Here is a 54,809-nt window from a genome sequence, read left to right on the forward strand (position 1 = left end):
ACTTTAATTTCTCATGGCTATATAAATGTAATTGAGGGAACTTATCCAGTGTTAAGTTTAAATGAAAAATCTCGGATGGTGTTGACTTCACAAGAAAAAGTTGAATTAAAAGAATTTAAGGTTGAACAAAAAGTTAAGGAAGATAACGAATTGTTTGAAATTCTTAGAAGAATAAGACATGATTTAGCTAGTGAAAATAATGTTCCACCATATGTTATATTTGGTGATATAACCTTAAAAGAAATGGCATCTAAATTGCCTATTAATAGAAGTGCAATGCTTAATATTTCTGGAGTTGGGGAAGTTAAATATAGTAAATATGGAAAAGCTTTCGAAGATGTTATAATAGCATTTGTAAAAGAACATAATATTGAAATACCTGAGAATATTGTTGAAGAAGAAAAGTCAAATACTGACGAAGAAAATGATGAGGAGTTAAAGTTGGTGGTGACTACAGATTTAACTCTATACAATAAATTAGATATCTTTAGAAAACAATTAGCAAAAAAAGAAGGAGTATTACCTCAAGCAATAATTGCTATGAATACGTTGAAAGAAATTAGTGGTAGATATCCTGATAGCCTTGAAAAATTAAAAGATATAAGTGGAATGGGCCCTAAAAAAATAAGTGAATATGGAGATAATATTATAAAAATTGTTAAAGATTATATCGATGAAAATCATATTCAGGTAGATTGGATGGAAAGAAAACGAAAAAAAGTCATAATTGATGGAGAAAAAAGAGAAAATAATCAAATTGCTATTGATATGCTTAGAGAAAAAATTAATATTCATAAAGTATCAGAAAAACTAGAATTATCTATTTCTACTGTTTTAGGATATGTTACAGATTATATTAGACAATTTGGAGAAAATATTTTTGAAATTGATCTTGATGAATTTTATAGTGAAGAAGATGCAAAATTAATTTCTGCTGCATGTGAAAAGCATGGGTATGAAAAGATAAATGTATTAAAGAAAGAACTTCCGTCTTATATAAAATATGAAAGTATACGATCTGTAATTCTTAAGAAATACTTTTTATAAAATTTGCTTTAAATCATTATGTGCTTTTATATATTTTGATATGTGGATTAATAAATTATCTAAATGTATTAGAATATTAAGAACTTTTATAAATATATTTAATAATGGAAAAATATATTTTGAGGTGTGGTGGTATTGGATCCATATAAAGTTTTAGATATCGATGAAACTGCGTCACAGGACGAAATAAGAGATAAATTTAAATCTATGATTGAAGAATATTCAGAGGATCAAGATGAAACAACAAGGCAAAAAATATTAAGTATAAGTGCTGCATATGAAAAGATTTTAAATGGTGACTTGTATAAAGAAATTAGAGAATTAATTGACAAAAAAAATTTCGTAGAAGCTGAAGCTAAATTGAATTTAATTAATAATGCAAATTCATCAGAGTGGAATTATTTACAAGGATTTATTTCTGTTCAGAAAGGATGGTTTGAAAGTGGATTAAATTACTTAAAAAAATCTGTTGATTTGGAACCAGATAATTATGAATATTTAAATAGCCTAAATAAGCTACAATCGAGAATGATTGATTACATGAAAAAATATTCTCAGAAGAATGTAAAAGCAAATTCAAATAATATGAATGCTTGTGGTGGAGATAACAGTAATAATGGAGGTATGTGTTAATATATATATAATTTATTTAACTTTTATGTTGATATTGGAAAGCTTTTATGTTATTCTATAAAAGCAGTTGGTACGTAAGTGCTAATTTGGAGCTTAGAGTGTCCTTCGCCGGTCTCTAAGCTCCTTTTATTTTTTTATTTAAAAAAATTTTTATTACGTGTTATAATAAATTTGAGTTTCCATTTTATTTGGAAGTGTTAAATAAAGGATTATGAATAAACTTTTTCATTAATTCAATAAAAAGTACCAAAAAGATTAATTTATATTGTATATTATTATGACCGGAGAAGGGAGCGTATGAAATGCTTGAATGTGTTTTAATAGATTTAAATGTTGATAAGAACACAAGTATCAATGAACTTATAGAGAATCATATGCCTTTTATTATTAAAAGTATTTCAGAAGTAACTGGAAGATATGTATCTTGTGAGAATGATGAAGAACTTAGTGTTGGATTGCTAGGATTTCACGAGGCTATTGAAAGATATGATAATGAGAAAGGCCATTTTCTATCATATGCAAAACTTGTTATAGGAAGTAGAATTAAAAATTATTTGAAAAGCGAAAATAAGCATCAACATTCATCTCTTGATGATTTATTAGATAAGGGAGTTGACATAAAAGATGAGTATTTTGAGCCTAAAGAAGATAATAGTTTACTACTAGAACAAATAAACAAGTTTAAAACTGAGATCGGTTCGTTCGGTTTTACATTTGAAGATTTGGTAAATGAGGCTCCCAAACAACAAGCTACAAGAAAAAATGCGATTATGTTAGCAGAACAAATTAGTGTAGAAGAAGAATTTACTTCGTTTATGTATTTGAAGAAGAGATTGCCTATTACAAGAATAGTAGCAAAGTTTTCTGTTACAGAAAAGGTAATTAAAAGAAGTAAAAAATTTATTATTTCTGTGGTTATTATAATTGATAAAAACCTTAATGCTTTAAAAAATTGGATCAGAAAGTAGGTGAAAAAATTGAATAAAGGGATAATAATGGAGATAAAGAAGAATTATGCTATAGCTTTAAATGATGAAGGCTTAATGGAAAAGATAGCTTATAAAAATGATATGAAAATAGGTCAAAAAATATTTTATTTTAATGAAGATATTATAAATAAAACAACAAAGAATGGTTATAAATTTAATGGATTTAAGAAATCATTCGGATCAATTGCTGCATTATTTTTAATTATATTCACCTTCTTTCAGATAATGAGACCACAGGAAGCATTTGCAGTTGTTAGCTTGGATATTAACCCAAGTATACAAATAGAAGCAGATAGTAAACTTAACATCATCAAGGTTGAAGGAGTAAATGATGATGGTAAGAGTATGGATTTTAGCGATATTAAGGATATTCCTCTTGAAAGCGGAATACAAAAAATAAAAGATAAACTTATTGCAAATAATTACCTAGAAAAAAATCATGAAGTTTTAGTTGGATATATGTTTGAAAATGGAAATGATGAGACATATGTGAAAAATTTAGAGGGAGCTATATATTCTTCATTTGATCCAAAACAAGTAACCTTTGTTTCAGGAGATAAAGAGGATGTAAGCAAAGCTAAAGAACAAAATATAAGTTTAGGTAGATATGAAGCAGCAGCTCGTGTAACAGATGAGAAAATAAAGGATAAGATTAAAACAGCTCCAGTTAAGGATATTACTGAAAGTATAAAAGACAGTGAAAATCCAAATCAATGGCAATTTGAAGATAATAAAAATGATAAAGCTCCAGCAGTTACTGAGAATCCAGAGGTAAAATCTGATAAACCAGCATCAGATAAACCTAAAATAAATGCTCCATCTGATACAACTGAATCTAATATTGGTTCAAATAAGAGCAATGATAATACTGGTAAAACAGAAACAAAAAATAATATTATAGACTTACAACCAGATGTACCTGCAACAAGTGGTAATAGTAATAGCGGCGCTGGTGGAAATTCTACAACTCCATCTAAAGATAACGGTATTAGTTTAACACCAAATAGTGGAAGTAGTGATAATACTACAAATTCAGGTAAGTCTAAAGAAGAAACTAAAAAAATAGTAATACAAGAACCTACAAAACAAGCAGATAATTCAATTGATATAAAATAATAAATATTGTTAAGTATTTTAAAATAGATTTATCTTGAAAATAGATAAATCTATTTTTGTTTTAAATAAAAATAAGGACGGCATGAGAAATTTATAGTATACTTACTTTAAATATTATTTATAGAAATTGGGGAGATTAAACAATGATAAGAGAATATTTGAAGAAGAATATATTAATATTTGATGGGGCAATGGGCACTTATTATGCTGAATCAACTGGTAATGATATTTCATATTGTGAATTTGCTAATTTAGAGGATAAAGATTCAATTAAAAAAATTCACGAACAATATATTAATGCTGGGGCTAAATTAATTAGAACTAATACTTTCTCAGCCAATACATATGACCTTAATGTATCTTTAGATAAATTACGTGAAGTAATAAAATCAGGAATTGATATAGCAAAGGAAGTTGCTAAAGATAGAGAAATTTATATTGGAGCAAGTATAGGGCCAATAAAGGCAAGTAGTATATTAGATGAAGCACCGGAAAATATATTAAATGAATATAAGTTTATAGTTGATTGTTTTCTTGACAATAATATTAATGTTTTCGTATTTGAAACTTTTAGTAATTATTCGTATATTGAAGAAATAAGTAAATATATTAAAGATAAAGACAGGAATAGTTTTATATTAACACAGTTTGCTGTTAAACCAGATGGATTTACTAGAGATGGCGTAAGTATTAAGAAATTAATTAATGTGGTCAAGTCTATTAAAGAAATTGATGCTTATGGATTTAATTGTGGTTCAGGTCCAACACATATGTCTGAAATAATTAAAAGCATTAATATAGATAATGATATAGTTTCAGCACTTCCTAATGCTGGGTTTCCTGAATTGATTCATGAAAGAACTGTTTATCCAAATAATCCTAAGTATTTTGCTAAAAAGGTAAATGAGATACGATTACAAGGAGTATCAATAATTGGAGGATGCTGCGGAACAAATCCTAATTATATAAAAGAAATTGTAGCATTAGTTGAAGGAAAATTTGAAAAAATTAAAGTTATAGGTTCAAATAATAAAGAAGAAGTAGTAGAAAAAGAATTTTGCATAGAGAATTCTTTTAGGAGTAAATTAGATAGAAATGAATTTGTGATTGCAATTGAGTTATCTGCACCAGCAGATACTGATGTTACAAAACTAATGAATGGGGCTAGAATATGTAAAGAGAATAATATAGATTTAGTAACGATTCCTGATTCACCGATGTCAAAGGTAAAAGCAGATTCTACAATTATAGCTACTAAGATAAAAAGAGAAATTGGAATTGAAGCTATGCCACATATCTGCTGTAGAGATAAGAATACAAATGCAATAAGATCTGCATTAATTGCTTCACATATTGAGGATATAAGGAATGTATTAGCAGTTACAGGAGATCCGATATCAGATGCAACAAAAATAGAAACAAAAAGTGTATTTAATTTAAATTCATTTAAATTGATGGAATTAATAAACGATATGAATGAAGAATTTTTTAAAGGCGATACTATTCATATTGGTGGTGCCTTGAATTTAAATGTTTTAAATAAAGAAGTTGAATTTAACCGAATGCTTAAAAAAATAGAAAAAGGTGCAAGATTCTTTTTAACTCAGCCAATATATGATGATGAGGCTATTGAGTTTTTAAAGAAGATTAAAGAAAAGACTGATGTGAAAATTTTAGCGGGACTTCTTCCAATAGTTAGTTATAGAAATGCTATATTTTTAAATAATGAACTCCCTGGTGTTACAATTCCAGAAAAATATATTAGGATGTTTTCTGAGAACATGGATAAGGAGGAAGCACAAAGAGTTGGAGTAAAGATAAGCGTGGAAATTGGAAAGAAACTCAAAGATATTGCAGATGGTTTATATTTCATTACTCCATTTAATAGAGTTAATATGTTAATTGATATAATTGAAGAAATTAAGAATTAGTTAAAATAGATAAGTTGGATTTTGATGAGAATAGACTAAATAAATGTTTTGACGTTAATTATCTCTTAGTCATATAAATGGAACGTTGTATTTGTATAATAAAGAGTAAATATTTAAATATGCTATCCTATTTGATTAAAAAGGGTAGCATATTTTTTAATAAATAGTTGAAATAAATATAAATATGAGTTACTATGCTTAATGTATAATAAAACAAAGGAGGAATGTTAGATAAATGTCAAATATAGATTTTTTATTAAATGAAGCGTCAAGATGTTTACTATGTAAGGTGCCAAGATGTAAGGATAATTGCCCTATCGATACACCTATACCTGAAATTATAAAACTATATAAGGAAGGAAAACTTAAGGAAGCTGGAGAAATCTTATTCAATAATAATCCACTTTCTGTAATATGCTCATTAGTTTGTATTCATGAAGATCAGTGTAAGGGTAATTGCGTTAGAGGAATAAAAGGAGAACCTATTAATTTTCATGATATAGAACATGAAATATCAAAAAAGTACTTAGAAGAAATTAGTTTGAGTAATGTACCTAAAGACAAAGATAGAATTGCTATAGTTGGTGGAGGGCCAGCAGGAATAACAATTGCTTTTATTCTTGCTATGAAAGGCTATAAAGTTACTATTTTTGATGCACACGTGAAAATAGGAGGAGTATTGAGGTATGGAATACCAGAATATAGGCTACCTAAGAAATTAATTGATACACTTGAACAAAAACTTGTAGAAATTGGTGTTAAAATTAGGCCAAACACTCTTATAGGCCCTGTTATTTCTCTTGATAGATTATTTGAAGATGGATATAAGGCTGTTTTTATTGGAACTGGAGTATGGAATCCAAAGACTTTGAATATTAAGGGTGAAACTCTTGGCAATGTGCATTTTGCTATAGATTATCTAAAATCACCAGAATATTATTGCTTGGGAGATAAGGTTGCAGTAATTGGAGCTGGAAATGTTGCTATGGATGCTGCTAGAAGTGCTAAGCGAAATGGTGCTAACGAAGTGACTATAATATATAGAAAAGGCTTCGAGGAAATGTCGGCAACAAAACAAGAAATAAGAGAAGCAAAAGAAGATAATATTAAATTTGAATTATTTAAGTCTCCTATAGAAATAACAGAAGAAGGTGTGAGACTTGCAGTTACTGAAAATGTAATAGATTCTGATGGAAAAATGTTTACTAAAACCATCGAAGGAAAAGAGGAGTTTTTTAATTGCAATTCAACAATTATTGCTGTAAGTCAAACTCCAAGAACTAACATTGTTTCAAATACAACAGAGTTGAATACAAATAGATGGGGATTATTAATAACTGATGAAAATGGAAATACAACTAAAAGAGGAACTTTTGCATCAGGAGATGTAGTGACAGGTGCAAAAACTGTTGTTGAAGCTGTAGTTCAAGCAAAAAGAGTTGCAGAAACTATAGAAAAATATTGCCAAAACAATTAAAATTAATATATTATATATAAATTTAAGTCTATAATAATAGAGGAATTATATTGTTAAATATGCTTATGATTAATATAAGAATTGAATTATAATATATTTTTGCATATTTTATACAATATGGTAGAATAAATTCATAATATTAATAAGGGGTGCAGAGGAGTAATGAGTGTTACTATAAAAGATATTGCAAAATTGGCTAACGTTTCTCATACAACAGTGTCAAGAGCACTTAACAATAGCCCATACATAAATGAAGAAACAAAGGTTAAAATTAAAGCTTTAGCAAAGGAATTAAATTATGTTCCAAATTATAGTGCTAAAAGTTTGGTTTTATTAAAATCATATGTTATAGGAATTTTCTTTTCTTCCATTAGTGAAGGAACTTCAGATACATTTTTCCATGAAATTATTAAAGGTGTAAATAAGGTTATGGATAAAGAATATAATTTAGTCATTAGAGGAATTGATGATTATGAATATTCACATCCAATTGATAATAAAAATTTTGATGGAATAATAGTTGTAAGCCAAAGTAAGAACGATGATAAATTTATAAAAACTATACTAGAAAAAAATATACCAACTGTAGTCATAAATAGGAATATTGATGATGATAAAATAATAAATATTATGTCAGATGATACTAAAGGGTCGTATGATGCTGTTACATATTTTATAGAAAATAATCATAAAAGAATAGCATTAATAGAAGGAAATAAAGAATTTGAATCTAGTTCATATAGAAGAAAAGGATATATAAAAGCATTAGAAGATAATAATATTCCTATCAATGAAGAATTGATCATAAGTGGTAAGTACGATTTACAGAGTGGGTACATAAGCATGAATAAATTATTAGAATTAGACGAAAAACCTACTGCAGTATTTTGTTCTAACGATGATATTGCTGTTGGAGCTATGAAAGCTATATCAGAAAGTGGTTTAAGCGTTCCAGATGATATTTCAATTATAGGCTTTGATGATAGTAATTTTTGTAATTATGTAACACCAACCTTATCAAGTGTAAAAAAAGATTCGTTGACAATGAGTAAATATGGAGGCACTTATATTTTAAATCTAATAAATAATAAAGAGATTGATAGAAACAGAGTGTTTATAGAATCAAAGCTTGTAATGAGAAAATCAGTTAAAAAATTATAAGTTGTTTTCTAAGATGATTAATGACAAAAATCACTAATTATCTTAGAAAAAAATTTTGTTAACGTTAACTAAAACTATTGCATTCTTAATTTAGAAATAATATAATGATAAAAGTGAGTTATATCTTTTATTTGAAATTGTTCACGTTAACAAACCATGTAAACTTATGTTATTTACGTAAACCGTTACTAAGTAAATTATATTGTACAAACATGGAAATGATTGACAAGGATTTAACATAGTATTAGAAAGTAAAGCTTTATATAATTTTAATTGTAAATGTTATATATTTAGTATTTATAATTAAGTTAATATAAATATTAAAATTTGGAGGTAATAAAAATGAACTTTGATGAAAAATGTTTTTATTGTTCAAAGAACGAAGAACTTGATAAGCTAATGATTAAAATATGTGATTTAGAAGTATCAACAGTATATTTGTTTAAAGAACAAACTTATAAAGGGAGATGTAATGTGGTTTTTAAAGAACATAAGAGCGAAGTTGCTGAATTGACTGAACAAGAAGCTAGTTCATTTATTAAAGATGTTCGTAGGGTTGCGCAAGCTATGCATAAAGCTTTTACTCCTAATAAAATAAATTATGGAGCATTCGCTGATACAATGAAACATCTTCATTTTCACTTAGTACCCAAATATGAAGGAGGTCCTTCATGGGGAGGAACATTTGAAATGAACCCACAACAAGTGTATTTAAGTGATGAAGAATATAATGAATTGATAGACAAAGTCAAGAAAAATTTATAATAAGTTGTATAAGTCTAAGCATTATAATGCTTAGATAAGGAGGATAAAAATGGAACAATCGAAGAATAGTCAGACTAAAGGTTCTGACAATGGAAATACTAAGTTAAGTTTAAGAGAAAAAATTTCATATGGTTTTGGAGATTTTGGAAATGGATTTATGTTTGACTTAGGACAATCATATCTTACAAAATTTTTTGTAGATACTTGTGGAATTGGTGCTGCAGCTGTTGGTGGAATATTTGCATTTACAAAGATATTTGATGCTTTTATGGATCCATTAGCAGGTTCAATAATTGATGGGAGAAAAGCTGGGAAATCAGGTAAATTTAGACCTGTAATGATGATATCTAGTATAATTTTAGCAATACTAACTGTGATTACATTTACTATGCCAAATATTTCACTTACATCAAAAATTGTATATGGTTATGTGACATATATGATATGGGGACTTATGTATTCATTTACTAATGTTCCTTATGGATCTCTAGCATCAGTAATGACAAGAGATGTAGAAGAAAGAAGCCAATTGGCAACATTTAGACAAGCTGGATCTCTTGGAGCTCAATTAATAACTGGAGTAGCTTTTGTACCTATTCTTATGATGTTCAATGATAAAAAAATTGGGTATCCTATTGCAGCTGCAGTTATGGCTTGTATAGGAGTTATTTCATTCTTTATTTGTTTCACTAATACTAAAGAACATGTCGTAGTTAATAGAAATGGTAAATCAGAAAAGGCATCTGCGAAAGACTACATTAAAGTAATATTTACAAATAGACCACTATTATGTTTAATTCTTATGCAATTATTCACTATTTCTGCTATGAATACTAATAACCAAATGATGATATTCTTTTGTCAATATAACCTAGGAGATATAGCACTTCAGCCAAAAGTTAACGGTATAATGATTGGATGTTCTGTAATTGGTATATTTGCAATACCATTTTTAGTAAAGAAATTTGGTAAGAAGAAAACTGCAATTTCAGGACTATTGATAGGTATTGTCGCTAATGGATTGAATTTTATTATGCCAACTAATCAAGCAGATCCAACAATTTTCATAACACTTGTAACTATTGGTTATGTAGGATTAGCTATTCCGAATGGGGTAACTTGGGCATTCGTTACAGATGCAATAGATTATGGTCACTGGCATACTGGAATAAGAAAAGAAGGTGTGACATATGCAGCGTTTAATTTCTCAAGAAAGATAGCTCAATCTTTAGCTGCTATTGTAAGTGCAAGTGTATTAGGAATGACTGGATACGTTGCAAATGCACAGCAAAGTGCAGAAACATTACTTGGAATTAAAGGTGCTATGACATTATATCCAGCAGTAGCATTAGCATTGGCTGCTATTGTTGTAGGGGTATTACACAACTTACCAGATGATAAATATAGAAAAGTTGCACAAGATCTTCAAGAAGGTAAATGGGAAAATGGTATGCTTGAATAATAGCTTTTAATTAAATTTATTAACATTAAATTAATGTTAATAAAAAAAGTTGCATTTTAATTAAAATACTAATATAATAAAAAAAGATAAATGTTCACGTGAACAATGGCGCTATTCCATAATGTTTGCGGAAAATAAAGAGAGAAGGATTTTACTATGAAAAAATTTATGGATGAAAATTTTTTATTATCTAGTGAGGTGGCTCAAAAATTATATCATGATTATTCTGAGAAAATGCCGATCATAGATTATCATTGTCACATTAATCCAAAAGAAATATTAGACAATAAACAATTTGAAAATATAACTCAAGTTTGGCTTTATGGGGACCACTATAAATGGAGACAAATGAGAACTTTCGGTATAGATGAAAAGTTTATAACTGGAGATGGAAGCGATTATGAAAAGTTTTTAGCATGGGCAAAAACAATTTCAATGGCTATTGGAAATCCATTATATCATTGGACACATCTAGAATTGAAGAGATATTTTGGAGTTGAAGAAACATTAAATGAAAAAACAGCACCAGCTATTTGGGAAAAAGTAAATAAAATGCTAAATACTGAAGAATTCAGAGTAAGAGGTCTTATTAAAAAGTCAAATGTTAAAGTGATATGCACTACAGATGATCCAATAGATTCATTAGAATATCATTTAGCTATAAAAGAAGATAAGAGTTTTGATGTTAAAGTTTTACCAGCATTTAGGCCTGATAAAGCATTAGGAATTAATAAAGAAACATTTAAAGAATGGTTCAATAAATTGGAAGAAGTTGTTGGAAATAAAATCACAAACTTTGATGAATATTTAGAAGCTTTAAAGAAGAGAGTTGAATTCTTCCATGAAGTTGGATGTAGAGTTTCTGATAATGCCTTAGATTTTGTTCCTGTTGGAAATGCTTCTAAGGAAGAAGTAGCTGAAATATTTGCTAATGTATTAAAGAATGGTAGTGTTTTATTTGAAGCTGAAAACAAATTTAGAGTATTTGTTTTAAAATTCTTTGGAAAACTATATCATGATTTAAATTGGACAAATCAATTTCACATGAATTGTGTTAGAGATAATAATACTAAGATGTTCAAAGTATTAGGCCCTGATACAGGATTTGATTCATTAAATGATACTGAAGTTGCAATTCCACTTTCAAGATTATTAAATGCTTTAAACATGGAAAATGCACTTCCTAAAACTATAATATATAGCTTAAATGCAAATGATAATTCTACTATCGGAACATTAATAGGATGTTTCCAAGGTGATGGAATAAAAGGTAAATTACAATTTGGTTCAGCTTGGTGGTTTAACGATCACAAAACTGGTATGCAAGAACAAATAAAATCACTTGCTAGTTTAGGAATGCTAAGTACATTTGTTGGAATGCTTACTGATTCAAGAAGTTTCTTATCTTATACAAGACATGAATACTTCAGAAGAATACTTTGTAATGTGATAGGTGAATGGGTTGATAATGGCGAATTCCCTGATGATTATGAAGTTTTAGGTAAAATAGTTTCAGATATTAGCTATAATAATGCTAATAATTATTTCAATATGTAAATGAGTTATTTTATAACTTATTAATATATAATTTTGCGCAATTCTCAAGAAAATAAAAATTTTAAATAATATTAAAATCCATCATAATCCCATAATATTTATACCATAATTAATGATTATAATTAACCAGCTTGGGAATTGCGCATGTTTAAAAATAAAATGATAAGTTCACATAAGTATTATAGCTGTGAAAATATCGTGATAGTTGAGGCGAAAAAAATGAGAAGAGAAGTAGTATTACAAAAAATTAAAGAAGCTGGAGTTGTAGCTGTAGTTAGAGGCGATTCAAAGGAAGAAGCTATAAAAATAGTTGATGCAGTTTCTAAGGGTGGAATAAAAATCATGGAAATGACTATGACTGTTCCAAATCCTATAGATGTAATTAAAGAAGCTGTAGAGAAATATGAAGGTACAGATATAATAGTTGGAGCTGGTACGGTTTTAGATTCTGAAACTGCAAGAGCTTGTATTTTAGCGGGAGCACAATTTATTGTTAGTCCATATTTGGACGTTGAAACTTTAAAACTTTGCAATAGATATAAAGTTTTAGTTATGCCTGGAGTAATGACTGTAAAAGATGCAGTTACTGCTTTTGAATACGGGGTTGATGTTGTTAAAATATTCCCAGCTAATCTTTATGGACCATCTGTAATTAAATCATTTAAAGGACCACTTCCTCAAGGTGATTTTATGCCAACTGGTGGAGTAACAGTAGCTAATTTACATGAGTGGATTGAAGCTGGAGCTGTTGTTGTTGGTACTGGTGGTGATTTAACTAAAGGAGCAAAGACTGGTGACTTTGAATTAGTTGAAAAGACTGCTAAACAATTTGTAGAAGCGTTTGAAAAAGCAAAGAAGTAGAATTATCTTACAAGTGTAAAATAGTTAGATATTTATTTGATATGATTTTAAAAGCTTAATTATATTAAGTGTATCCTATCTCTAAATACACTAATTAAGTAAAAGATAAATATGAAATTTATATTAACTATTTTGCAAATTTAGTTTTTTAAAAGTCAATGAACAATTGACAATGTATGATATTAAAGTTTGTTCATAAATATTTTGCATTGTGAATTGTGTATTGAAATAAAAATACCTAAATAGAATATTTGGAGGAAAGATCTATGAAGTTAAATAAGGAAACATATAAAGAGTTTAAAAGTTATCCTGAAAAAGTATTACAATTTGGAGAAGGAAATTTTCTAAGAGCCTTTGTTGATTGGCAAATAGATAAGATGAATGATGAAGCTGGTTTTAATGGAAGTGTAGTAGTAGTACAACCATTAGAAAATGGTTTAGTTGATATGTTAAATGATCAAGATGGATTATATACACTATATCTTCAAGGTATGCAAAATGGAAAAGCTGTAAGAACTCATAAGGTTATGAATAGTATAAGCAGAGGAATCAATCCATACAGAGATTATGAAGAATATTTAAAAGTTGGAGAAAATCCTGAATTAAGATTTATAGTTTCTAATACTACAGAAGCTGGAATAGCTTTTGAAGCTGATGATAAATTAGAAGGTGGATGCCAAAAAGGATATCCTGCAAAATTAACAGCACTTTTATATCGTAGATTTAAGACATTTAATGGTGCAAGCGATAAAGGTTTAATGATTATACCATGTGAACTTATCGATAGAAATGGTGAAAAATTAAAAGAAATAGTATTAAAATATGCTGAAGTATGGAATCTAGGAGAAGAATTTGTTAATTGGATTAATGAAGCTAATACTTTCTGCTGTAGTTTAGTAGATAGAATTGTACCAGGATATCCAAGAGATACAATAGAAGAAGTTAGAAAAGAAATCGGATATGATGATAATTTAGTAGATGTAGGAGAAATCTTTCACCTATGGGTAATTGAAGGACCACAATCTTTAAAAGATGAATTACCAATAGATAAAGCAGGGTTAAATATTAAAGTTGTAGATGATATGACACCATATAGAACTAGAAAAGTTAGAATACTTAACGGACCACATACAGCAATGGTGCCAGTTGCATATCTTTATGGATTAGAAACAGTTGGAGAATCAGTAGATCATGAAGTAATAGGTAAATATGTTCATGAAGTAATTTATGATGAAATTATACCAACATTAGATCTTCCACACGATGAATTAGTTGAATTTGCAGATGCAATAATTGAAAGATTTAGAAACCCATATGTAAAACACTACTTAATGAGTATAGCATTAAACTCTATGTCAAAATATAAGACAAGAGATTTACCAAGTTTAACTGAATACTTAAAGAGAAAAGGTGAATTACCTAAGAAATTAGTATTTTCTCTTGCAGCTTTAATCGAATTCTATAAAGGAAAAAGAGGAAACGAAGATATTAAGCTTGCGGATGATGAAGATATCTTAGATTTATTCAAGAATTTATGGACAAACTGTGATGCAACAAGCGAAGGTTTAAAGAAGGTTGTTACTGGAGTTCTTGGATATGAAAAGAACTGGGGAAGTAACTTGAACGATGTTCCAGGATTAACTGATAAAGTATCTGGTTACTTAGAAATAATCGAAAAAGTTGGAATGAAAGAAGCTGTTAAAGAAGTTCTTTAATTTCTAATTTTTCAATGAGTTTTATTAAATTTCTATGCGATTTTATTATTTCATAAAATCGTATAGAAAATACTATAATTTGTTTAGCTGATGAAATATAGATAATTAAAATATTAATTCACAGTGCACAAATCACAATGCATAATACAGGAAAAAATCTAAAAGTTTTTCTAAGAAGAATTTTATCCTAAATTGTGAACTGTGAATTGTGCATTTTAGCGTGGAGTAGCCACGCTTTCTAAATAATAAATTGAAAGTAGGTAATGGTGCATGAAGGATTTTATTAAGATTAATGATAAAGATAATGTGGTTGTAGCACTTAGAGATATAAATAAAGGTGAAATTTTAGAATTAGATAATATAAAAATAGAAACTAAAGAAGAAGTTAAAAGAGGTCATAAAATAGCAATAGCTAACATTTCGAATGACGAAAATGTTATTAAGTATGGATATGCTATTGGACATGCTATAAAAGAAATTGAAGCTGGAGAATGGGTACATACTCATAATATTAAAACAAATTTAAATGGAATAAAAGATTATTCATTTAGTCAACAATTAAATGATGTATCTAGAGCTGATAGAAAACTTACATTTGATGGTTATGAAAGAGAAAATGGAACTGTGGGTATAAGAAATGAATTATGGATTGTTCCAACTGTTGGATGTGTAAATGGAATTGGAGAAAGAATTCTTGAAAAGTTTAAGTCTGAAGTTAATCCAGTAGGAATTGATGGCCTTGAAGTATTCAAACATAATTATGGTTGTTCACAATTAGGTGATGACCATGCAAATACAAGAACAATGCTTGGAAATTTAGTTAAGCATCCTAATGCTGGAGGAGTATTGGTTTTAGGACTTGGTTGCGAAAACAATACTATGAAAGAATTTATTGAATCATTAGGTGAATATGATAGTAAGAGAATTAAATTTTTAGTGGCTCAAGAAGTTTCAGATGAAATTGGAGAAGGGGCTAAAATATTAAAAGATCTTTATGAAAATATGAAAGATGATAAGAGAGTTCCTGTATCTATATCAAAATTAAAAGTTGGATTAAAATGTGGGGGCTCTGATGGGTTCTCAGGAATAACAGCTAATCCGCTTGTTGGAAGTTTTTCAGATTTCTTAGTATCTCAAGGTGGAACTACAATTCTTACTGAAGTTCCTGAAATGTTTGGTGCAGAAACTATATTGATGAATAGATGCTCAAATGATTCTGTATTTGATAAAACAGTACATTTAATTAATGACTTTAAGGAATACTTTATGTCATATAATCAACCAATATATGAAAACCCTTCACCAGGTAATAAAGCAGGAGGGATAACAACGCTTGAAGATAAATCATTAGGGTGTACACAAAAATCAGGAAATGCTACGGTTGTAGATGTGCTTAAATATGGAGAAACTTTAAGGACAAATGGATTAAATTTATTAAGTGGACCTGGTAATGATTTAGTTGCAGCCTCAGCACTAGCGGCAGCAGGATGCCATCTTGTATTATTTACTACAGGAAGAGGAACTCCGTTTGGAACTTTTGTTCCAACAATTAAAATATCTACAAATTCAGCTCTTTACAAATTAAAACCTCATTGGATGGATTTTAATGCAGGTTGCTTAGTTGAAGATAAAAATATGGATGAAGTGACAGAAGATTTATTACAATATATAATTGAAGTTTCGGGTGGAAAATTAGTTAATAATGAAATTAACAAGTTTAAAGAAATTTCAATTTTAAAGCAAGGTGTTACATTATAGAGCATTCTTCTATAGTTAAGTAAATTTAATATTCTATATTGCATTTATTCTAGGAAAATAATCTTAGGGAGATGGATGCAATATAGAAATTAAAGTTGTTAAAAAAATAGCAAATGAGGATGTTTTTTTATTAAAATACTTGTAATTGATTGCAAATCATTGTATAATAAATATGTAATCAGCACACGTGTGCAAAATTCTTGTGAACGTGTGCAAAACAGTTCGGTTTTATGTATGAATAAATCATTAATTTTTTTTGCTGGTGTTGAACACGTGTGCATGTTATAATTTAAAGGGATTTATTACAATATGGTCGAGTTGTTAAAAGGATGAATTTAATTATTAGTATTAGTTAATGTTTAGGAGGAAAATACATGAAAGATTATGCAAAATGGATGGCTGAATCTGTCATAATGAGAAAAACAGATCTAACTAGCTACTGGGCTTATGAATTCGGTTTAACGTTAGATGGAATTGCAGAAGTTTGGAAACAAACTAAGGATAGAAAGTATTTTGATTATTTGAAGGAATGTATGGATACTTTTGTTCAAGAAGATGGATCCATTAGAGGATACAGAGTTGATGAATATAACATTGACCATTTGAATAATGGTAAAATATTATTAACTATATATAAAGAAACTAAAGAGGAAAAATACAAGAAGGCATTACAATTATTAAGGTCACAAATTGATAAACATCCTAGAACTAGAGAAGGTGTTTTCTGGCATAAAGAAATCTATCCAGAACAAATTTGGCTAGACGGATTATATATGGGTGCAACTTTTTATGCAAAGTATGTAAACGAGTTCGGGAATGTTTCTGAATTTGATGATATTGCTAAACAATTCATTATTGCTAGAAATCATTTAATCGATGAAAAAACAGGTTTGTTATATCACGCTTATGATGATGCAAGAACTCAACTTTGGGCTAATAAAGAAACAGGTTTATCTGCACATTTTTGGAGTAGATCAATGGGTTGGTATGTTATGGCACTAGTTGATACTTTAGAAGAATTACCAGAGGATAATAAGTACAAACCAGAAATCCTTAGAATATTTAATGATTGTGTACAAGCACTAGTTAAAGTTGCAGATAAAGATAGTCATGTTTGGTATCAAGTATTAGATCAAGGTGATAGAAAAGGAAATTATTTAGAGGCTTCAGGTTCTTCAATGATAGCATATGCTATTTTTAAAGGCATAAGAAAGGGATATTTACCAGAAGAATTAAGAGAATTTGGTAAGTTATCTTATAAAGGATTAATTGACGAGTTTATACTTGAAACTAAAGAAGGTCTTATTAATTTGAATAAAATATGTTTTGTAGCAGGACTTGGTGGCAAGGACAATAGAGATGGTTCGTTTACTTATTATATAAGTGAACCAATAGTTTGTAATGAACCAAAAGGTTTAGGACCATTTATAATGGCAGCGGCAGAAGCTAACTTACTTTAAACTTAGTGATATATTACATCTTTTTGATGTAATATATCATAAAGCTCAATGTAAACGCTATTTTTCTGTTAATTATTAAAAAATGACAAATGAGAACTCTTGGGTGCTAATGATATAGTATTTGCTTTTATATAATTAAATTATGCCTGGTTTTTGTAATGAAATAATTAAAAACGGGCATTATACAATAATAATTTTTTAAGAGTCTTAAAAAAACGCATTATTATGTGAGACTATTTTTGCTTTTATTAGAAATCATAGAAATATTAAAATGAAAATCGAGTTAAAGTTTGTGTTATAGGTTTTCAAGAGTGCTCAAATTATATGAGGAGGAAAAAAACAATGAACGAAAAAATTAAATTAAGAAATATACTTGGTTATTCAAGTATAAACTTTTTAGGAAGTGGAGCCCAAGGGTTAATGTCAGCATGGTTGCTGTTATTTTACACTACTGTTTGCGGACTTGATCCAATAAAAGCATCATCTATCTTCACAATTGCAAGGCTTATCGATGCTGTTGGAAATCCAGTATTAGGATTTATAAGTGATGGTTTTGGTCAAACAAAGTTAGGTAGAAGATTTGGTAGAAGAAAACCTTTCATAGCATTAGGAATAGTTGGAATAGCTATTATATTCCCATGCTTATGGATAGCAGGTCAATCTTTTTCTTACTATTTCGCAGTTAATATGATATATGAAATAGCGTATACTTTAATATTTGTACCTGGAACTACTCTTCCAGCTGAAATGACTCAAAATGCTGCAGAAAAAGCAAAACTTATTGGTGGAAAACAATATTGTGGTACTTTATCAGGATTTATTTCAGGATTAATAACTGCATATATTTTTAGTACTTTTGGAAAGGCTACAGCTCAATCTTATTGGTATATAGGACTTTCTTGGGGAATTATAACCACAATAGCTTTACTATTCTTCTTGTTTAATGTATATGAAAGAGATCCTAAAACAGTAGTTTATGAAGATGCTGCAGGTTCACTTAGTGAAGTATTTAAGAAGCTTGGAGTTGATTTAGTTTCATGTATGAGACTTAAAGCATTTAGACTTCATAGCACTATGTGGTTTTTGGGTAGTGTTTACAAACAACTTCAAGGAGGAGTTCTTACTTTCTTTGCACTTTATGTTTTAACTTTAGACACTGTTAATGTATCAGCAGTAAATAGTGTTTCATCAGGAGTTTCACTTGTAGCTGTATTTATATATATAATACTTGCATACAAATTTGGTGGTCCAAAAACTTTCAAATTAGGTATTGGAATAATATTTGTATCACTTTTAGGTTATGTATATCTTGTATTTACAGGACATAACTCATTTACTTTCACTTTATTCTTTGTTTTCACAGTAGTTAATATCGTAGGTAAGGCTGCAGTTGACTATGTACCAACTTACCAAATGGGATTCGTTGCAGACATAGATGAAGCACTTACTTTAAAGAGAAGAGAAGGTATTTATAACGGTATAAATGGTTTGTTCGGAAAACTTGCAGCAGCAATAGAAACTAGTATACTTGGAATTGGTTTAGCGGCTTTTGGTTTTGTAAGCTCAAGTGCAAAAGATAAATTAGTACAACAACCACCTAGCGCAATAACAGGTATAGCAATAGTTACTATAGTTTTCCCAATAATATTACTTACAATAACATGGTTTGCAGCTTCAAGATATAAACTTACAAAAGAAACTCATAAGTTATTAGTTGATGAAGTAAATAGAATTAAAGCTGGTGGATCAATGGAAGATGTAACTCCAGAAGCTAAAGCAGCTGTTGAAGTTTTAACAGGCTGGCAGTATGAAAAATGTTTTGGAAACAATAATGTAGCATATACAAATAAAAGTGGTGGGTTTAATAATACTGCTTTAAATTAGTATAATATAACTAAGTTTGTAAAAACCATGACAGTAATGCCATGGTTTTGCTTTGTAGAGATTAAAACATTGAAACAAATTATTATTTTTAAGACGATTTAAATAGAAGTAGATAAGATTATATTATAATAAATATTATGATAAATTTGGGAGGAAAAATAATGTCTATATTAAAGTGGAATGAAGATTTATATAAAAAAATAGAAGATAAAGTAAATAAGAATATGCCTGTGCTTGAATTTAAGGCTAAATATGATATTTTAGATGAAAAATATTCACCTTTAGTTAAGGAAATCGAAGAAGAATATTTTGTGCATCCAGATGGACCTTATAATGGAACTAAGAGCGAAATGAAAAAAGATATAACTTATATCAGTAAATCTTTAATAAAGAAAAGTAGAAAAATAAAGTTTTATGGAGATGCAATACAAAAAGCAATAAATGAAGCATCCTTTAATGGTGGAGGAAAAGTTGTAATTAATGGAAGTGACGATTCTCAAAATCCTAATGTGTATTATACAGGAGCAATATATATAAAAAGTAACATAGAATTACATATAGAAGAAAATGCTATACTAAAATTTGTTAGAAATAAAACTAATGAATTCTATCCTTTAGTCTATACAAGATGGGAAGGGATAGAAATGATGAATTTTTCTCCTTTCATTTATAGTTACGAAGAAAACAATATTGCTATAACTGGTAAGGGGATTTTGGATGGATGTGCAGATGAATTTAACTGGATGCCTTGGAAGTTTGGTTATTTTAACGAAGAGGATCAACAAATTCAAAGAGAAAGATTATTCAATATGGGACAAGAAGCTGTAGATGTCAGAACTGAAAGAATATTTAGTGATGATATTTCCACTATCAGGCCGCCATTTATTCAGCCTTATAAAACAAATAATATTTTAATTAGAGATATAACAATATTGAATTCACCTTTCTGGGAAGTGAATCCTGTATTGTGTGAAAATGTAAAGGTAAGTGGTATTAGAATAGATACAAATTTATATAATAATGATGGGGTAGATCCAGAGTCATGTATAGATATGATAATAGAAAATTGCTATTTCTTAACTGGAGATGATTGTATTGCTATTAAATCAGGAAGAAACAATGAAGGAAGAAAAATAGGAATTCCAGCATCTAATATTATTATAAGAAATAATGAATTCAAAGATGGACATGGTGGAATAACAATAGGTAGTGAAATTTCTGGTGGAGTCAATAATATATTTGGACATGATAATTATTTTGATAGTGAAGAATTAGATTATCCAATTAGATTTAAGACAAATGCAGAAAGAGGCGGTTTGCTAGAAAATATTTATATTAAAAATAGCACAGTAAATAAATCAAAAGTTGCAGTTATTCATGCTGATTTCTTTTACGAAGAAGGTACAAATGGTAATCATAAGCCTATCTTAAGAAATATTGCTTTATCAAATATTAAAACTGTTGATGGTGGAAGTATAGATGCTAAAAATGCATTATATTTAAAGGGGTTTGAAGATGCCCCAATTGAAAATATATTAATAGAAGATGCTTTATTAAATGGTGTAAAAGGTGAAGCAGTTCTTCAAAATATTAAAAATCTTACATTTAGAAATGTATCTATTAATGGCAAAAAATTAGAAGATAAATCTATAAATATTGACAATAATTCGAAGATTGTTTAGTTAAAATAAAGCTACAAAAACATGAATATGATTTTTGTAGCTTTATTATTATGAGATTTATTATAGTGTTTGTTTTTGTGTAATGATATTATAATAGAAGTATTTTTATATGGAAAGTATCGCATTTGACTGTTTGAATAAAATCAATCATAAACAATCAAAAGTGATACTTTTTGTTTAATATTTTAATCTAATTTGAGCACTTAACTTAATAATAGTATAATGATTAATTGAAAAATAATTATTTTAAATAACTGTTAGTGAAAAATTATAGTATAATGAGAGATGGTATTTATAGACAACAGAAACACAATGTTAAAGAAAAAGAAAATAAGAGCTCATATGTTTTTAAAATAAGAGTTAAGGAAGTGATTTTTTTGAGTGTATCAAAAGAAAAAACCTCCAAAAACAGCCATGTGTGACTGATTGAATAGTTAAAAGGTCATTAATAATTAAAAAAAGTTAAAAATATGATTGTTTTTGAAAGAAAATGATTGATTTTTGTTTTAATATGAGGTATTATAATTATAAGGAGTGGTGATAATGTTTACAGAAGAAAGATATAATGTCATTCTTCAAGAGTTAAAAGTTAAAGGAATAGTATCTGTTACTGATTTAGTAAAATTATTGGATGCATCAGAATCAACAGTAAGAAGAGATCTAAACTCACTCGATAGTGAAGGTCGTCTCAAAAAAATTCATGGTGGTGCAATTTCAATTGATGAAAGTGCTTCTAAATATGACTATAAAGTTAATATAAGACAATCTTTAAATGTCGATGAAAAATCAGAAATAGCAAAATATGCAGCTTCTTTAATTGAAGAAGGAGATGTTATTTATTTAGACGCAGGTACTACTACAGAGCTTGTAATTGATTTTATAAGTACAAATAATATTACTGCTGTAACAAATGGAATAGTTCATGCAAAGAAACTTTTGGAAAGGGGGATTAAAACTTTTATAGTCGGGGGAGAGTTAAAAGCTATTACTGAAGCTATAGTAGGTACAACCGCTGTTGAAGAATTAAAAAAATACAATTTTACAAAAGGCTTCTTTGGTGTTAACGGAATAAGTAATCAAGGAGGGTTTACAACCCCAGATGTAAATGAAGCAATGGTCAAAGAACAAGCTATGAAGATGTGTAAAGAATCTTTTGTTTTAGCAGATCATTCAAAATTAGAAAAAGTTAGTTTTATAACTTTTGGTGCAATATCTGATTCGAAAATTATAACTTTTAGAATAGATGGTAAAAATATTAGTTATGATACTAATGTAATAGAGGTGATAAAAATTGATTAATACTATAACACTCAATCCTTCATTAGATTATATTGTTAAGGTCGATTCCTTTAAAGTTGATACATTAAACAGAACTGAAGAAGAGCAAATTTATGCAGGTGGAAAAGGAATAAATGTATCGATAGTTTTAACTAATCTAGGAGTGGAAAATAAAGCTTTAGGCTATATAGCAGGTTTTACTGGAGATGAAATATTAAGACAAGTGAAAAATCATGGCGTAGATTGTGATTTTATCAAACTTGAAAATGGAATTTCTAGAATTAATGTAAAACTTAAAAGTGATGGAGAAACAGAGATAAATGGATCTGGTCCTGAAATTACTGAAGATAATTTAAAAGCATTATTTGAAAAATTATCTTATTTAGAAAAAGGTGACTATTTAGTTTTATCAGGAAGTATCCCAGGTAGTGTACCTGATGATATTTATGAAAAGATAATGAGCAGACTTTTAGAAAAAGGCGTTGAATTTGTAGTTGATGCTACAAAAGATTTGTTATTAAAGGTTTTAAAGTACAAACCATTTTTTATTAAGCCAAATCATCATGAACTTGCAGAAATGTTCAATGTTACGCTTGAAAGTGATGACGACATAATAAAATATGGTAAGAAGCTTCAAGAAATGGGAGCTAAAAATGTACTTATTTCAATGGCTGGTGATGGAGCAATCTTATTACCTGAGAATGGGAATCCTATAAAAAGAGAAGTTCCTAAAGGAACATTAAAGAATTCAGTTGGAGCAGGAGATTCTATGGTTGCAGGTTTTATATGCGGATATCTTAAAAATAACGATATAAATGAAGCCTTTAAGATGGGAATTGCTACAGGTAGTGCAAGTGCATTTTCTGATGAACTAGCAACTAAAGAACAAGTAAATGATTTGTTAAAGCAAATGAAATAATAAATTATTTAGCAAATTTATATTTAATATATGTTGTAGTTACAAAATTTAATTAAATTAAGCTACATTTTAATCATTATATTGATTAATGTAATATTAGATGCAACATATATTAAATTGTTTAATAAATACTTATTAAATGAAAACTATGAAACAATATAACTGTAATCGTTAATACTAAAAGGTATTATAACTTTTTATTTATTATATTGAAATTATATTTTATTTTGAGGAGGATCAAAGTATGAGAATCGTAGATTTATTACACAAAGAAGGAATAAATTTAGATTTTAATCCTAGTACTAAAGAACAATGTATTAATGAATTAGTTGACCTAATGGATAAGACAGGAAATTTAAATGATAAACAAGAATATAAAAAAGCAATATTAGCTAGAGAAGAATTAAGTACAACAGGAATAGGGGATGGAATTGCAATTCCTCACGGCAAAACAAAAGCTGTTAAAAATGCTTCACTAGCAGCAGCTATATGTAAAAATGGTGTTGATTATGATTCTTTAGATGGACAGCCTGCAAACCTTTTCTTCATGATTGCAGTTCCAGATAATAATGATAATTTACACTTAGAAGTATTAGCAAGACTATCAACTATATTGATGGATGAAACATTTAGAAGCAATTTAATTAATTGTTCAGACAAAGATGAATTTCTAAAATTAATTGATAAAAAAGAAAATGAAAAGTTCCCAGATGAAGTGAAAGGAGAGAATACTATGAGTGATAAAGGTTATAAAATATTGGCAGTAACTGCTTGCCCAACAGGTATTGCACATACATATATGGCAGCTGAAAGCTTGGAAAATAAAGCTAAAGAATTAGGCGTATCAATTAAAGTTGAAACAAATGGTTCTGGAGGAGCTAAAAATGTATTAACTAAAGAAGAAATCGCTAATGCTGATTGTATAATCATTGCAGCTGACAAAAATGTTGAAATGGCGAGATTTGATGGTAAAAAACTTATTAAGACAACAGTTGCTAATGGTATTCACAAAGCTAAAGATTTAATTAATCAAGCTACAAGCGGAAATGCTTCTGTTTACCATCACGATGGTAAAGGAGAAGAAGGAAGTGTAGATATAGGAAATGAATCAGTAGGACGTCAAATATACAAACACCTTATGAATGGCGTATCGCATATGTTACCATTTGTTATAGGTGGTGGTATACTTATAGCTTTAGCATTCCTTTTTGATACATTTAATCCTGCTAATCCTAGTGGATTTGGTTCAGGAACACCACTTGCAGCTGTACTAATGAAAATTGGTGGTACTGCATTTGGATTTATGTTACCAGTTCTTGCTGGATTTATAGCAATGAGCATTGGAGACAGACCAGCCCTTGCTGTAGGTTTTGTTGGTGGTGCTTTAGCTAATGCCGGTATTACTTTTGCAAGTGCATTTGATCCAAAGGCACCAGCAGTTAGTTCAGGTTTCTTAGGAGCATTACTTGCAGGTTTTATTGCTGGATATTTAGTTAATGCATTAAAGAAGATATTTGCAGGTTTACCAAGAAGTTTAGAAGGTATTAAGCCAGTATTATTATATCCTTTAATTGGAACATTCTTAATTGGTGTAATAATTTTGTTCATAAATCCAGTAATGGGTGTAATTAACACATCTATCAGTGGAGCACTTGGTTCAATGGGTGGTACTAGTAAGATTCTTTTAGGTATTGTATTAGGTGGTATGATGTCAGTTGATATGGGTGGACCAGTTAACAAAGCAGCTTATCTTTTTGGTACAGCATCACTTGCTAGTGGAAACTTTGATATAATGGCAGCTGTTATGGCTGGTGGTATGGTTCCACCACTTGTAATTGCAATTTGTACTACAGTTTTTAGAAACAAATTTACTGAAAAAGACAGGCAAGCAGGACTAGTAAACTATATAATGGGTCTTTCATTTATCTCAGAAGGTGCAATACCTTTTGCAGCAGCAGATCCAATAAGAGTATTACCATCTTGTATAATTGGTTCAGCTGTAGCAGGGGCACTTTCAATGGCATTTGGATGTGCATTAAGAGCACCTCATGGTGGAATCTTTGTAATTGCTATAGTATCTAATCCAATTTCATATCTTATAGCAATACTTGTAGGTTCTGTAGTTGGTGCAGTAATATTAGGTATATTAAAGAAACCAGTAGAACAATAGAAAATATAAGATAAAGATTAATTTAGACATAATAAAAGGTATTCTATCAAGAACATTGATAGAATACCTTTTTTGTGTATACAAATCATTCATTATTCATCATTCACAAAAATGTGCTATAGTTGCCTCAAATTAAATAATATCTTGTAACGTATATTTACTAATTTCATCAATAAAGGACTTAATTGAAGAGTGGAGTATATGTTTCAACTTACATTTAGATGATGGAGCACAAGAATCCTTTCCACTTGAAAAACATTCGTCGAGATTTATACTATCTTCAGTAATGATTAAGATGTTACCAAGATTAATGTCTTTAGGAGGCATTCCAAGTTTTAATCCACCATTTCTTCCTTTAGTGGATATTACATATTCAGTTTTACCTAATCTATGGACTATTTTTTTTAAATGATGCTCTGATATTTCAAGTTTTGATGCCAATTCTTCTACAGTACATATTTTATCTTGGTTTTTAGCTAAATATATTAAAATTCTAAAAGCATAATCTGAAAACTTAGATAAGTTCATATTTTCTCATCCTTTCTGTATATAAAAGATTCATATATATCTAAATTTAATTCTTAAATAAGGTTATCGTAAGTGAATAACTATATTATAACTGAAAATAAGAAAAAGTAAATTGGTGAAAAATAAAATGTGTATTTGTATTGCACATTAAAAAATCTTGTGCTAATATAAAAGTGTATTTAAAATGCACTTTTAAAATTATACATATTAAGAATTTATAAATAGTTACATTTTGGAGATTGTAATATAATTTTTAGAAAATAATTAATTAAATATTAATAGAATAGGAGAATTGTTATGAATAATAGTTTGTTAAAAGTATGTGATTTAAGAATTGAAGCAGATAATAAAGAAATCTTAAAAGGATTAAATTTAGAAATAAATAAAGGTGAAATTCATGTTATTATGGGGCCAAATGGAGCAGGAAAATCTACCCTAGCAAATGCTCTTTTAAATAACCCCAAATATAAAAGATTAAGTGGAGATATAGAGTTTGAAGAAGAAAACATAAATGAATTAAAAACCGATGAAAGAGCAAAAAAGGGATTGTTTTTATCTTTTCAATATCCTGAAGAAATTCCAGGGATAACAGTAGAGAATTTTTTAAAGTATGCAAAGAGAACGACAGATGGAAATGTGCTTAAACATTTTAAATTTAATTTGGATTTACAAAATAATATGAAGGAATTAAAAATCGATGAAAGCTATGCAAGTAGGTATTTAAATGTTGGATTTTCAGGTGGAGAAAAGAAGAAAAATGAAATACTTCAAATGTTAACTTTAAATCCTAAACTAGCAATTTTAGATGAATCTGATTCAGGATTAGATGTTGATGCTATAAGAATTGTGTCTAAAGGGATTAAGATGTTTTCCAATGAAAATAATGGAGTTTTAATCATAACTCATAATACAAAAATATTAGAAAATTTAAATCCTGATTATGTTCATGTTTTAGTTGATGGGAAAATAGTTAAAACTGGAGATAGAAGTTTAGCACAAACTATTGAAGAAAATGGATATGAAGCTTTTAAAGAAAATGTAGCAATATAAAGGTGGTGAATTAAGATGGAAAGCAAGAAGAAAACTTATATAGAGGAAATGGATAGAGGAATCTATGATGTTAAAAACGAAGATAGTTTTAGTTTTAAATCTGAAAAGGGATTAACAAGGGATATAATTGAAACTATTTCAGAGGAAAAAAATGAAGCCAAATGGATGAGAGACTTTAGATTAAAAGCTCTAGAAACATATAATAAATTAAACTTACCAACTTGGGGACCATCCTTAGAAGCTTTAGATATGGATAATATAGTAACTTATGTAAGGCCAAAGAGTGGACTCACAGGCTCTTGGGATGAAGTACCTGAAGATATTAAGAAAACCTTTGACTTACTTGGAATTCCAGAAGCTGAAAAGAAATCCCTTGCTGGAGTAGGAGCACAGTATGATTCAGAAGTAGTTTATCACAGTATCAAGGAAGATTTGGTAAAGCAAGGTGTTATATATACTGACATGGAAACAGCTCTAAGAGAGCATGAGGATTTAGTTAAGGAATATTTTATGAAGTGTGTTACACCAAATGATCATAAATTTGTTGCACTTCATGGAGCAGTTTGGTCAGGGGGATCATTTGTGTATGTTCCTAAAGGTGTTAATGTTGACATACCACTTCAATCTTATTTTAGATTAAATTCACCTGGAGCAGGACAATTTGAACATACATTAATAATAGTAGATGAAGGAGCAAAACTTCATTTTATAGAAGGCTGTTCAGCTCCTAAATATAGTGTTACAAATTTACATGCTGGCTGTGTTGAACTTTATGTAAAAGAAGGTGCAACTCTTAGATATAGTACTATAGAAAACTGGTCAAAGAATATGCTTAACTTAAATACTAAGAGAGCAATAGTTGAAAAAAATGCAACAATAGAATGGGTATCAGGTTCCTTTGGGTCACAAATATCAATGCTATACCCCATGAGTATTTTAAAGGGAGAAGGAGCAAGAGCAGAATTTACAGGAGTATCTTTTGCAGGTAAGGGACAAAACTTAGATACTGGGGCAAAGGTTATACACGCTGCACCAAACACTTCTTCAACTATAAACTCAAAATCAATATCGAGAAATGGCGGAAAAGCTACATATAGAGGTGTATTAAAAGTTACCGAAAATGCTTATAATTCAAAATCTATGGTATCTTGTGAATCTCTAATGTTAGATAATAAATCAAAATCTGATACAATTCCAGTTATAGATTTATTAAATGATGATGTTGAAATTGGCCATGAAGCAAAAATTGGTAAGATAAGTGATGAATCTATTTTCTACCTTATGACTAGAGGGATAAGTGAAGATGAAGCAAAATCAATGATAGTAAGAGGTTTTGTAGAGCCTATATCAAAAGAATTACCATTAGAATATGCAGTAGAAATGAATAATTTAATAAACATAGAATTAGAAGGAAGCATAGGGTAGGTGAATGAAATGAAGGCTATACAATTTAATAATTTAAATAAAACTCCAATAAGAACAAAAAGCTGGGTTAATATTAATGATATAAGCCTTGGAGAATTAAATATTGGAGAACTTAGAAACTTTGACAATGTAAAAATTAAATGTAGTGATGAGGTTAATATTCAAAAATTAGAAAAAGATAAAATATTTCCTTTATACAAAAAATTTCAATATGGAGTTAGTGAAGAGCTTATAAAGCAAGGCAAAGAAGATTTTGATCATGGATATTTAATAACAATAGGAAAAGATCAAATAATTGATGAACCAATAGTAATAGAGTTTGATTTTGATAAAGATAATAGTACCCTTGTAGATAATTTAATTATAATTGCTGAAGAAAACTCAAAGGCTTCAATTATAGTAAAATACAAATCTTTAGATGATTCAACTGGTTATCACAATGGAATTTGTACAGTATTTTTAAAGAAAAATAGTGAAATAAAATTAACTAAGGTGAATTTCTTAAATGATAACATAGCTCATTTTGATTCCAATGTTTCTGACGTTGAAGAAGATGGAAAAGTTGATTTTATAACAATAGATATTGGCGGAAAATATAGTGTTTATAATTATCATGGAGATTTAATTGGAGATAAAGCAACTTCAAATGTAAATTCAATATATTTAGGAAGTAAAAAGAAACTTATAGATATTAATTACATCGTTACGCATAAGGGTAAAATGAGTAATTCTAATATAAATGTTAAAGGAGCTCTTCAAGGGGAAGCTAAAAAGGCATTTAAAGGAACTTTAGATTTTAAAACAGGTGCATCTAAGAGTGTTGGAGCAGAAGATGAATATTGTATGTTACTTTCAAAGAAAGCGAGAGCAAAAGCAATGCCAATATTACTTTGTTCAGAAGATGATGTATCAGGAGAACATGCTGCTTCGTCAGGAAGAATTGATGAAAACAAATTATTTTATTTGATGTCTAGAGGGTTAAGTTATGATGAAGCTAAAATTATAATTGTTAGAGCAGCTTTTAATCCAATAATAGACTCTATTGGTCATGAAAGTATCATAGAAGAAATATTAGAAAATGTAGACAGGGGATTGAAAAATGAATAATGTAGATTTTTTGAAAGATTTCCCTGTTTTAAAAGCTGATGAAAAAGGGGAAAGATTAGTTTATTTAGATAGTGGTGCAACAACTCAAAAGCCAATTAAAGTTTTAGATGCAATTGAAAATTACTATAAGTTAAATAATGCAAATCCTCATAGAGGTGCTTATAAATTAAGTATAGATGCAACTCAAGCTTATGATGATGCTAGAGAAAAAGTAAGAAAATTTATTGATGCAGAATTTTCAAAAGAAGTAATTTTTACTAAAAATGCAACAGAAGGCTTTAACCTTATTGCTTCTTCTTATGGAATGAATAATATTGATGAAGGTGATGAAATTGTTATTTCAATTGCTGAACATCATTCAAATCTTATTCCATGGCAGATTGTAGCAAGCACAAAAAATGCAACTTTAAAATATATGTATGTAAATGAAAATGGAGAAATTCCCGAAGAAGAAATAAAAGCTAAGATAACTGAAAAGACTAAAATTGTTAGTATTACTCATGTTTCTAACGCACTTGGGACTATAAATCCAGTTAAAGAAATTATAGATTTTGCTCATTCAAAAGGCGCTATAGTAATAGTTGATGGAGCTCAAAGTGTACCACATATGAAGGTGAGTGTTAGAGACTTAGATTCAGATTTTTTAGTTTTTTCAGGGCACAAGCTTTTAGGGCCAATGGGAATAGGCGTAGTTTACGGAAAGAAAGAGCTACTAGAAAATATGCCTCCATATATAGTTGGTGGAGATATGATCGAATATGTTTATGAGCAAGAAGCAACTTTTGCTGAATTACCATCAAGATTTGAAGGTGGAACACAAAATGTAGGAGGAGCTGTTGGTCTTGGAACAGCAATTGATTATTTAGAAAATATAGGTATGGAAAAGATAGACGAAATTGAAAAAGAACTTATAGGTTATGCTTTAAATGAATTTGAAAAGCTTCCCTATATAAAGATTTATGGACCTAAAGATTTAAACCATAGAGGTGGGATAATTTCATTTGACATAGAAGGAGTTCATCCACATGATGTTGCTTCTGTTTTTGATTCTCATAAAGTTGCAATAAGGTCAGGAAATCATTGTGCTCAGCCTCTTATGAGATATATGGGCATAAATGCAACTTGTAGAGCAAGTTTTTACTTTTACAATACAAAAGAAGATGTAGATAAATTAATTGAAGCAACAAAGAAAACATATGAAATGTTTTCGAAATGGAGGTAATAGGATGGATTTAAATGCAATTTATACAGAATTGATTATGGAACACAGTACTTCAAAGCATAATAAAAGAAGCTTAGAAAATCCTGATATTAAGGAAAAGGGACATAATCCAAGCTGTGGAGATGAAATAACATTAGAGCTTAAATTGAACAATGATTCTATTGAAGATTTGGCATTCACAGGACAAGGGTGCGCTATATCTCAAGCCTCAACATCAATAATGATAGATTTAATAAAAGGCAAAAAAATTGATGAAGCCTTAATGCTTACTGAAACTTTTATTGGAATGATAAAAAGAGAAATTAAAGATGATGAAGAATTATATGCATTAGAAGATGCAATGGCTTTTAAAAATATTTCGAATATGCCTGCAAGAGTAAAATGTGCAGTTTTAGCTTGGCATACATTAAAAGAAGCACTAGAAAAAAAGCAAGGATCGTAAAGAAAAATTTTATTAGATAATTTTAGTATAAGCAGGTATAGCAAGGTGAAGATTTTGTTATACCTGCTTTTCAATGGTCAATTATCATTTACAATTGACCATTGAAAATTAATTTTATTTGGAAAACTTTATGATTTGAATAATCTTTTTGCAACGTATATATTTGTCTATAAAAAGTTTAAATTCAAACTATTTTTCACATAGTTTTCAGTAATATGAATAACAAAAAAGCTCATAGCAAATAATAAAAAAATAATGATGAATATAAAAATGAAATGAGGTAAATATGATGAGAAAAATGAAAACTATGGATGGTAATACAGCTGCTGCATATATATCTTATGCATTCTCTGAAGTAGCAGTAATTTTCCCGATAACACCATCATCACCTATGGCAGAGCATGTTGATGAATGGGCTTCCCAAGGGAAAAGAAATATTTTCGGTCAACCACTAAAAGTCGTTGAAATGCAATCTGAAGCTGGTGCAGCAGGTGCACTGCACGGATCACTTCAAGCAGGAGCGTTGACAACTACGTATACAGCGTCACAAGGATTATTATTAATGATTCCTAACATGTATAAAATAGCAGGTGAATTACTTCCTTGTGTAATACATGTTGCAGCAAGAGCTTTAGCCACATCAGCCTTAAGTATATTTGGTGATCATCAAGATGTTATGGCAGCAAGGCAAACTGGTTTTGCAATGCTTGCAGAAGGTTCTGTTCAAGAAGTAATGGATTTAAGTGGAGTTGCCCACTTAGCTACATTAAAAACAAGAATGCCTTTCATGAATTTTTTTGATGGATTTAGAACTTCTCATGAAATACAAAAAATAGAAGTACTAGAGCAAGAAGAGCTTGCTAAACTAGTTGATTATAAAGCTATCGATGATTTTAGAAAAAGAGCCTTAAATCCTGATCACCCTGTTACAAGGGGAACCGCTCAAAATCCAGATATTTATTTTCAAGCTAGAGAAGCCGTAAATCAGTATTATGATAATATTCCAGATATTGTCGAAGAATATATGAGCAAAATAACAAATTTAACAGGCAGAAGTTATCATTGCTTTGATTATTATGGGGCTGCTGATGCGGATAGGATCATAATTTCAATGGGTGCTGTCAACGATGTTGTTGAGGAAACTGTAGATTATTTAAATGCTAATAAGCAAAAAGTTGGATTAGTGAAAGTAAGATTATATAGACCATTTTTTATTGAAAGATTATTAAAGGTCATTCCTAAAACTGTAACTAAAATTGCAGTTTTAGATAGAACAAAAGAACCAGGTTCAGTAGGTGAACCTTTATATTTGGATGTTGTAAGAAGTTTCTTTGGTAAAGGAAATGCTCCAACTATTGTAGGTGGAAGATTTGGTCTTGGATCAAAGGATCCAACTCCAGCACACATTGCTGCTGTGTTTGATAATTTGATTTTAGATGAACCTAAGAATAATTTTACAATTGGAATAATTGATGACATTTCAAATTTGTCACTTAAACCTCTTGAAGAAATAGATGCTACACCAGAAGGAATTACATCCTGTAAGTTCTGGGGATTAGGATCAGATGGCACAGTTGGAGCAAACAAGAGTGCTATTAAGATTATTGGAGATTATACTAATATGTATGCACAAGGATATTTTGATTATGATTCTAGAAAATCAGGTGGTATAACAGTATCACATTTAAGATTTGGAGATAAGCCAATTAGGTCAAGATATTTAATTGATAGGGCAGATTTTATTGCTTGTCATAATCAATCCTACGTATATAAATATCATGTAGTTAGAGGTTTAAAGAAAAATGGAAAGTTCTTATTAAACACAATTTGGACTCCAGAAGAATTAGAAGAAAAACTACCAGCAGCAGTTAAAAGATACATTGCACAAAATAAAATAGAATTTTATATAATTAATGCTGTAAAAATTGCACAGGATATTGGACTTGGTGGTAGGATAAATATGATAATGCAGGCTGCGTTCTTTAAAATAGCCAATATAATCCCAGTAGAAGATGCAGTTAAATATTTAAAAGATGCAGTAGTTACATCCTATGGTAACAAAGGCGAAAAAATTGTTAATGCAAATCATGCAGCTATTGATGAAGGAGTTAAAGGAATAATTAAAATTAAAGTTCCACTTGATTGGAGTAACACTCAAGATGATAAACTTGATCACGATGAAGATTTTCCAGAATTTATAAAAGAAGTAACAAGGCCAATGAATAGAGTAGAAGGAGATGCATTAACTGTTTCAACAATTATTAATGCTGGAATACACGATGGTACCTTTATGCATGGAACAACCTCTTATGAAAAAAGAGGAATAGCTGTGAACGTTCCTGAATGGATACCAGAAAATTGTATTCAATGTAATCAATGTTCTTTTATATGTCCACATGCTACAATTAGAGCATTTTTATTAAATGAAGATGAAAAAAATAAGGCTCCAGAAAGTGTTAAATTACTTGAAGCTAAAGCACTCAAGAGTGATGAAAAGCTATATTTTTCAATTGGTGTTACTCCACTCGACTGTACTGGATGTGGTAATTGTGCACAAGTATGTCCAGCGCCAGGTAAAGCATTGGTAATGAAATCTCAAGATAGTCAACATGAACAAATAGAAGCTTGGAATTATACTGTGGAAAAAGTTGCAACAAAAAATCCAATGGATAAGTATACACTTAAAGGAAGTCAATTTGAAAGGCCATTGCTCGAATATAATGGAGCATGTGCAGGTTGTGGCGAAACACCTTATGCGAGATTAATTACTCAATTATTTGGTGATAGAATGATGATTGCAAATGCAACAGGATGCTCTTCTATTTGGGCAGCTGGAGCACCAGCTATGGCATATACAATTAATCAACAGGGACATGGACCAGCATGGGCAAATTCATTATTTGAAGATAATGCTGAATTTGGATATGGAATGTATTTAGGAGTAAAGACTATAAGAGAGAGAATTGCAAACAATATGGCAATTGCTTTACAAGGAGAATTATCTGAAAATACTAAAGAAGTGCTTAAGGATTGGCTAGATAATAAAGATGTTGGGGATGGTTCAAGGGATAGGGCAAAAAGGTTAATTGAAGTACTTGAAAATGAAAATAGTGAAATTGCAAAAGAAATATTGAAGGATAAAGAATATTTTGTAAAAAGATCACAATGGATATTTGGTGGAGATGGTTGGGCCTATGATATTGGATATGGAGGTCTTGATCAAGTTTTGGCAAGTAATGAAAATGTTAATGTACTAGTATTTGACACAGAAATATATTCTAATACAGGAGGTCAATCTTCAAAATCAACTCCAACTGCTGCAATAGCTAAATTTGCAGCATCAGGAAAGCGAACAAAGAAAAAGGATTTAGGAAGAATGGCTATGACTTATGGATATGTATATGTAGCTCAAGTCTGTATGGGAGCAGATAAGAATCAAACAATTAAGGCAATTAAAGAGGCAGAAGCATATGATGGACCATCACTTATAATTGCCTATTCAACTTGTATAAGTCATGGAATAAAAGTTGGAATGGCTAATTCTCAAGCAGAAGAAAAAAAGGCAGTAGATTGTGGATATTGGCAGCTTTATAGATATAACCCAGCCTTGAAAGGCGAGAAAAATCCATTTATATTAGATTCTAAGGATCCAAAAGAAAGTTTTAAAGATTTTTTGATGGGTGAAGTTAGATATGCATCACTTGCAAAGGCATTCCCAGAAGAAGCAGAACAATTATTTGCTAAAACAGAGCAGGATGCAATGGAGAGATTATCAATTTATAAAAAACTTGCTAGTGAATAATAATAAAAGAATTAATTAAAATCAGAAATATTTTATAGTGATACTTGCTTATAAAACTATTAGCATTTTAGCACTTGTAAATATTTCTGATTTATTTATTATGATTAATGTAGATTTGAAATTGTTACTATGAATAATTTAATCTATGCATAAATATTATTAAATATGAGTATTACAAAGGAGATATATGTGGCAAGTTTAAAAAATTGTAATCTTTATTATGAAGATTCACCTGATTATTTAGTTCAATATAGAGGCAGATTCAAAGAAGAAATTGATAAAATTGACTATGCTTGCGGTGATATCATAACAAATACTCTTGGTGTTATCTCTACATCACCTCAATATTTAGACAGGCTACTAAATGATGTACCATCAATTAAGTATATTGATTCTAGGAGTAAATATGTTCTTCAAGATATTTCACCTTCTAATGTTGATAATATAAATGCTATAAGTATTAATCCTTATCTAGATTTAACAGGCAGAGGCGTTTTAATAGGAATTGTTGATACTGGGATAGATTTTTTAAATGATGAATTTATTAGGGAAGATGATACGTCAAGAGTACTAAATATTTGGGATCAAAGTATTAAAGACACTACTGATACAGCAGTATTTATTGGCAAAACTTTTTCAAATGAAGAAATAAACAATGCAATAAAGGCTTATCGAAATAAGCAGAATCCATATGAAATTGTTCCATCAAGAGATGAAATTGGTCATGGAACACAAATGGCTGGAATAATCGGAGGAAGAGGTTTTAACGCAGGATTTAAAGGAATTGCACCAGAATGTGAATTTGTTGTGGTTAAACTACTTGAATCGATTAATTTTAAAAATCAGTTACTTGCAAATGGAGTGCCGTATACACCAATATATAATACATCTGAACTTTTAGCTGGAATTGAATATTTAAAAAATTTTTCAATAAGAAGTAACAGACCTATGGTTATTTATCTTGGAATTGGAACGACTGAAGGTAGTCATGATGGAAATAGTATGGTATCTAGATATATTTCAGATATTGGTACAATTAGAGGAATTGCAGTTGTTGCAGGAGTTGGTAATGAAGGGGCATCAGAAGGTCATGCCTCTGGATACATACCACAAGTGGGAGAAATATCGACAATTGAATTAAGGATACCGAAGGAAATAAAATATTTTTCATTTAATATATGGATAATAAAGCCTAATCGAGCATCAATTAATGTTATTTCACCCAATGGAGAAGCATCAAAATTTATAAAAGCAAAGGCGGGTGAAAGTGAAGATATTAATTTTGTATTTTATAATACTCAAATGAATGTTAGATATTATGTTCCAGAAATTTTTACTGGTCATGAAGTAATAGAACTAAATTTTAGTAGTATAAAAGCAGGAATATGGACTTTTCAATTAAGAGGTGATTATATAACTAGTGGTCAATATCATATATGGCTTCCACCTAAAAAGACTTTGCCTGAAAATACGAGATTTCTTCAATCAGATCCATATTATACATTGACGATTCCTTCTACCGCTAGAAATGTGGCTACAATAGCATATCATGGAAATAATAATTCATTAGTAGCTGAATCAGGTAAAGGGCCGAACGTTAATGAGATTGTTACTAATCCTGATGTAGCAACTCTAGGAATTGGAATTTTAACTACAAAAGTGTCTGGTGGAATAACTACCGTTTCTGGAAGTTCAGCAGCAACTGCTATTGTAGCAGGAGCATGCGCACTTTTAATACAATGGGGAGTTATTGATGGAAATGATAAGACTATGTTTTCAAAAAAAATTCTAGCATATTTAGATCTTGGTGCAGATAGAAGTAATCGTATTTATAGATATCCTAACAGGGAAATAGGATATGGTTTTTTTGACTTATTAGGAATATTTAATATTATCAGTAGAAGTTTTAGAGGAAATTTATATAAAAAATTATATAGAGATTATAATTATACTGAATACTATGTGAAGGATTTATTTATAAGAATTCCTAGAAAGAATATGGAGGATGTTAAATGAAGAAAAGTTTAGAAGCTGAAAAGATTTTTCATGATGTTAAATATGATAATTATTTGGTTGAGTACAGGGGTGATATTGAAGCTGAAATTTCTCAAATACCAGATTATTATTTAACAATAATTAATGATAGATATGCAATTGTTTCAGTAATAAAAGATGTTGAAATTAATATGGGTGGAGAACCAAATATTAAATCTATTGTTTATGTTGCACCATCAGATTTTTATACGTTACAAGATATTACACCTGTAGAAGCCTCACAAGCTAGGTACTTACAAGTTGGAAGTGAACTCAACTTAACTGGAAAAGGAATTAATATAGCTATTATTGATTCAGGAATTGATTATCTGAATGAAGAATTTACAAGTATTACTGGAGATACTAGGATTGAAGAGCTTTGGGATCAAACGATTTTGGATGTTAATAATGAATCAACAACAGTTCCATTTGGAGTTACTTATAACAAAAGTAGAATTAATGATGCTTTAATAGCAAATAGAAATGGAGGAAATCCATATGCTATTGTGCCTAGTACTGATGAAATTGGACATGGTACAAATATGGCAGGAATAATAGGTGCTACTGGTAAAAATCCAAGATTGAAAGGGGTTGCTTACGATTGTAATTATATAATTGTTAAATTGATCCCTGATTATTCTTATAAAGCACAATTTCCAGAAATTACGATACCAGTTTTTAATATAACTGCTGTATATGCTGCTTTTCAGCATGTCTATGAATATGCTTCAAATTCAAATATACCAACAGTTGTATATTTTCCATTAGGCAGCAATTTAGGCAGTCATAATGGACTTGGAATTTTAGCAGGTTTCATTGATCTAATAACAAGTAGTGAAGGAATAGCTATAGTTACGCCCACTGGTAATCAAAAAGACAAAGGGGTTCACACTTCAGGAACTTCAATACCATTCACAACTATTAAAGGTCAACCAGGTGGTATAATAGAATTTGTTGCATCTCCTGAACAATCGCATCTGTGGATTGAGATTTGGGTAGATTTGCCCAATGTAATGTTTATAGAAGTGATCTCGCCTTCTGGTGAGAGTACTGGTATAATTGCAATTGTTACAAATTATACAGCCACTTATACTTATATTTTTGAAAAAACATCAATTAGAGCAAATTATTATTTACCAGAAGAAACTACTGGGGATGAATTAATACGAATTCGATTTTATAATTTACGACCAGGAATTTGGAGAATTAGATTATATGGTTACAATATTACAACAGGTAAATATAATGCGTGGATGCCTCAAAATGGTATAACAATTGGAGGTACAAGCTTTAGCTTTGCTGATCCTTTTGGAACTGTCACGAACCCATCAACTTCAATATACTCAGTTACAGTTGCTGCTTATAATCAAAATAATAATAATCTTGTAGATTTTTCGGGGAACTCTTTTTTGGATGCATATATTGATAGAATCGATGTTGCTGCAGGAGGAGTCAATGCTATAACAGTAGCTCCAGGAAATAAAACAGCAGTTGTAAGTGGAACAAGTGTTTCAGCTGCCGTTGTATCTGGAATTTGTGCTATGATATTTCAATGGGGGATTATAAATGGCAATGAACCTAGAATGTTTGCTCAGACGATTAAATCTTATCTTGCAAGTGGTACAGTTATTAGAAGTGGTGATTTAATTCCTAACCCATATTGGGGGTATGGAATTGTAAATGTTCCTAAAATTTTTGAAAATAGAATATAATTAAAGTATTCATGTAGATAAATTAATTTAACGACAGCCTCATTTTATTTAAGTGAGGCTTTTTTCATTTAGTTAGCTTAATACTAAGAACTAGACATCATCCTACTTAAGTAATATACTAGATAGTATAAAAACGCAGTTTATATAATTTTGATTATAAGGAAAGTAAGAAGACTAAGCTTATTTTACCTAGAATAGGGGAACATAAATGTCAGATTTAAATAAAATATTAAAACCTAGATTTGAAACAATACTCCAAGAAAAGGATAATATTAAAGATGAACTAATAAATGAAGGTTATTTAACTAATGCTTTAATTCAAAATACAAGTTTAGATTATTTTGATAAGGAAAGAATAGAGATAAATGGCTGCCGATTTATAAATGTTACATTTAATGAAGTGAGTTTTAAAAATATTGATTTAATAGATGTAATTTTTGAAAACTGTGATTTATCAAATGTAGATTTTTCAGATGGAAGTATACATAGAGTGGAGTTTAAAGAATGTAAACTAATTGGAACTAATTTTGGTGAAAGTAATCTTCAAAACGTACTTTTCGAAAAGATTATGGGAAGATACTTAAATTTTGGATACTCTAAAATGAAAAATATTAATTATAATGAAGCTAGTATGCAGGGGGCAATATTTTTAGAGTGTGTTCTTAACAAAGTTGCATTTAAAAATTGTGATTTGAGTAGTTGTGAATTTACGAATACATCTTTAAAAAATATAGATTTTAGAGATAATGATATTTCTGATATTTTATTAACAGGAAAAGAATTAAGGGATGCTATTGTATCACCTATACAAGCGGTGGAACTTGCAAGATTTCTTGGAGTTATAATTAAATAGAAAAGATATACAAAATGTTTACTGTACCGAAGTTATAGTATTATTAAGGAGGAACATAAATGGAGAAAATAGCATTAATAACAGACAGTGCTTCAGATATAAACTTTGAAATATTAGAAGAAAATAATATTAAAATGCTGCCTTTTAGAATAATATATTCAGATAAAGAATATGAAGATAGAATAGATATAACACCTGAAATGATGTATGCACGGTTAGAAGATGAAATACCAAAAACTTCATTGCCTAGCATAGAGAAGATAACTGAAGTTTTTAAAAAGGTAATTTCAGAAGGGTATACACATGCAATTATAATAACAATTTCAGCTGCTTTTTCAGGAACTTACAATGCTGTAAGATTGGTTTGTGAAAGCTTTCCAGAACTACAAACATTTGTTTTTGATTCAAAAACATTAACTATGGCTGAAGGGGCCATTGTTCTTGAAACTTCAAAAATGATAATGGATGGTAAAACCTTTTTAGAGATTACAGAAGCATTGCCAAGACTTAGGAAAAATATCGATTTATATTTTACTATCGATACATTAGAATATTTACAAAAAGGTGGACGAATAGGTAAAGTAGCTGGAACTATTGGAGAATTCTTAAATCTTAAACCCATAATAACGGTAGCTGATGATGGAACTTATAGAACTGCTGCTAAAGCAAGAGGTTCAAAGCAATCGGTATCGAAATTGGTTGATATATTTAAAGGATATTTAGAAAATGGAAAATGTAAAGCTTGGATTTTAGATGGGAATGGCCCTGATAAAGTTCAAAATTTATATGAGTCTATAAAAGATTTACCGAATGTAGTTGAATGCTCAATCGCATGTACTATTGGACCAGCATTAGGAGTTAATACAGGTCCAGGACTTGTAGGTTTAGCGATTGAAAAGATAGAGTAAATATGTACCAATTTATAAACTTCTATGAAATTAAGTATTTTTAATTTCATAGAAGTTTTGTTTTTTTTATTTTAAATATTTTTTATAAATTAGGATAGACTATTTAAATAATAAAATAGATACCAAGGAGGCTTTAAAGATGAATTACCCAACATGTTTTCCTAAGCAACATCAAAATGAACAACCAGGATTAGAACACATAATGAATCCTATACCTATATTTGATAATCCTAATTGTAATAAAGGTAAATTATTAGAAAATAAAGTTGCAGTAATTACAGGAGGAGATAGTGGAATAGGAAAGGCTGTGGCAATTGCCTATGCAAAGCAAGGAGCAGACATAATTATAGTATATTATAATGAAAAAAATGATGCCGAAGAGACTAAAAAAATAATCGATAGCTTAAACAGAAAATGTACCCTTATTGAGGGAGATATAAGTAATTCAAAATTTTGTGATGAAGTCATACAGAATATTGTCAATGAATATGGAAAAATTGATATACTAGTTAATAATTCAGCAGTACAATATGAATGTACTGACATGAAGAAACTTACTAATGAGCAATTTGATAAAACATTTAAAACTAATGTATATGGAACCTTTTATATGACTAGGGCTTCCTTAAATCATTTAAAACCAGGAGGATGTATTATAAATACTGCTTCTATTACTGCTTATAAGGGGAATGAGACTTTAATTGATTACTCTATGACAAAAGGAGCTATAGTTGCATTAACACGATCTTTATCAACAGCATTAGCAAAAGGTAAAACAGGGATAAGAATCAATGCGGTAGCACCAGGTCCAATTTGGACTCCACTTATTCCAGCAAGTTTTGATGAAAACAAAGTCTCAAAGTTTGGTTCAGACACACCAATGGGAAGAGCAGGTCAACCTGTAGAATGTGCTGGTGCTTACGTGTTTTTGGCTTCAGAAAGTGCTTCGTATATTACTGGCCAGGTGATACATATAAATGGCGGAGAAATAGTAAATTCTTAAACTAATTATATTAATATCTTGATTCTGACTTAGGGGCAGGGTTTATATTTTGTGTGGAGGGGTTTTTTTAGAAATTAATTTCGTATAAATATAACATAGAATTAACAATATATATACATGGAATTATCATCAAGTTGATATAATTAATTTACAATTAGATATCAAGGATGGTGATTTTCATGACTCCAAAAGAATTAACTGAAAAAACTATTAAAGATATTATGAAAAGAAGACAAAAGATGAAAAATGAGTTTTATGGATATCAAAAAGAAAGAAATGTTAGGAAATTAAGAAATTGGAGTGTAAAAGTTGGAGGTTGTCGCTGGTAATATTTAAAAGGATGTAAGTATTTAAGGATATTGAAGAATATGGCATTGTAATATGATTATTAATTGTATTGCAATGCCATATTTAATTTTTTAGTATAAATTATACTATACATAACATATAGAAACATATATAATTAATGATATAAATGTTATTATTTAGTTTATTTTATTACTAAACTGATGTTATAATGTTTTTATTATTGTTTAGGGGTAACAATAATATCAAAAATATTAGGGGTATAAGGGAGAGATGTAATGTATAATGTTATAAACTACATGGAGATATGGGTAAATGAATATATGGATGTGTTATTGGAGAGATCAGGCGGATGCAAATGTGATAATTGTAAGAGAGATATTTTTACGTTATCACTTAATAATTTGAAACCTTGTTATGTGGCAACCCCTATAGGAAACATAATGGCTAGGTTGGAAAGTACTAAACAACAATTTGAGACCGACATAATTGTAGAAATTACAAAGGCAATAAACAAAATTAATTCTAATCCAAATCATTAAATTTAAAATACATATTTTGTTTAATCTTAGAGCTTAGATTAACTTAAAAAATGTTTATACTTATTTACTTAAATATATGAAATATAAAATAAATTTATATTTCATATATTTATTTTTAGACAAATTAATTAGCATAATAAAGAAAACAGGTGATTTATAATGATATATTGCTTAAAAAACGACATTTTGAATAAAGATTCCATTGAGGAAATAGCATTAAATAATGATAAATTATTTATTGGAGTAGTTACTTTTAATGAATTGAGAGAATTAGCACCTAAACTCAACATAAATGAAAAAATATTAAATGATTGTTTAAATGGAAGGACCTCAAAGTTTGAAAGTTATGAGGGGTTTGATTATATTGCTATAAAAATTCCTAAAATAGAGGATATCTTATCTCAGTCAAGAAGAGTATGTATATTTTTGGATAGTAATGTACTTTTATTTATCGGTGATAAAGAAAAACTTTTAGATGATATTACTTCAAAATGTGAAATAGAAGAAATAAAGTGCACTAGTCTTTGTAAAATGCTCTATATATTTTTTGATAAGCTTACATCGGAAGATACTTATCATATTGAAAATATTGAAAAAGAAATTACTGAATTAGAAGATGGGTTATTGACTTCAAAGAATGATAATTACTTAAATAAAATAATTATTCTAAGAAAGAAGTTATTGAAGCTAAAGCGATATTATGAAAGACTTTTAAATATTGCTGAAACTATAGAAGAGAATGAAAATGAATTAATTGATGAGAAGACAATTAAATATTTTAGAATGTTTACAAATAGAATTAATAGATTATATCAAGGTGTCAATAATTTAAGAGATTATGTCACACAAGTTAGAGAAGCATATCAAGCACAAGTTGATATAAATCAAAATACATTAATGAAACTTTTTACAGTTGTGACTACAATTTTTTTACCACTAACATTAATAGTAGGCTGGTATGGAATGAATTTAAAAATGCCAGAATATAATTGGGATTATAGCTATCCATTAATTATTATAATAAGCATTTCTATAATAATTTCTTGTGTTTATTGGTTTAAAAAAAATAAATGGATTTAAATGTTGATTTATAAAAAGAGGGACTAAAAATTAAATACAAGATACGTATACTTATTACAAGTATATCATGGGATATTTGAATAAAAATAAAGAAGTATATAAGGGATGTTTTATAAAACATCCCTTATATACTTATGTTCAAGTTTAAAGATTATAAAATAAAAAATGATGCAGCTATTATAAAATATACAGCAAGAAGTTGTACTCCTTCAAGCCAGTTTGATTCTCCATCATTGGACACCCTATTAGCTATAAAAACTGCCACGATAAGGGCAATCAATTCAAATTCGTTAAAAACAATACTCATAGGAGTAAATATCAAACTAATAAATATCAAGATTGGAGCCACAAAAAGAATTATTTGTAAGCTAGAGCCTATAGCAATTTCTAAAGCTACATCCATTTTATTTTTCATAGCCATTATTACCCCAGTGCTATGTTCAGCAGCATTTCCAATAATAGGTATAATGATAATTCCTACAAAAAATTCACTAAGTCCTAAACTTTTAGTTACTGATTCAATACCACTTACTAAAAATTCACTTTCAATAGCTATTAATACAGTTGCAATTATTAATACTAAAATTGCTTTCTTTAAAGACCATTTAGGATTAGCAGATCCTTCTTCTTCCAAATTAACTGAATAAATATCTTTGTGAGTAAAGAAAGAAAAAACTAAACTTAATACATAAATAATTAGCATAATTACTGCAACAACAATACTTAAACCTTCATATCTTGTGTTTAGTAACGATGGATCTACAGTATGTGTGAATAATGCAGGCACGCACAAACCTACTACGGCAAAAAGAAGCATACTAGAGGAAACTTCTACTACTTTTTTATTGAAGGATTGGGTTTTGTATTTTAATCCCCCTGCGAGCATACTTGCACCAAGCACTAATAAAATATTTCCTATTACTGCACCAGCTATAGATGATTTCACCACTTCGAATAGTCCTTGTCTAAGGGCGAAAAAAGATATTATAAGTTCAGTAGCATTTCCAAAAGTACCATTTAGAAATCCACCTATCTTAGGTCCTGAATAAAATGAAATCTCTTCAGTTCCTTCACCCATAAGTCCTGCTAATGGTATAATTGAAAGAGCAGCAAGAACAAACATTATTGTAGGGGAAACATGTAAAAATTCAGCAATGAAGCTTATTGGTATAAAAATTAGTAAATACTTTAAAAATTTCAAGTAATTTAACCTCCTTATGTTGTAAAAATTAAAAAATGCCAGTAAGAATATTATGCTATATTATACTGATAAATACAATAATATAGAGCTTTTTAATTTTAACAATGATTTATTACGAAAATTTGGTATTTTTACATTGTAATTAATATGTTATATTATAATAGAAATATTTTATGGAATATAAATTTTTTTATTAATAATAAATTAGAATAAAGGGGGACATTATATGTCAGTTAAATTATTACATACTTGTATTAGAGTTAAAAACTTAGAACAATCATTAAAATTTTATAGAGATGCTTTAGGACTTGAAGAAACTAGAAGAAAGGATTTTCCTGAGCATGCATTTACTTTAGTTTATTTATCGGATATTAATAAAGATTATGAAATTGAACTTACTTATAATTATGATTCAGATGGATATGATATAGGAAACGGCTTTAGTCACACTGCTATTGGGGTGGAAAATCTTGAAGAAATGAGAGAAAAGCATGTTGCTTTAGGCTATGAAGTTACATCTTTAAAGGGATTACCAGGAGAACAACCTAAATATTATTTTGTTACAGATCCAGATGGATACAAAGTTGAAGTTATAAGACTTTAGAAATATAAATTTTGAAGGGATGCTTGTATGGAGAAGAAGAAAAATGTTTATGTCATCATAGGGACATCTGTAGTAGTCATTCCATTTATAATATGTGTTGTAGCTTTCTTAATATATAATAATGTTCATAAGCCACAAGATAAATTAATAGAATACGTTAATTTAATAAATGAGAAAAGTTATGATAAAATGTATGAATTAACTGATTCTGGCACAAAGCAGAAAATTTCCAAAGATGATTTTATTGCAAGGAATAAAAATATCTATGAAGGAATGGAAGTTTCAAAACTAAAAGTTGATATTAAAAATGTAAATAAAAATGGAAGCCTAGCAACTATAGAGTATGAAACCAGTATGGATACATTATGTGGAAATTTAGAATTTTCAAATAGTATAGTGTTAAGTAGAGAATTAGGACAGGAATATAAAATACAGTGGGATTCAAAGAATATATTCCCGGATCTCACTGATTATGACAAAATTAAAATTAAAACTATGAAATCTAAAAGGGGAGATATTTTAGATAGAAATGGAGTACAGTTGGCAACTGATTCGATTTCTTCAAATGTTGGAATAGTTCCAGGTAATTTGACCAGTGATAAAGAAAAGGCAATTAAAGAGGCTGCGAAGTTACTTGAAATTTCACCAGAATATATTAACAAACAAATTAGTGCTTCTTATGTCAAAGCTGACATGTTTATTCCAATAAAGTTAATACCTTATGGTGATTCAAGAATTCCTGAGTTACTTAAAATTTCAGGTATAAAAATTAATGATAAGGATTCTAGAGTTTATCCATTAGGGGAGCAGGCTGCACATCTAGTAGGGTATATTCAAACTATAAATAAAGATGAACTTGATAAACATAAGGATCAAGAATACAATGATAGCTCGGTTATTGGTAAAGCTGGTCTTGAAAAAGCATTTGAAGATACGCTTAGAGGAATTGATGGCGCTGAAATTTATATTCAAGGTAAAGATGGTGAGAAAAAAAAGTCACTTATAAGTAAAGAAGTTAAAGATGGTGCTGACTTGAAATTAACAATCGATGCCAACTTGCAAAGTTTGATATATAACCAAATAGGTAATGATAAAGCAGCTTCAGTTGCTATGAATCCAAATACAGGTGAAGTTTTAGCTTTAGTTAGCACACCATCTTATAATCCTAATGATTTTGTATTGGGTATGTCTAATGATAAGTGGACAAATTTAAATAATGATCCTAATAAGCCTTTATACAATAGATTTCAAGCAGCTATTGTCCCAGGTTCGTCATTTAAACCTATAACAGCTGTTATAGGTGTTGATACTAAAAAAATAGATCCAAATGCTGATAAGAATATTAAGGGCTTAAGTTGGAAAAAGAATAATAGTTGGGGAAATTACTCAGTTACAAGGGTAAGTGAGTATGGGGGTGCTTCTAATTTATTAAATGCTTTAGTATATTCGGATAATATATATTTTGCACAGGCAGCAATTGATATAGGTAAAGATGTGTTTAAAGATAAATTAAATAGTTTTGGATTTACAGACAAAATGCCTTTTGAATATCCATTGTATAATTCTCAATTTTCAAGTAATAAAGAATTCAAATCGGAAGTTCAACTGGCTGATAGTGGTTATGGTCAAGCAGAAGTTTTAGTAAATCCAGTTCATTTAGGTGCACTATACACAATGTTTGAAAATAATGGAGATATACTAAATCCAACTCTAATATATAGTGGTTCTCATGACAATAAAGTTTGGAAATCTAATGCAGTATCAAAAGAAGCTGCTAATTTAGTACTTCAAGACTTGATTCAAGTAGTAGAAAATCCTGCTGGAACAGGACATGCTGCTTTTACTACTGGATTAACAATAGCAGGTAAAACGGGGACTGCTGAACTTAAAGCTTCTCAGACAGATACAACAGGTACAGAAACAGGATGGTTTGTAGGAATGACTACCAATAAAGTACCTAATAATTTATTAGTTGTGATGATGGTAGAAGATGTGAAAAATAGAGGAGGAAGTCATTACGTAGTTCCAAAGGTTAAAAAAGTATTAGAAACAGTAAAGTAAGGATTGTATTGAAGTATAGGATTTAAAATATAGTTTTTATGATTTAGAGATAGCCCACTTTAGTTTAAATATTTGATAGTTAAGCTAAAGTGGGTTGATTTTAATTACAGTTCACGTTCGAAAATACTTACTTTTTCTTTATTATGAAAATCATCTATTGAATGAATATCTAATTTATCTAAAATTTCATCGAGCACTTTGCTATGAACAGGTACTTTTATGGCAGAATTATAAGCTATGTCATCAGCTGCTTCTTTCCCTAAAGTTGTTGGTATTATGGCTTTGGGTCCACCGACACATCCACCAATACAACCCATTCCTTCAAGAAAGTTTGCATTTATTTCACCAGCTAAAGCTTTATTTAGAAGCTCCTTACATTCCTTGACACCAGAAGCCTGAGTAGATTTAAAGTGTTTTGCTTTTTTAGGATAAAGTTCTTTAATAACATCATTAACAGCTATGGAAACACCACCACTTCTAGCATATAATCTTCCACCTCTTGACGCATATTCTCTAGATGGTATGCCTTTTAATTTATCTGGCTCAATGTCTAAAGCTGAAAAAATTTCATTAACTTCTTGAAAGGTTAATACAAAATCAACTGCATCATTCAAGTCTTTTTCTTTAGCTTCAGCTTTTTTTGCTATACAAGGACCTATGAATACAACCTTTGCATCATTATCAAGTCTTTTTATGATTCGAGCTGCAGCAACCATAGGAGAAACTGAAGGAGATAAATCAGGGACTAGTTCTTTATATACCTTTCTTAACATACCAATCCAGAGAGGGCAACAGCAAGAAGTAATCATTAAATCTTTTGGACCATGTATATGTTTATCAAATTCTACTGCCTCTTTTATTGATAACACATCAGCTGCAAGTGCAACCTCGATCATATCAGTAAAACCAATTTTAATAAAGGCTTCACGCAATTTATCTAGAGTTACACTATCTCCAAATTGACCACTTATTGCAGGAGCAACAATTGCAAAGACTTTTTGGTTCTTTTTAATTAAATCTAAAACAGGAATAAAAAATACTTTGTCTAATATTCGTCCATTCTTACAAGCATCTATACAGACTCCGCAATTCAGACAACGTTCATTATCTATATATGTAGATTTATTTTCTTCATTGTATAATATTGCTCCAAATGGGCATGCTTCTTGACAGGGGAATTTTCCACTTTTATTTTCCGAACAATTTTCAGGACAATCTTTTATTTTTTCAATTAATTTTGAATTTACAGTATATTCAGTGATTGCTTTTTTTAAATTATATTTATAATTATTATCAAATTCCATGGAAACCCCACATAAAGATGTTATAATGGAAAAAGTTTCTTGTGGAGACTTTTTATGGCATACCATAATGCGTTCAAGTGTTTCATCGAAATTACCTTCATAATATGATTTTACTAATTCATCAAATAAATCAGTATATTTATTATTCATTTAGACACCTCCATAGTGAAAGTATTATTATATGTTAGTATACATTTATTTTTAAATAAAAATACTTAAAATCAAAATAAGTAAAAAAAATAGATAAAAAAATAGATAAAAAATTAAATAAAAGAAGGGAAAAATGCAAACGTGTAGAATAATACATGTAGGATAATAAAATTTAGTTTATTTGTAAACGTATAAATTATTTGAATGGGATTTTTTAAGGAGGATTGAAATGTTTTTTTATATATTAAATTTGTTGAATGATGCGTTGAAAAAAAATAAAATAGATAATTTACCAGCTTTTGAAATTATAAATGATACGACGTATATTGCAAAATTAGCAGGAATCAAGAGAAATTTTGATTTTAAATGCTTTAATGATAAAATAATCACTATTTTTAGGCTTTTTGGCAAGTATAAGTTAACGTTAACAGATAGTATCGATATACTAGATAAGCTTATTATAAATGAAAAAAATTCTTGGATATTAAAAAATATTTATGGAGATGTATATATATATGAAAAGGAAAAATCAAGATTAGATTTAATATTTTTGATCAATCATATTTTAAATAGGTATAAAATTATGGAAATGGAAGTAAATTTGACTGGATTAGCTTTATAAAATAATGCAAAATAAAATAAGGAGCAACGTAATGTTGCTCCTTAAATTTATTTGAAATTAAGCTTTGTTCACAGAACCAAATAATTCCATTTTTTCTTTAACTGTAGCTTTTATAGCTTCAAAACCTGGAGCTAATAGCTTTCTTGGGTCAAATCCTTTTCCTTCTAAGTCTTTTCCAGCTTCAATATATTTTCTTGTAGCTTCTTGGAATGATAATTGACACTCAGTATTAACGTTGATTTTAGCAACTCCTAAAGAGATAGCTTTCTTTATCATATCTTCAGGGATACCAGTACCACCGTGTAATACTAATGGCATTTCAGTTCCAACAGCTTCTTCGATTTTAGCTAATGCATCAAAATCTAATCCAGCCCAGTTAGCAGGGTATTTTCCATGGATATTTCCGATACCAGCAGCTAACATTGTAACACCAAGTTCAGCAATTTGCTTACATTCGTTTGCATCAGCAACTTCACCTTTACCAACAACTCCGTCTTCTTCTCCACCAATTGAACCAACTTCTGCTTCTAAAGAAAGTCCTTTTGCATTAGTTATAGCAACTAATTCTTTAGTTTTTTCTATATTTTCAGCTATTGGGTAGTGAGAACCATCGAACATGATTGATGAGAATCCAGCTTCGATACATTTTTTAGCACCTTCATAGCTGCCGTGATCTAAATGTAATGCAACTGGTACAGTTATGTTTAATTCTTCGATCATTGCTTTTACCATAGCAGCAACAGTCTTATATCCAGTCATATATTTTCCAGCACCTTCAGAAACACCTAAAATTACTGGTGAATTGTTTTCTTGTGCAGTTAATAATACAGCCTTAGTCCATTCTAAATTATTGATGTTGAATTGACCAACTGCATATTTTCCTTCTCTAGCTTTGTTTAACATTTCTTTAGCTGATGTTAACATTTTACGACCTCCGTATACTTATATATTTATTATAATAACTATAATATGTTAAGAAAAATGAAATTGTTATTTTTATATCAAGTTTCTTTTTTCACCCTTATTATACTCTAAAATTACCTATATGAAAACAAAAAAATGAAAAATATGCTTTTGTAGTCTTAATGTAGAATATTATTGCTTAAGGTTTTTGGTAAAATAATTGAAATTTATAATATATAGGTATATTATAGAAATAATGTTTCTACATACATGATGTAAAGAAAAATATAATTTAGTTTAATTGGAGGAAGAAAGCTATGATTTGTGAAAACATAAAAAATACTAAAGATTACACTGGTATTAATCCAAATTTTAAGAAAGCATTTGAATTTATAATCAATAATAATTTAAACGAATTGAAGGTTGGCAATTATGAGATAGATGGTGATAAAGTTTTTGCATTTGTTCAAGAATATACTACACAAGCAGCAGTAGATAAAAGATGGGAATCTCATGAAAAATATATAGATATACAATATATTATTGATGGAGAAGAAGTTATGGGATATGTTCCAATACATAGTTTAAAGGAATGTGAAGATTTAAGAGCTGATAAAGATTTGATTTTTTATAATGAAATTGAAAAAGCTTCAAGTATTACCTTTTCAAAAGGAGATTATGCAATCTTTTTTCCAGAAGATGGACATAAGCCAGGATGTGCTTTAGGCGAAGGTTCTAAAGTAAAAAAAATAGTTATAAAGGTTGCATGTAAATAAAATATCTATTTAAATATTATAATTTAAGTTACAAAAAAGAATCTTTAACCATTGATGGTTAGGGTTCTTTTTTTATTCTTTGGAAATTTAAATGCAGTAAAATCTATGGATAATATATGAAAAAGGCTATTTAAGTGAGTTGTGTATAAGAAAAGAGTAAAAAACAAATCATATTCGCCTACATAAAATGTTCTCGTATGCAGCATAGCTGCTTTTTCTAATAAAATGTTCTTATATGCAGCATAGCTGCCTTTTCTAATGTGCACATTTTTCTCACATACGTTCGAAAAGGCAGATGCGCACCTATAAAAAGAGTGCGAAGCACAATACGGAACTTAATATTAAAAATCTCCGGCTCCACAGTCGCCTGCTATTTTTTTATGTGATAAAGTCACAGACAGTGTTAAAGTATATAAGTTAAACTCTAGTTAAGATAGTAATTTCAATAGTTTAGGTGATGATAATAAAAACAAATTGTAGATATTTAACAAGTTTTAATTTGTTAAAAAATTAATTTACCAACTTTAGCTATTATTGTATTTAGATAAAAAATTGTAAGAAGGAGAGATTCTTATGGGTAAAAAGATAATCATTGTTGGTGGTGTTGCTGGAGGAGCTTCTACAGCAGCTAGACTTAGGAGGTTAGATGAAAAAGCTAAAATAATTATGATTGAAAAAGGTGAATATGTATCATTTGCTAATTGTGGACTTCCATATTATATTGGAGAAACTATTGATGATAGGGGAAAACTTATTATTCAAACAGTGGAAGAGATGAGTGAAAAGTTTAATTTAGATATAAGAAATTTAAACGAAGTTATGAAAATAGATAAAGAAAATAAAACGGTTAAGATAAGAAATCTTAAAACTAAAGAAGAATATGAAGAAACATATGATGTTTTAGTGTTATCTCCAGGTGCTGCACCTATAAAACCAGGAATAGCAGGTATAGATGAAGCTAAAAACCTATTTACTTTGAGAAATATTCCTGATACAGATAATATAAAAGGGTATGTAGATAATAATAAACCTAAGCACGCCACAGTAATAGGCGGAGGTTTTATTGGTCTTGAAATGGCAGAAAATCTTCATGCTAGAGGTATAAAGGTTACTCTTGTTGAAGCTAGTGATCAAGTAATGGCTCCACTTGATATAGAAATGGTAAGCATAATACATGAGCATTTAATTGATAAAAACGTTGAATTAATATTAAAAGATGGAGTCGCAGAATTTAAGGATAATGGTAAAAAAATAATATTAACAAGTGGCAAAGAAATTTTAACTGACATGATAATATTGTCAATTGGAGTTAAGCCAGAAACAACGATAGCAAAAGAGGCTAATCTTAATTTAAATGAAAGAGGTGCCATTGTAGTTGATAAATTCATGAAAACTTCAGACCCTAATATTTTTGCTTTAGGGGATGCAGTAGAAATTATGGACTATGTAAATAAGAAGCCAACTATGATTCCTCTTGCATGGCCTGCTAATAGACAAGGAAGAATAGTTGCGGATAATATTTGTGGACGAAATGTAGAATACAAAGGAACTCTTGGTTCATCTGCAGCAAAGGTCTTTGATTATACAGTAGCTACAACTGGAAATAATGAAAAGATATTAAAACGTTTAGGTATAGAATATGAGGCTATTCATATTCATCCAAGTTCTCATGCAGGGTATTATCCAGGTTCTTTTCCTATAGCATTTAAAATGCTATTTGAACCTAAAACAGGGAAAATATTTGGAGCACAAGGTGTTGGCTTAGATGGGGTTGAAAAAAGAATAGATGTACTTGCAACTGCAATAAAGGGAAATTTAACTGTTTTTGACTTACAAGATGTAGAATCTTGTTATGCACCACCATATAATTCAGCTAAAGATCCAGTAAATATGCTTGGCTATTATGCTTCAAACATTATTGAAGGACTTACAGAAATAATTCAATGGTATGAAGTGGATAATTTAGATAAAGATAATTCGATTATATTGGATATAAGAGAGGAATTTGAATTAGTTACAGGTGGTTTTGAAAATTCTACTCACATTCCACTTAGCCAGTTAAGAAGTAGATTAGATGAAATACCAAAAGATAAAAAAATATATGTAACCTGCCAAGTTGGGCTTAGGGGATATGTTGCTTGTAGATTATTAAAGCAAAATGGAATTGAATGCTCAAATATTGATGGAGGAGTTAAGACTTATCTTAATGTAAAAAGGGCGGAAGAAAGTATTAAGAATCAATGTAAAAATAAAGATGAAATAAAAGAAGAGGCGGCTGTTATGAAAGAAGATTTAGATATAACTAAAGTTAAGGCAAATATAACATTGAATGCTTGCGGATTACAATGCCCAGGGCCAATAAAAAGAGTTTTTGAAGAAATGAAGAATATGGAAGACGGTAATATTTTAGAAGTTAAAGCTAGCGATCCAGGTTTTGCTAAAGACATAAAATCTTGGTGTGATTCAACAGGAAATACTTTATTAAAATCGGAATTTAGTAATCATGAAAAAGCTTTTGTGGCTTATATTCAAAAAGGAAAAGCAGTTTTATCAAATAAAGAAGTAGTTCAAACACAGGCTACTAATAAAAATGGAGCCACTTTAGTTGTATTTAGTGGAGATTTAGATAAGGCAATAGCATCCTTTATTATCGCTACAGGAGCAGCTTCTATGGGTAAAGAGGTTACTATGTTCTTTACTTTCTGGGGACTTAATATATTAAAGAGTGAATCTAAGCCTAAGGTAAATAAAGATGTTATGGAAAAAATGTTTGATGTAATGCTTCCAGCACATCCTGGAAAATTGCCATTATCACAAATGAATATGATGGGTATGGGTCCAGCAATGATTAAACAAATCATGAAAAAACACAATGTTGACAGTTTAGAAACATTAATAAAAAATGCTATCGATATGGGTGTTAAGGTTGTTGCATGTTCTATGAGTATGGAGCTTATGGGGATTAAGAAAGAAGAATTTATTGATGGAGTTGAAATTGGTGGAGTTGCTTCATATTTAGGAGCTACAGATGATTCAGGCTTGAATTTGTTTATTTAAATTTGCATTCAGGTGATATTTATCCAATAATTCTTTATATTTACATTTAAAAAAGTTAATGATAAAATTTTATATAATTAATAACAAAGTCACTACATTTACAAAAAATAGTTGAATGTAGTGGCTTTTAAATTAATAAAATATATAGATATCCAGCGCGAGAATTAAACTTATATGGTAACTTACCGAAATTAAACACATATTTATTACAGCGGACTAATGAAATTTTCACTGGATGGGTTCTAAGTGGAA

The 54,809-nt window shown here is 29.3% G+C and carries 42 protein-coding genes (1 of these 42 cut by a window edge); 38 read left to right on the forward strand and 4 right to left on the reverse strand.

Annotation, left to right across the window (positions count from 1 at the left end):
• The 19 genes from recQ to L3B98_RS16340 all read left to right on the forward strand — a co-directional run.
• Positions 1 to 1,047, forward strand: the end of a protein-coding gene (recQ, locus tag L3B98_RS16250; protein WP_238917512.1) for a DNA helicase RecQ. Its footprint begins 1,410 nt before the window's first position; the window shows 1,047 of its 2,457 coding nt (coding positions 1,411-2,457); its start codon lies beyond the left edge, outside the window; its stop codon occupies positions 1,045 to 1,047.
• Between the two features lie 135 nt (positions 1,048 to 1,182).
• On the forward strand, positions 1,183 to 1,680 hold the full coding sequence (locus L3B98_RS16255; protein ID WP_238917513.1) for a J domain-containing protein: 498 nt from the start codon (positions 1,183 to 1,185) through the stop codon (positions 1,678 to 1,680).
• 302 nt (positions 1,681 to 1,982) lie between these two features.
• Positions 1,983 to 2,648, forward strand: coding sequence for an RNA polymerase sigma factor SigI (gene sigI, locus L3B98_RS16260; RefSeq protein WP_238917514.1), 666 nt, complete (start codon positions 1,983 to 1,985; stop codon positions 2,646 to 2,648).
• On the forward strand, positions 2,649 to 3,785 hold the full coding sequence (locus L3B98_RS16265; RefSeq protein WP_238917515.1) for an anti-sigma factor domain-containing protein: 1,137 nt from the start codon (positions 2,649 to 2,651) through the stop codon (positions 3,783 to 3,785). It abuts the gene before it with no gap.
• 143 nt (positions 3,786 to 3,928) lie between these two features.
• A complete protein-coding gene (locus L3B98_RS16270) occupies positions 3,929 to 5,716 on the forward strand; it encodes a bifunctional homocysteine S-methyltransferase/methylenetetrahydrofolate reductase (RefSeq protein ID WP_238917516.1) in 1,788 nt (595 codons plus the stop codon).
• Between the two features lie 235 nt (positions 5,717 to 5,951).
• Positions 5,952 to 7,193, forward strand: coding sequence for an NAD(P)-dependent oxidoreductase (locus tag L3B98_RS16275; RefSeq protein ID WP_238917517.1), 1,242 nt, complete (start codon positions 5,952 to 5,954; stop codon positions 7,191 to 7,193).
• A gap of 162 nt (positions 7,194 to 7,355) precedes the next feature.
• Positions 7,356 to 8,354: a LacI family DNA-binding transcriptional regulator gene (locus L3B98_RS16280; protein ID WP_238917518.1), complete on the forward strand. Its 999-nt coding sequence runs from the start codon at positions 7,356 to 7,358 to the stop codon at positions 8,352 to 8,354.
• 342 nt (positions 8,355 to 8,696) lie between these two features.
• Positions 8,697 to 9,119 (forward strand): HIT family protein, encoded by a 423-nt coding sequence (locus L3B98_RS16285; protein ID WP_238917519.1) that lies wholly within the window; start codon positions 8,697 to 8,699, stop codon positions 9,117 to 9,119.
• A 49-nt stretch (positions 9,120 to 9,168) separates the two neighbouring features.
• Positions 9,169 to 10,581 (forward strand): glycoside-pentoside-hexuronide (GPH):cation symporter, encoded by a 1,413-nt coding sequence (locus tag L3B98_RS16290; RefSeq protein ID WP_015393424.1) that lies wholly within the window; start codon positions 9,169 to 9,171, stop codon positions 10,579 to 10,581.
• 156 nt (positions 10,582 to 10,737) lie between these two features.
• Positions 10,738 to 12,138: a glucuronate isomerase gene (gene uxaC, locus L3B98_RS16295; protein ID WP_238917520.1), complete on the forward strand. Its 1,401-nt coding sequence runs from the start codon at positions 10,738 to 10,740 to the stop codon at positions 12,136 to 12,138.
• Positions 12,139 to 12,357: 219 nt separating this feature from the next.
• Positions 12,358 to 12,999 carry a bifunctional 4-hydroxy-2-oxoglutarate aldolase/2-dehydro-3-deoxy-phosphogluconate aldolase gene (locus L3B98_RS16300; RefSeq protein ID WP_015393422.1) on the forward strand — a complete coding sequence of 214 codons (642 nt, stop codon included), beginning with the start codon at positions 12,358 to 12,360 and terminating at the stop codon, positions 12,997 to 12,999.
• A 266-nt stretch (positions 13,000 to 13,265) separates the two neighbouring features.
• Positions 13,266 to 14,714 (forward strand): tagaturonate reductase, encoded by a 1,449-nt coding sequence (locus L3B98_RS16305; protein WP_238917521.1) that lies wholly within the window; start codon positions 13,266 to 13,268, stop codon positions 14,712 to 14,714.
• Between the two features lie 270 nt (positions 14,715 to 14,984).
• On the forward strand, positions 14,985 to 16,472 hold the full coding sequence (locus tag L3B98_RS16310) for an altronate dehydratase family protein (protein ID WP_015393420.1): 1,488 nt from the start codon (positions 14,985 to 14,987) through the stop codon (positions 16,470 to 16,472).
• Between the two features lie 374 nt (positions 16,473 to 16,846).
• Positions 16,847 to 17,932, forward strand: coding sequence for a glycoside hydrolase family 88 protein (locus L3B98_RS16315; RefSeq protein WP_238917522.1), 1,086 nt, complete (start codon positions 16,847 to 16,849; stop codon positions 17,930 to 17,932).
• Between the two features lie 342 nt (positions 17,933 to 18,274).
• On the forward strand, positions 18,275 to 19,816 hold the full coding sequence (locus L3B98_RS16320; RefSeq protein WP_015393418.1) for an MFS transporter: 1,542 nt from the start codon (positions 18,275 to 18,277) through the stop codon (positions 19,814 to 19,816).
• A gap of 161 nt (positions 19,817 to 19,977) precedes the next feature.
• Positions 19,978 to 21,498 (forward strand): glycoside hydrolase family 28 protein, encoded by a 1,521-nt coding sequence (locus tag L3B98_RS16325; RefSeq protein ID WP_238917523.1) that lies wholly within the window; start codon positions 19,978 to 19,980, stop codon positions 21,496 to 21,498.
• 543 nt (positions 21,499 to 22,041) lie between these two features.
• Positions 22,042 to 22,797 carry a DeoR/GlpR family DNA-binding transcription regulator gene (locus tag L3B98_RS16330; RefSeq protein WP_238917524.1) on the forward strand — a complete coding sequence of 252 codons (756 nt, stop codon included), beginning with the start codon at positions 22,042 to 22,044 and terminating at the stop codon, positions 22,795 to 22,797.
• The gene (gene pfkB, locus L3B98_RS16335; protein ID WP_238917525.1) at positions 22,790 to 23,695 is read left to right on the forward strand and encodes a 1-phosphofructokinase; all 906 of its coding nucleotides are present in this window, start codon (positions 22,790 to 22,792) and stop codon (positions 23,693 to 23,695) included. The genes L3B98_RS16330 and pfkB overlap by 8 nt, the downstream gene beginning before the upstream one ends.
• A 244-nt stretch (positions 23,696 to 23,939) precedes the next feature.
• Positions 23,940 to 25,865 (forward strand): PTS fructose transporter subunit IIABC, encoded by a 1,926-nt coding sequence (locus L3B98_RS16340; RefSeq protein ID WP_015393414.1) that lies wholly within the window; start codon positions 23,940 to 23,942, stop codon positions 25,863 to 25,865.
• Positions 25,866 to 25,997: 132 nt separating this feature from the next.
• Here the strand turns inward: L3B98_RS16340 and L3B98_RS16345 are convergent, their stop codons facing one another.
• Positions 25,998 to 26,393 carry an Rrf2 family transcriptional regulator gene (locus L3B98_RS16345; protein ID WP_015393413.1) on the reverse strand — a complete coding sequence of 132 codons (396 nt, stop codon included), beginning with the start codon at positions 26,391 to 26,393 and terminating at the stop codon, positions 25,998 to 26,000.
• 297 nt (positions 26,394 to 26,690) lie between these two features.
• Between L3B98_RS16345 and sufC the strand changes: the two genes are divergently transcribed.
• The 14 genes from sufC to L3B98_RS16415 all read left to right on the forward strand — a co-directional run bounded on the left by sufC (position 26,691) and on the right by L3B98_RS16415 (position 43,879).
• On the forward strand, positions 26,691 to 27,443 hold the full coding sequence (gene sufC, locus L3B98_RS16350) for a Fe-S cluster assembly ATPase SufC (RefSeq protein WP_077363711.1): 753 nt from the start codon (positions 26,691 to 26,693) through the stop codon (positions 27,441 to 27,443).
• A gap of 15 nt (positions 27,444 to 27,458) precedes the next feature.
• The gene (gene sufB, locus L3B98_RS16355; protein WP_077363709.1) at positions 27,459 to 28,868 is read left to right on the forward strand and encodes a Fe-S cluster assembly protein SufB; all 1,410 of its coding nucleotides are present in this window, start codon (positions 27,459 to 27,461) and stop codon (positions 28,866 to 28,868) included.
• Between the two features lie 9 nt (positions 28,869 to 28,877).
• Positions 28,878 to 29,975: a Fe-S cluster assembly protein SufD gene (gene sufD / locus L3B98_RS16360; protein ID WP_238917526.1), complete on the forward strand. Its 1,098-nt coding sequence runs from the start codon at positions 28,878 to 28,880 to the stop codon at positions 29,973 to 29,975.
• The gene (locus tag L3B98_RS16365) at positions 29,968 to 31,197 is read left to right on the forward strand and encodes a cysteine desulfurase (RefSeq protein WP_238917527.1); all 1,230 of its coding nucleotides are present in this window, start codon (positions 29,968 to 29,970) and stop codon (positions 31,195 to 31,197) included. Before sufD ends, L3B98_RS16365 begins: the two co-directional genes overlap by 8 nt.
• 4 nt (positions 31,198 to 31,201) lie before the next feature.
• Complete coding sequence (gene sufU / locus L3B98_RS16370) at positions 31,202 to 31,639, forward strand: Fe-S cluster assembly sulfur transfer protein SufU (protein WP_077363705.1); 438 nt, start codon at positions 31,202 to 31,204, stop codon at positions 31,637 to 31,639.
• Positions 31,640 to 31,928: 289 nt separating this feature from the next.
• Positions 31,929 to 35,441 (forward strand): pyruvate:ferredoxin (flavodoxin) oxidoreductase, encoded by a 3,513-nt coding sequence (gene nifJ, locus L3B98_RS16375; protein WP_238917528.1) that lies wholly within the window; start codon positions 31,929 to 31,931, stop codon positions 35,439 to 35,441.
• A gap of 189 nt (positions 35,442 to 35,630) precedes the next feature.
• Positions 35,631 to 37,457, forward strand: coding sequence for a S8 family peptidase (locus L3B98_RS16380; protein WP_238917537.1), 1,827 nt, complete (start codon positions 35,631 to 35,633; stop codon positions 37,455 to 37,457).
• Complete coding sequence (locus L3B98_RS16385; RefSeq protein WP_077363698.1) at positions 37,454 to 39,187, forward strand: S8 family peptidase; 1,734 nt, start codon at positions 37,454 to 37,456, stop codon at positions 39,185 to 39,187. The genes L3B98_RS16380 and L3B98_RS16385 overlap by 4 nt, the downstream gene beginning before the upstream one ends.
• A gap of 208 nt (positions 39,188 to 39,395) precedes the next feature.
• A complete protein-coding gene (locus L3B98_RS16390; RefSeq protein ID WP_015393404.1) occupies positions 39,396 to 40,040 on the forward strand; it encodes a pentapeptide repeat-containing protein in 645 nt (214 codons plus the stop codon).
• 59 nt (positions 40,041 to 40,099) lie between these two features.
• Positions 40,100 to 40,948, forward strand: coding sequence for a DegV family protein (locus tag L3B98_RS16395; protein WP_077363696.1), 849 nt, complete (start codon positions 40,100 to 40,102; stop codon positions 40,946 to 40,948).
• Between the two features lie 139 nt (positions 40,949 to 41,087).
• Positions 41,088 to 41,951 (forward strand): SDR family oxidoreductase, encoded by an 864-nt coding sequence (locus L3B98_RS16400; RefSeq protein WP_015393402.1) that lies wholly within the window; start codon positions 41,088 to 41,090, stop codon positions 41,949 to 41,951.
• A 179-nt stretch (positions 41,952 to 42,130) separates the two neighbouring features.
• Positions 42,131 to 42,280: a hypothetical protein gene (locus L3B98_RS16405; RefSeq protein WP_015393401.1), complete on the forward strand. Its 150-nt coding sequence runs from the start codon at positions 42,131 to 42,133 to the stop codon at positions 42,278 to 42,280.
• Positions 42,281 to 42,556: 276 nt separating this feature from the next.
• Positions 42,557 to 42,799, forward strand: a complete 243-nt coding sequence (locus tag L3B98_RS16410; RefSeq protein WP_238917529.1) for a late competence development ComFB family protein — start codon at positions 42,557 to 42,559, stop codon at positions 42,797 to 42,799.
• A 159-nt stretch (positions 42,800 to 42,958) separates the two neighbouring features.
• Complete coding sequence (locus tag L3B98_RS16415) at positions 42,959 to 43,879, forward strand: CorA family divalent cation transporter (RefSeq protein WP_238917530.1); 921 nt, start codon at positions 42,959 to 42,961, stop codon at positions 43,877 to 43,879.
• Positions 43,880 to 44,030: 151 nt separating this feature from the next.
• Here the strand turns inward: L3B98_RS16415 and cax are convergent, their stop codons facing one another.
• Complete coding sequence (gene cax, locus L3B98_RS16420) at positions 44,031 to 45,080, reverse strand: calcium/proton exchanger (protein ID WP_238917531.1); 1,050 nt, start codon at positions 45,078 to 45,080, stop codon at positions 44,031 to 44,033.
• 226 nt (positions 45,081 to 45,306) lie between these two features.
• Between cax and L3B98_RS16425 the strand changes: the two genes are divergently transcribed.
• Together L3B98_RS16425 and L3B98_RS16430 are read left to right on the forward strand one after the other, a co-directional pair.
• Positions 45,307 to 45,684 (forward strand): VOC family protein, encoded by a 378-nt coding sequence (locus tag L3B98_RS16425; protein ID WP_238917532.1) that lies wholly within the window; start codon positions 45,307 to 45,309, stop codon positions 45,682 to 45,684.
• A gap of 27 nt (positions 45,685 to 45,711) precedes the next feature.
• Positions 45,712 to 47,745, forward strand: a complete 2,034-nt coding sequence (locus tag L3B98_RS16430; protein ID WP_238917533.1) for a penicillin-binding transpeptidase domain-containing protein — start codon at positions 45,712 to 45,714, stop codon at positions 47,743 to 47,745.
• Positions 47,746 to 47,849: 104 nt separating this feature from the next.
• Here the strand turns inward: L3B98_RS16430 and L3B98_RS16435 are convergent, their stop codons facing one another.
• Entirely contained in the window at positions 47,850 to 49,199 is a 1,350-nt protein-coding gene (locus tag L3B98_RS16435; RefSeq protein ID WP_077363686.1) for a [Fe-Fe] hydrogenase large subunit C-terminal domain-containing protein, read from the reverse strand.
• Between the two features lie 229 nt (positions 49,200 to 49,428).
• Here L3B98_RS16435 and L3B98_RS16440 point away from each other — a divergent pair, with 229 nt between their 5' ends.
• Positions 49,429 to 49,821 (forward strand): hypothetical protein, encoded by a 393-nt coding sequence (locus tag L3B98_RS16440; protein WP_077363684.1) that lies wholly within the window; start codon positions 49,429 to 49,431, stop codon positions 49,819 to 49,821.
• 57 nt (positions 49,822 to 49,878) lie between these two features.
• Here the strand turns inward: L3B98_RS16440 and fba are convergent, their stop codons facing one another.
• A complete protein-coding gene (gene fba / locus L3B98_RS16445) occupies positions 49,879 to 50,745 on the reverse strand; it encodes a class II fructose-1,6-bisphosphate aldolase (protein ID WP_015393393.1) in 867 nt (288 codons plus the stop codon).
• Between the two features lie 296 nt (positions 50,746 to 51,041).
• On the opposite strand from fba, the gene L3B98_RS16450 reads away from it, so the two are divergent.
• Positions 51,042 to 51,500 carry a YhcH/YjgK/YiaL family protein gene (locus L3B98_RS16450; protein ID WP_015393392.1) on the forward strand — a complete coding sequence of 153 codons (459 nt, stop codon included), beginning with the start codon at positions 51,042 to 51,044 and terminating at the stop codon, positions 51,498 to 51,500.
• Between the two features lie 573 nt (positions 51,501 to 52,073).
• Complete coding sequence (locus L3B98_RS16455; RefSeq protein WP_077363680.1) at positions 52,074 to 54,557, forward strand: CoA-disulfide reductase; 2,484 nt, start codon at positions 52,074 to 52,076, stop codon at positions 54,555 to 54,557.
• The last annotated feature ends 252 nt before the right edge of the window (positions 54,558 to 54,809 follow it).

The sequence above is a fragment of the Clostridium sp. YIM B02555 genome (assembly GCF_022320955.1).
GTDB classification, from domain to species: Bacteria; Bacillota; Clostridia; order Clostridiales; family Clostridiaceae; genus Clostridium; species Clostridium saccharoperbutylacetonicum.

Coding starts and splice junctions, on each gene's coding strand:
- sigI (WP_238917514.1), top strand. CDS start 1,983: ATGCTTGAATGTGTTTTAATAGATTTAAATGTTGATAAGAACACAAGT.
- L3B98_RS16270 (WP_238917516.1), top strand. CDS start 3,929: ATGATAAGAGAATATTTGAAGAAGAATATATTAATATTTGATGGGGCA.
- L3B98_RS16275 (WP_238917517.1), top strand. CDS start 5,952: ATGTCAAATATAGATTTTTTATTAAATGAAGCGTCAAGATGTTTACTA.
- L3B98_RS16280 (WP_238917518.1), top strand. CDS start 7,356: ATGAGTGTTACTATAAAAGATATTGCAAAATTGGCTAACGTTTCTCAT.
- L3B98_RS16285 (WP_238917519.1), top strand. CDS start 8,697: ATGAACTTTGATGAAAAATGTTTTTATTGTTCAAAGAACGAAGAACTT.
- L3B98_RS16290 (WP_015393424.1), top strand. CDS start 9,169: ATGGAACAATCGAAGAATAGTCAGACTAAAGGTTCTGACAATGGAAAT.
- uxaC (WP_238917520.1), top strand. CDS start 10,738: ATGAAAAAATTTATGGATGAAAATTTTTTATTATCTAGTGAGGTGGCT.
- L3B98_RS16300 (WP_015393422.1), top strand. CDS start 12,358: ATGAGAAGAGAAGTAGTATTACAAAAAATTAAAGAAGCTGGAGTTGTA.
- L3B98_RS16305 (WP_238917521.1), top strand. CDS start 13,266: ATGAAGTTAAATAAGGAAACATATAAAGAGTTTAAAAGTTATCCTGAA.
- L3B98_RS16310 (WP_015393420.1), top strand. CDS start 14,985: ATGAAGGATTTTATTAAGATTAATGATAAAGATAATGTGGTTGTAGCA.
- L3B98_RS16315 (WP_238917522.1), top strand. CDS start 16,847: ATGAAAGATTATGCAAAATGGATGGCTGAATCTGTCATAATGAGAAAA.
- L3B98_RS16320 (WP_015393418.1), top strand. CDS start 18,275: ATGAACGAAAAAATTAAATTAAGAAATATACTTGGTTATTCAAGTATA.
- L3B98_RS16325 (WP_238917523.1), top strand. CDS start 19,978: ATGTCTATATTAAAGTGGAATGAAGATTTATATAAAAAAATAGAAGAT.
- L3B98_RS16330 (WP_238917524.1), top strand. CDS start 22,042: ATGTTTACAGAAGAAAGATATAATGTCATTCTTCAAGAGTTAAAAGTT.
- L3B98_RS16340 (WP_015393414.1), top strand. CDS start 23,940: ATGAGAATCGTAGATTTATTACACAAAGAAGGAATAAATTTAGATTTT.
- L3B98_RS16345 (WP_015393413.1), bottom strand. CDS start 26,393: ATGAACTTATCTAAGTTTTCAGATTATGCTTTTAGAATTTTAATATAT.
- sufC (WP_077363711.1), top strand. CDS start 26,691: ATGAATAATAGTTTGTTAAAAGTATGTGATTTAAGAATTGAAGCAGAT.
- sufB (WP_077363709.1), top strand. CDS start 27,459: ATGGAAAGCAAGAAGAAAACTTATATAGAGGAAATGGATAGAGGAATC.
- sufD (WP_238917526.1), top strand. CDS start 28,878: ATGAAGGCTATACAATTTAATAATTTAAATAAAACTCCAATAAGAACA.
- L3B98_RS16365 (WP_238917527.1), top strand. CDS start 29,968: ATGAATAATGTAGATTTTTTGAAAGATTTCCCTGTTTTAAAAGCTGAT.
- sufU (WP_077363705.1), top strand. CDS start 31,202: ATGGATTTAAATGCAATTTATACAGAATTGATTATGGAACACAGTACT.
- nifJ (WP_238917528.1), top strand. CDS start 31,929: ATGAGAAAAATGAAAACTATGGATGGTAATACAGCTGCTGCATATATA.
- L3B98_RS16385 (WP_077363698.1), top strand. CDS start 37,454: ATGAAGAAAAGTTTAGAAGCTGAAAAGATTTTTCATGATGTTAAATAT.
- L3B98_RS16390 (WP_015393404.1), top strand. CDS start 39,396: ATGTCAGATTTAAATAAAATATTAAAACCTAGATTTGAAACAATACTC.
- L3B98_RS16395 (WP_077363696.1), top strand. CDS start 40,100: ATGGAGAAAATAGCATTAATAACAGACAGTGCTTCAGATATAAACTTT.
- L3B98_RS16400 (WP_015393402.1), top strand. CDS start 41,088: ATGAATTACCCAACATGTTTTCCTAAGCAACATCAAAATGAACAACCA.
- L3B98_RS16405 (WP_015393401.1), top strand. CDS start 42,131: ATGACTCCAAAAGAATTAACTGAAAAAACTATTAAAGATATTATGAAA.
- L3B98_RS16410 (WP_238917529.1), top strand. CDS start 42,557: ATGGAGATATGGGTAAATGAATATATGGATGTGTTATTGGAGAGATCA.
- L3B98_RS16415 (WP_238917530.1), top strand. CDS start 42,959: ATGATATATTGCTTAAAAAACGACATTTTGAATAAAGATTCCATTGAG.
- L3B98_RS16425 (WP_238917532.1), top strand. CDS start 45,307: ATGTCAGTTAAATTATTACATACTTGTATTAGAGTTAAAAACTTAGAA.
- L3B98_RS16430 (WP_238917533.1), top strand. CDS start 45,712: ATGGAGAAGAAGAAAAATGTTTATGTCATCATAGGGACATCTGTAGTA.
- L3B98_RS16435 (WP_077363686.1), bottom strand. CDS start 49,199: ATGAATAATAAATATACTGATTTATTTGATGAATTAGTAAAATCATAT.
- L3B98_RS16440 (WP_077363684.1), top strand. CDS start 49,429: ATGTTTTTTTATATATTAAATTTGTTGAATGATGCGTTGAAAAAAAAT.
- fba (WP_015393393.1), bottom strand. CDS start 50,745: ATGTTAACATCAGCTAAAGAAATGTTAAACAAAGCTAGAGAAGGAAAA.
- L3B98_RS16450 (WP_015393392.1), top strand. CDS start 51,042: ATGATTTGTGAAAACATAAAAAATACTAAAGATTACACTGGTATTAAT.
- L3B98_RS16455 (WP_077363680.1), top strand. CDS start 52,074: ATGGGTAAAAAGATAATCATTGTTGGTGGTGTTGCTGGAGGAGCTTCT.